This is a genomic window from Streptodolium elevatio (genome assembly GCF_053592165.1).
On the sequence record NZ_JBSFVE010000019.1, the window covers coordinates 114852 to 172522 of the forward strand.

General features: G+C 70.6%; 45 protein-coding genes, 2 tRNA genes and 3 pseudogenes (2 of these 50 cut by a window edge). 35 read left to right on the forward strand and 15 right to left on the reverse strand.

The window, feature by feature from the left end; translation table 11 throughout:
- The 7 genes from ACWD12_RS29960 to ACWD12_RS29990 form a co-directional block, all read left to right on the forward strand.
- Window positions 1-119: the final stretch of a GTPase gene (locus ACWD12_RS29960; protein ID WP_450102176.1), read on the forward strand. It extends 1525 nt beyond the left edge of the window; the window shows 119 of its 1644 coding nt (coding positions 1526-1644); the start codon falls outside the window, past its left edge; its stop codon occupies window positions 117-119.
- Between the two features lie 260 nt (window positions 120-379).
- A complete protein-coding gene (locus ACWD12_RS29965; protein ID WP_450102177.1) occupies window positions 380-811 on the forward strand; it encodes a single-stranded DNA-binding protein in 432 nt (143 codons plus the stop codon).
- A 277-nt stretch (window positions 812-1088) separates the two neighbouring features.
- Window positions 1089-2753, forward strand: a complete 1665-nt coding sequence (gene ettA, locus ACWD12_RS29970; protein ID WP_358349395.1) for an energy-dependent translational throttle protein EttA — start codon at window positions 1089-1091, stop codon at window positions 2751-2753.
- Window positions 2754-2937: 184 nt separating this feature from the next.
- Complete coding sequence (locus tag ACWD12_RS29975; RefSeq protein WP_358349398.1) at window positions 2938-3345, forward strand: acyl-CoA thioesterase; 408 nt, start codon at window positions 2938-2940, stop codon at window positions 3343-3345.
- An 8-nt stretch (window positions 3346-3353) separates the two neighbouring features.
- On the forward strand, window positions 3354-4058 hold the full coding sequence (locus ACWD12_RS29980) for a hypothetical protein (protein WP_450102178.1): 705 nt from the start codon (window positions 3354-3356) through the stop codon (window positions 4056-4058).
- A gap of 197 nt (window positions 4059-4255) precedes the next feature.
- On the forward strand, window positions 4256-5455 hold the full coding sequence (locus ACWD12_RS29985) for a glycosyltransferase family 39 protein (RefSeq protein ID WP_450102179.1): 1200 nt from the start codon (window positions 4256-4258) through the stop codon (window positions 5453-5455).
- A gap of 455 nt (window positions 5456-5910) precedes the next feature.
- On the forward strand, window positions 5911-7995 hold the full coding sequence (locus ACWD12_RS29990; protein WP_450102180.1) for an MMPL family transporter: 2085 nt from the start codon (window positions 5911-5913) through the stop codon (window positions 7993-7995).
- 548 nt (window positions 7996-8543) lie between these two features.
- Here ACWD12_RS29990 and ACWD12_RS29995 read toward each other — a convergent pair.
- From ACWD12_RS29995 to ACWD12_RS30010, 4 genes are all read right to left on the reverse strand, one after another.
- Complete coding sequence (locus tag ACWD12_RS29995; RefSeq protein WP_450102181.1) at window positions 8544-10208, reverse strand: glycoside hydrolase family 13 protein; 1665 nt, start codon at window positions 10206-10208, stop codon at window positions 8544-8546.
- Between the two features lie 64 nt (window positions 10209-10272).
- Window positions 10273-10671 carry a globin gene (locus ACWD12_RS30000; protein WP_450102182.1) on the reverse strand — a complete coding sequence of 133 codons (399 nt, stop codon included), beginning with the start codon at window positions 10669-10671 and terminating at the stop codon, window positions 10273-10275.
- A 231-nt stretch (window positions 10672-10902) separates the two neighbouring features.
- Window positions 10903-11904, reverse strand: a complete 1002-nt coding sequence (locus tag ACWD12_RS30005) for a mechanosensitive ion channel family protein (protein ID WP_450102216.1) — start codon at window positions 11902-11904, stop codon at window positions 10903-10905.
- A gap of 138 nt (window positions 11905-12042) precedes the next feature.
- Window positions 12043-14196, reverse strand: a complete 2154-nt coding sequence (locus ACWD12_RS30010; RefSeq protein ID WP_450102183.1) for a prolyl oligopeptidase family serine peptidase — start codon at window positions 14194-14196, stop codon at window positions 12043-12045.
- A gap of 156 nt (window positions 14197-14352) precedes the next feature.
- On the opposite strand from ACWD12_RS30010, the pseudogene ACWD12_RS30015 reads away from it, so the two are divergent.
- A pseudogene (locus ACWD12_RS30015) lies at window positions 14353-14856 on the forward strand (HNH endonuclease); the annotation flags it as partial.
- 257 nt (window positions 14857-15113) lie between these two features.
- Window positions 15114-17444 (forward strand): 4-alpha-glucanotransferase, encoded by a 2331-nt coding sequence (gene malQ / locus ACWD12_RS30020; protein WP_450102184.1) that lies wholly within the window; start codon window positions 15114-15116, stop codon window positions 17442-17444.
- A 31-nt stretch (window positions 17445-17475) separates the two neighbouring features.
- Here the strand turns inward: malQ and ACWD12_RS30025 are convergent, their stop codons facing one another.
- The 3 genes from ACWD12_RS30025 to pepN (ACWD12_RS30035) all read right to left on the reverse strand — a co-directional run bounded on the left by ACWD12_RS30025 (window position 17476) and on the right by pepN (ACWD12_RS30035) (window position 23120).
- Window positions 17476-17661 (reverse strand): hypothetical protein, encoded by a 186-nt coding sequence (locus ACWD12_RS30025; RefSeq protein WP_358349459.1) that lies wholly within the window; start codon window positions 17659-17661, stop codon window positions 17476-17478.
- 304 nt (window positions 17662-17965) lie between these two features.
- Window positions 17966-20524, reverse strand: coding sequence for an aminopeptidase N (gene pepN / locus ACWD12_RS30030; RefSeq protein WP_450102185.1), 2559 nt, complete (start codon window positions 20522-20524; stop codon window positions 17966-17968).
- Between the two features lie 40 nt (window positions 20525-20564).
- Window positions 20565-23120 carry an aminopeptidase N gene (gene pepN, locus ACWD12_RS30035; protein ID WP_450102186.1) on the reverse strand — a complete coding sequence of 852 codons (2556 nt, stop codon included), beginning with the start codon at window positions 23118-23120 and terminating at the stop codon, window positions 20565-20567.
- Window positions 23121-23271: 151 nt separating this feature from the next.
- On the opposite strand from pepN (ACWD12_RS30035), the gene ACWD12_RS30040 reads away from it, so the two are divergent.
- On the forward strand, window positions 23272-23889 hold the full coding sequence (locus ACWD12_RS30040) for a mycothiol-dependent nitroreductase Rv2466c family protein (protein WP_358349428.1): 618 nt from the start codon (window positions 23272-23274) through the stop codon (window positions 23887-23889).
- 159 nt (window positions 23890-24048) lie between these two features.
- Window positions 24049-24744, forward strand: a complete 696-nt coding sequence (locus ACWD12_RS30045) for a hypothetical protein (RefSeq protein WP_450102187.1) — start codon at window positions 24049-24051, stop codon at window positions 24742-24744.
- Between the two features lie 318 nt (window positions 24745-25062).
- On the opposite strand, the gene ACWD12_RS30050 is transcribed toward ACWD12_RS30045, so the two are convergent.
- Window positions 25063-25692 carry a superoxide dismutase gene (locus ACWD12_RS30050; protein WP_358349461.1) on the reverse strand — a complete coding sequence of 210 codons (630 nt, stop codon included), beginning with the start codon at window positions 25690-25692 and terminating at the stop codon, window positions 25063-25065.
- Between the two features lie 206 nt (window positions 25693-25898).
- On the opposite strand from ACWD12_RS30050, the gene ACWD12_RS30055 reads away from it, so the two are divergent.
- The 5 genes and pseudogenes from ACWD12_RS30055 (at window position 25899) to ACWD12_RS30075 (ending at window position 31257) form a co-directional block, all read left to right on the forward strand.
- Window positions 25899-27347 (forward strand): aldehyde dehydrogenase family protein, encoded by a 1449-nt coding sequence (locus ACWD12_RS30055; protein WP_450102188.1) that lies wholly within the window; start codon window positions 25899-25901, stop codon window positions 27345-27347.
- A 235-nt stretch (window positions 27348-27582) separates the two neighbouring features.
- Window positions 27583-28179 carry a biotin transporter BioY gene (locus ACWD12_RS30060; RefSeq protein WP_358349436.1) on the forward strand — a complete coding sequence of 199 codons (597 nt, stop codon included), beginning with the start codon at window positions 27583-27585 and terminating at the stop codon, window positions 28177-28179.
- A 116-nt stretch (window positions 28180-28295) separates the two neighbouring features.
- The gene (locus tag ACWD12_RS30065) at window positions 28296-28763 is read left to right on the forward strand and encodes a ribose-5-phosphate isomerase (RefSeq protein ID WP_358349438.1); all 468 of its coding nucleotides are present in this window, start codon (window positions 28296-28298) and stop codon (window positions 28761-28763) included.
- 302 nt (window positions 28764-29065) lie between these two features.
- Window positions 29066-29887: pseudogene (locus ACWD12_RS30070) on the forward strand (Fpg/Nei family DNA glycosylase); the annotation flags it as partial.
- Window positions 29888-30195: 308 nt separating this feature from the next.
- Window positions 30196-31257: a PP2C family protein-serine/threonine phosphatase gene (locus tag ACWD12_RS30075; protein ID WP_450102189.1), complete on the forward strand. Its 1062-nt coding sequence runs from the start codon at window positions 30196-30198 to the stop codon at window positions 31255-31257.
- A 99-nt stretch (window positions 31258-31356) separates the two neighbouring features.
- Here the strand turns inward: ACWD12_RS30075 and ACWD12_RS30080 are convergent, their stop codons facing one another.
- Together ACWD12_RS30080 and ACWD12_RS30085 are read right to left on the reverse strand one after the other, a co-directional pair.
- Complete coding sequence (locus ACWD12_RS30080; protein WP_450102190.1) at window positions 31357-31845, reverse strand: glutathione peroxidase; 489 nt, start codon at window positions 31843-31845, stop codon at window positions 31357-31359.
- Window positions 31846-32006: 161 nt separating this feature from the next.
- Complete coding sequence (locus ACWD12_RS30085) at window positions 32007-32918, reverse strand: NAD-dependent epimerase/dehydratase family protein (protein ID WP_450102191.1); 912 nt, start codon at window positions 32916-32918, stop codon at window positions 32007-32009.
- 142 nt (window positions 32919-33060) lie between these two features.
- Between ACWD12_RS30085 and ACWD12_RS30090 the strand changes: the two genes are divergently transcribed.
- On the forward strand, window positions 33061-33234 hold the full coding sequence (locus tag ACWD12_RS30090) for a hypothetical protein (RefSeq protein ID WP_450102192.1): 174 nt from the start codon (window positions 33061-33063) through the stop codon (window positions 33232-33234).
- 111 nt (window positions 33235-33345) lie between these two features.
- Window positions 33346-34596, forward strand: a complete 1251-nt coding sequence (locus tag ACWD12_RS30095; protein WP_450102193.1) for an MFS transporter — start codon at window positions 33346-33348, stop codon at window positions 34594-34596.
- On the opposite strand, the gene ACWD12_RS30100 is transcribed toward ACWD12_RS30095, so the two are convergent.
- Window positions 34588-34658 (reverse strand) — tRNA-Gly (locus ACWD12_RS30100). The two genes, ACWD12_RS30095 and ACWD12_RS30100, sit on opposite strands and share 9 nt — an antisense overlap.
- A 146-nt stretch (window positions 34659-34804) precedes the next feature.
- On the opposite strand from ACWD12_RS30100, the gene ACWD12_RS30105 reads away from it, so the two are divergent.
- The 5 genes from ACWD12_RS30105 (at window position 34805) to clpX (ending at window position 39586) form a co-directional block, all read left to right on the forward strand.
- Window positions 34805-34880 (forward strand) — tRNA-Pro (locus ACWD12_RS30105).
- A 91-nt stretch (window positions 34881-34971) separates the two neighbouring features.
- Window positions 34972-36333, forward strand: coding sequence for a trigger factor (tig, locus tag ACWD12_RS30110; RefSeq protein WP_358356676.1), 1362 nt, complete (start codon window positions 34972-34974; stop codon window positions 36331-36333).
- A 434-nt stretch (window positions 36334-36767) separates the two neighbouring features.
- Entirely contained in the window at window positions 36768-37361 is a 594-nt protein-coding gene (locus ACWD12_RS30115) for an ATP-dependent Clp protease proteolytic subunit (RefSeq protein ID WP_358356737.1), read from the forward strand.
- A gap of 60 nt (window positions 37362-37421) precedes the next feature.
- The gene (locus ACWD12_RS30120; RefSeq protein WP_358356678.1) at window positions 37422-38096 is read left to right on the forward strand and encodes an ATP-dependent Clp protease proteolytic subunit; all 675 of its coding nucleotides are present in this window, start codon (window positions 37422-37424) and stop codon (window positions 38094-38096) included.
- A 206-nt stretch (window positions 38097-38302) separates the two neighbouring features.
- Complete coding sequence (gene clpX, locus ACWD12_RS30125) at window positions 38303-39586, forward strand: ATP-dependent Clp protease ATP-binding subunit ClpX (protein WP_358356680.1); 1284 nt, start codon at window positions 38303-38305, stop codon at window positions 39584-39586.
- Between the two features lie 143 nt (window positions 39587-39729).
- On the opposite strand, the gene ACWD12_RS30130 is transcribed toward clpX, so the two are convergent.
- Window positions 39730-40056: a rhodanese-like domain-containing protein gene (locus ACWD12_RS30130; protein WP_450102194.1), complete on the reverse strand. Its 327-nt coding sequence runs from the start codon at window positions 40054-40056 to the stop codon at window positions 39730-39732.
- Window positions 40057-40133: 77 nt separating this feature from the next.
- Here ACWD12_RS30130 and ACWD12_RS30135 point away from each other — a divergent pair, with 77 nt between their 5' ends.
- Window positions 40134-40790 (forward strand): TetR/AcrR family transcriptional regulator, encoded by a 657-nt coding sequence (locus ACWD12_RS30135; RefSeq protein WP_450102195.1) that lies wholly within the window; start codon window positions 40134-40136, stop codon window positions 40788-40790.
- A 103-nt stretch (window positions 40791-40893) separates the two neighbouring features.
- On the opposite strand, the gene ACWD12_RS30140 is transcribed toward ACWD12_RS30135, so the two are convergent.
- The 3 genes from ACWD12_RS30140 to ACWD12_RS30150 form a co-directional block, all read right to left on the reverse strand.
- A complete protein-coding gene (locus ACWD12_RS30140; RefSeq protein ID WP_450102196.1) occupies window positions 40894-41607 on the reverse strand; it encodes a hypothetical protein in 714 nt (237 codons plus the stop codon).
- Between the two features lie 537 nt (window positions 41608-42144).
- Window positions 42145-42762, reverse strand: a complete 618-nt coding sequence (locus ACWD12_RS30145; RefSeq protein WP_450102197.1) for a hypothetical protein — start codon at window positions 42760-42762, stop codon at window positions 42145-42147.
- A 169-nt stretch (window positions 42763-42931) separates the two neighbouring features.
- Window positions 42932-43645, reverse strand: a complete 714-nt coding sequence (locus ACWD12_RS30150; protein ID WP_450102198.1) for a hypothetical protein — start codon at window positions 43643-43645, stop codon at window positions 42932-42934.
- Between the two features lie 316 nt (window positions 43646-43961).
- Here ACWD12_RS30150 and ACWD12_RS30155 point away from each other — a divergent pair, with 316 nt between their 5' ends.
- From ACWD12_RS30155 to ACWD12_RS30205, 11 genes and pseudogenes are all read left to right on the forward strand, one after another.
- Window positions 43962-46586, forward strand: coding sequence for a valine--tRNA ligase (locus ACWD12_RS30155; RefSeq protein WP_450102199.1), 2625 nt, complete (start codon window positions 43962-43964; stop codon window positions 46584-46586).
- Between the two features lie 209 nt (window positions 46587-46795).
- A complete protein-coding gene (folC, locus tag ACWD12_RS30160) occupies window positions 46796-48172 on the forward strand; it encodes a bifunctional tetrahydrofolate synthase/dihydrofolate synthase (RefSeq protein WP_358356691.1) in 1377 nt (458 codons plus the stop codon).
- 3 nt (window positions 48173-48175) lie between these two features.
- Window positions 48176-48499, forward strand: coding sequence for a DUF4233 domain-containing protein (locus ACWD12_RS30165; protein WP_358356693.1), 324 nt, complete (start codon window positions 48176-48178; stop codon window positions 48497-48499).
- A gap of 79 nt (window positions 48500-48578) precedes the next feature.
- Complete coding sequence (gene ndk / locus ACWD12_RS30170) at window positions 48579-48989, forward strand: nucleoside-diphosphate kinase (RefSeq protein WP_358356694.1); 411 nt, start codon at window positions 48579-48581, stop codon at window positions 48987-48989.
- Between the two features lie 330 nt (window positions 48990-49319).
- The gene (locus ACWD12_RS30175) at window positions 49320-50339 is read left to right on the forward strand and encodes a rod shape-determining protein (protein WP_358356738.1); all 1020 of its coding nucleotides are present in this window, start codon (window positions 49320-49322) and stop codon (window positions 50337-50339) included.
- A 120-nt stretch (window positions 50340-50459) separates the two neighbouring features.
- Window positions 50460-51461 (forward strand): rod shape-determining protein MreC, encoded by a 1002-nt coding sequence (mreC, locus tag ACWD12_RS30180; RefSeq protein ID WP_450102200.1) that lies wholly within the window; start codon window positions 50460-50462, stop codon window positions 51459-51461.
- Window positions 51462-51464: 3 nt separating this feature from the next.
- Window positions 51465-51968 (forward strand): annotated as a pseudogene (gene mreD, locus ACWD12_RS30185) (rod shape-determining protein MreD); the annotation flags it as partial.
- 84 nt (window positions 51969-52052) lie between these two features.
- Window positions 52053-54299 (forward strand): penicillin-binding protein 2, encoded by a 2247-nt coding sequence (mrdA, locus tag ACWD12_RS30190; RefSeq protein WP_358356697.1) that lies wholly within the window; start codon window positions 52053-52055, stop codon window positions 54297-54299.
- Window positions 54296-55561: a rod shape-determining protein RodA gene (rodA, locus tag ACWD12_RS30195; protein ID WP_450102201.1), complete on the forward strand. Its 1266-nt coding sequence runs from the start codon at window positions 54296-54298 to the stop codon at window positions 55559-55561. Before mrdA ends, rodA begins: the two co-directional genes overlap by 4 nt.
- A gap of 812 nt (window positions 55562-56373) precedes the next feature.
- Window positions 56374-57582 carry a glycosyltransferase family 4 protein gene (locus ACWD12_RS30200; RefSeq protein WP_358356701.1) on the forward strand — a complete coding sequence of 403 codons (1209 nt, stop codon included), beginning with the start codon at window positions 56374-56376 and terminating at the stop codon, window positions 57580-57582.
- 32 nt (window positions 57583-57614) lie between these two features.
- Window positions 57615-57671: the 5' portion of a UDP-N-acetylglucosamine acyltransferase gene (locus tag ACWD12_RS30205; RefSeq protein ID WP_358356702.1), read on the forward strand. The gene runs 639 nt beyond the window's last position; the window shows 57 of its 696 coding nt (coding positions 1-57); its start codon is at window positions 57615-57617; its stop codon lies off the right edge, out of view.

The following is a 57671-nucleotide window of genomic DNA, read 5'->3' on the forward strand; positions in this document are numbered from 1 at the left end:
ACCGGGTCGCCGACGTGGTGGACGAGTACCTCGTGGAACCCGCCAACGGGGAACTCGAGCGCTATCGCGAGGCGCACGCGCTGTTCGTCGCCGCTCGCGAGCCGTTGCACGTCCGCTGACGCCGCGCAAGCCACTTCCGCGATCTGTGGACGAAGGGCCACCGTCCCGGGGGATGGCGCCGCACGATTCGAACGCCCGCTGCCGCCCCGCCGGGCGGATTCCTCGCCGATGCGTTCGACCGCGAGCCCCGCGACCGAAAGTTGTCCACAGATTCACGCCGGACGGCGATCCGGCACCCGGTGGTCGTGGATCGTTGAGGCACGGCAACGCGACGCCGACCCGACCCAGCCGACGAACCGCACCCAACGGAGGCCCCGTCGTGAACGACACCTTTGTCACGCTCATCGGCAACGTCGTCAGTGAGGTACGCACGTCGGTCACCGGCAACGGCGTCCCCATGGCCAGGTTCCGGCTCGGCGTTTCGCCGCGCAGGTTCGACCGCGAGGCGAACCGGTGGGTCAACCGCGAGTCCAGCTACTACACGGTGGTCGCGTGGCGGCGGCTGGCCGAGCACACCATGAGTTCGGTGGAGAAAGGGGATCCGCTCGTGGTCGCCGGCAGACTCTGCGTCCGCGAATGGCAGCGGGACGAGCGATGGCACACGAGCGTGGACGTCGAGGCGTATTCACTCGGCCACGATCTGGCACGGGGAACCTCGCAGTTCACGCGCGCCCCACGCCGGGAAAGCGACGCGGGTCACATCTCCGTGGCACGCACCGAATCCGATTCGCCTCGGGCGCGTGCGGCGTAGGACACTCATGGGCGAGGCACGAATCGGCGCGGCCCAGGCGGGGGGCCTGAGCAGGCGTTCCGGGGGCGGGAATCGTCCGCCACCCGGGCAGCACGATGAATCAGCGGCCGAATCAGCGGCCGTCGAGCCGTACGGCATCGCGGAACCCCTGTCCGGCAGGTACGGACTCCGGTGGTGTTCCGCCGCGGCCGTCGGTGTCCGGTCGGGTTCGCCCCCGCCCCGCGCCGCATAGGACACTCGTCCGGAGCGGATATCGACAGACCCTAGGATCGGGAGCATGGCGGAGTTCATTTACACGATGAGGAAGACCCGCAAGGCGCACGGGGACAAGGTGATCCTCGACGACGTGACCTTGTCCTTCCTGCCCGGCGCGAAGATCGGCGTCGTGGGTCCCAACGGTGCGGGCAAGTCGACCGTGCTCAAGATCATGGCGGGTCTCGAGCAGCCCTCCAACGGCGACGCGTTCCTGTCGCCGGGCTACAGCGTCGGCATGCTCCTCCAGGAACCTCCGCTCAACGAGGAGAAGACGGTCCTGGAGAACGTCCAGGAGGGCGCCGCGGAGACGCTCGGCAAGCTCAACCGCTTCAACGAGATCGCCGAGCTCATGGCGACCGACTACTCCGACGCGCTGATGGACGAGATGGGCAAGCTCCAGGAGGAGCTGGACCACGCCAACGCGTGGGACATCGACGCCCAGCTCGAACAGGCGATGGACGCGCTCGGCTGCCCGCCGGGCGACTGGGCGGTCACGAACCTGTCCGGTGGTGAGCGCCGCCGGGTGGCGCTGTGCAAGCTGCTGCTGGAGGCGCCCGACCTGCTGCTGCTCGACGAGCCCACCAACCACCTCGACGCCGAGTCGGTGCAGTGGCTGGAGCAGCACCTGGAGAAGTACGCCGGCACCGTCGTCGCGGTCACCCACGACCGGTACTTCCTCGACAACGTCGCGCAGTGGATCCTGGAGCTCGACCGAGGCCGCGCGTTCCCGTACGAGGGCAACTACTCCACGTACCTCGAGACCAAGCAGACCCGTCTCAAGGTCGAGGGCCAGAAGGACGCCAAGCGCGCCAAGCGGCTCAAGGAAGAGCTCGAGTGGGTCCGCTCCAACGCGAAGGGCCGGCAGGCCAAGAGCAAGGCGCGCCTGGCCCGTTACGAGGAGATGGCGGCCGAGGCCGACAAGATGCGGAAGCTGGACTTCGAGGAGATCCAGATCCCGCCGGGCCCGCGCCTGGGCAACGTGGTCATCGAGGTCGATCAGCTCAACAAGGCGTTCGGCGAGAAGGTGCTGATCGACGACCTGTCGTTCACGCTGCCGCGCAACGGCATCGTCGGCATCATCGGTCCGAACGGCGCCGGCAAGACCACGCTGTTCAAGATGCTGATCGGCGACGAGACGCCGGACGACGGCAACATCAAGGTCGGCGACACCGTCAAGATCTCGTACGTCGACCAGGGCCGCGCCAACATCGACCCGAAGAAGACGCTGTGGGAGGTCGTCTCCGACGGCCTCGACTACATCAACGTCGGACAGGTCGAAATGCCGTCGCGCGCCTACGTGTCGGCGTTCGGCTTCAAGGGCCCGGACCAGCAGAAGCCGGCCGGCGTGCTGTCCGGCGGTGAGCGCAACCGCCTCAACCTCGCGCTCACCCTCAAGCAGGGCGGCAACCTGCTGCTCCTCGACGAGCCGACCAACGACCTCGACGTCGAGACCCTGTCGTCGCTGGAGAACGCGCTCCTGGAGTTCCCGGGCTGCGCCGTGGTCGTCTCCCACGACCGGTGGTTCCTCGACCGTGTGGCGACCCACATCCTCGCCTACGAGGGCGAGTCCAAGTGGTTCTGGTTCGAGGGCAACTTCGACTCGTACGAGAAGAACAAGGTCGAGCGTCTCGGCGCGGACGCGGCCCGTCCGCACCGCGCGACGTACAAGAAGCTCACCCGCGGCTGACCCGGACGCCGACGCGGACAGTCCACGGTCTCCCCGCGTGTGCGGGGGAGTTCCACCCACCCGTGGCTGACGCGGGCAGTCGGCCCCCGTCCCCGGTGCTCGCGTGAGCAACGCGAGGATTCGGGACGGGGGCCGCTCCGTGCGGCACCGTTCTCCACAAGCTCCGCCACAGAAAGGGCCGATCGTGGCCAGGCACGTGTACCAGGCGACTCTGCGGTGGTCCGATATGGACGCCTATCGGCACGTCAACAACGTCCAGTACCTCCGCTACCTGGAGGAGGCGCGCGTGGACATGATGTTCACGCTCGGACAGCGCGAGGGTGCCAAGACCCTCGCGGAGGGCGTCGTGATCGCCCGGCACGAGATCGACTACCGCCATCCGCTGGTGTGGCGGCCCGAGCCGATCCGCGTCGAGACCTGGGTGATGTCGATAAGGGCGGCGCAGTTCCAGCTGGCGTACGAAATCCTGGACGACGACCACGTCTACGCACGTGCCACGTCCGTCCTGGTGCCCTACGCGCTCGACGACCAGCGCCCGCGCCGGCTCAACCAGGACGAGCGGCGTTACCTCGAAGGCTTCCTGGAGGCCTGACCACCACCATGACCGCCCTGCACCTCGTCGACGGGTCCGCCGTCGCCGACCTCGCCGGATACCTCGTACGCCTGCTGCGCTACGACCGGGCCGCCGTCGTCCACCTGCGGGCCGACGGTGCGGTGCTCGGCACCTTCGGCCGTGTCCCGTTCGGCGGCGGCACGTCCGGCGTGGTCGCGCTCCGCACCACCGAACTGGCCGATCCCGTACGCGTGGACGCGGCGGTGTCCGCAGGCCGCCTGCTGGACGCGCTCGCGGCCGTGGAGGACGAGCACGGCAAAGCGTCCAAGGAGACCGCGGTCGTGACGGCCCCGCCCGAGGTGACGGGTCCGCCGTGGACGGCCATGTTGCCGCCGCGTACCGGCTGGGTGCAGTTGGCGTCGCTGCCGATCGCCGGGCTGGTCCGCGAAGTCGCGGAAGCCGTCGGGCGGTTCCGCGGCAGTACCGAGGCATTGCCCGCCGAGGAGCGTACTCGCGCGGCCCTGGACCAGATGGCCGAGGACGTGTGGAGCCGGGCACTGAGCGGAGTCCCCGGCACCCATCTCCCGCTGCGTGCCGCACACGCAGCCGCGTCGCTGGGGTTCCTCGGCTCGGTCGACGCCGGCGCCGAGGCCACCGTGCTGTCGGTGGGGGGATGGCTGCGGCTCGACGCGCCGTACGGCTCGGTGTCGGTGCGCAGATCCGGCGGCCCGAGTCTGTTCGTGCCCCGCTGACCCGCACCGGCCGGGGACCCGTCGGAGTACCGGCGGCGGAACGTCTATCGTCTCGTCTGTCGTGTGGCGTCCCGTGATCGCATCCGTGGCGCGACCGCCGGACGACGGTCCGACCGAAGTGACTGCCCACGTGATCGCCGACGTGATCACCACAGTGACCGCCACAGTGACCGCCAAGTGACCGCCGAAGGTTGGGGATGACCGCGCACACCACCGTAGAGACGGCCGAGCCGACCGGAGGGCAGCCCCGCCCCCTGAGCGACCGTCTGCCCCGACCGTGGGCGTTCCCACTGCTGGCGTACGCCTCCACGTGGATCCTCACTCTCGGCGTGTGGGCGTGGCTCGGCGACCGCAATGTGCGGTACGTGCCTTCGGTCGAGCGCCGCAAGTACCACGGTTGGGAACTGCACTTCATCTTCAAGGACGCGTCGAACTACCTCGACATCGCCCGCTTCGGCTACCCGGACCAACTGCCGCTGGACGCCGACGGTTCGGTGAAGGCCAACAACACGGCCTTCTTCCCGCTGCTGCCGATGATCGTCAAGGCGGTCGCGGTGCCGCTGGGCGGACGCTACGTCCTCGCCGCGCTGATCGTCTCCGTGGTGCTGGGCGCGGCCAGTGCCTACGCCGTGTGGAAGCTCGCCGACCACCTGCGCGGCCGCCGCGTCGCGGACCGCGCGGTGCTGCTGTACTGCCTCTTCCCCGGCGCGTTCGTCTTCGGCTTCCTGTACGCCGAGTCGCTGGCCGCGCTGCTCGCGGCGTTCTGCCTGCTCGCGCTGCTGCGCAAGCAGTGGGTGCTCGCGGGGGCGCTGGCGGGTATCGGCACCGCGGTGCGGCCGAACATGGTCATGTTGTGCGCCGCCTGTGCGGTCGCGGCCGGGATCGCGATCCACCGCGACCGGGAATGGAAGGCGCTGTGGGCGCCGTTGCTGTCGCCGATCGGCGGGGCGGCGTACCTGCTGTGGGGCACGCTCAGGTACGACGACGCGCGGTTCTGGTTCAAGACCCAGGACCAGGGGTGGGACCAGCACACCGACTGGGGCGTCAACACGGTCAAGCGCGTGTTGTGGCTCGACCCCGCGGTGCGCGCCGAGCCGGCCCAGAACCTGATGCACACCGTGTTCTTCGTGCTCGCGGTCGTCGGCGTGGTCTGGCTGCTGCGCGAGAAGTTCCCGCCCGCGGTCACCGTGTTCACGCTCGGCATCCTGCTGCTGTCCTTCACGGCCTCCGCGCAGGGCAGCAAACCGCGCTTCGTGTGGACCGCGTTCCCGATGTTCATCGCCGCGGCGACCCGGCTGCGCGGACGCACCTTGGTGGTCGTCCTGGCGTTGTTCGCCGCCGGGTTCGTGTGGCTCGCCGGCTGGTCGCCCCTGCACTACGGCCGCGGCGCCCCGTAGGCCCACGCGGAACCGGAGGCCGCGGACCCGGGTTGCGGAGGGGGTGGCCGCGGGTGGCGAGCGCGGGAAAACGGGGTGACTGCGGACGAGTTCGCCGGGTAGACAAGATGGGCCGAGCACGTCGCAGCCCGACGGGCGGCCCTTCCCGCGCGTTGCGGTGATCACACCTCCGGGATCGCAGGGCGCGTAAAACGGATGGCGCGCACATGCCCGCGACCTGTTGGATTGTCGATTGTGCCCGGCCCGGATCCCGTCATGGTCTGGACCAATAGCGGGCTATTCGACATGCAAAGCGATCACTTCGCCAACCGGCTGATTGTTTCCTTGACACCTTGCGCAGACGCGATACATCGTGTCCGGTGAGAAGGCTCGCGACATATCGCGTTTGTGGGGGCTAGATGAAGAGTTGGAAGGCGCTATCCGCACTGCCATGCGGACGCCGAAGCAAATGGGTCGTGTTCGTCGGTTGGATCGTGATCATCTTCGCGCTCTTCCCGTTGGCGGGGAAGCTCTCCGGAGCGCAGGACAACGAGATGTCCGCGTGGCTGCCCGGCAGCGCCGAGTCCACCAAGGTGGTCGAGGAGCAGAAGGACTTCCGCGAGGACACGATCGCGAACGCCAATGAGATCTACTACCGTCCTGGCGGTCTGTCCGACGACGACCGCAAGGCGATCGCGGACGACCAGGCGCAGTACGTCAACGTCGAGGGCGTGGCGAGCGAGACGCTGGACGTCCAGTACAGCGGCGACAACACCACGGCACAGATCGAGATCCCGATCGCGATCAAGGACGGCGGTTGGGAGGACCTCAACGAAGCCGTCAAGGAGATCCGCAAGGTCGCGGACGAGGGCGCACCCGCGGGCCTCGAGGCGTACACCGCGGGTCCGGCCGGCATCGGCGCCGACCAGGCCGCCGCGTTCGAGGGCATCGACGGCGCACTGCTCATGATCACCATGGGCGTCGTCATCGTCATCCTGCTGCTGACGTACCGCTCGCCGGTGCTGTGGTTCGTGCCGCTCATCTCCGCGGTGTTCGCGATGTTCGCCGCGTGGGCGGTCGTCTATCTCGCGACCAAGGCCGGCATCACCGTCAACGGCCAGAGCTACGCGGTGCTCAACATCATGATCTTCGGAGCCGGGACGGACTACGCCCTGCTCCTGATCGCGCGTTACCGCGAGGAACTGCGCAACTACGAGGACCGCCACGAGGCGATGGCACACGCGCTGCACCGCGCGGGCCCCGCCATCATCGCGAGCGCCGCCACGGTGGCGCTGAGCATGCTGGTCCTGCTGGCCGCCGAGATGAACTCCACGCAGGGCCTCGGCCCGGTGTGCGCCATCGGTATCGCGGTCGGCCTGCTGGTCATGACCACGCTGCTGCCGGCCCTGCTGGTCATCTTCGGACGCTGGGCGTTCTGGCCCAAGATTCCGCACGTCGGCACCGAGCAGTCGCACAAGAACAGCGTCTGGACCCGGGTGGGCGCACTCATCGAGCGGCGTTCGCGCTCGGTGTGGGTGGTCACCGCGGTCGTGCTCGCGGCGTTCTCGATGGGCCTCATGGGCCTCAAGGCCTCCGGCGTCGAGTTCAAGGACCAGTTCACCAGCAAGCCCGAGTCGATCAAGGGCATGGAGATCGCGGCGAAGTCCTTCGCGCTCGGCTCCGGCGACCCGATCGTCGTCATCGGCAACGAGGCCCAGCAGAAGCCGCTGATCGACGCCATCCAGGCCACCCAGGGCATCGCGCCCGAAGGGGTCGCCCCGGCCGGGCCGCCGAAGAACGGCAAGGTCGAGCTGTACGCGACCACGTCGGACGGCCCGGACACCGAGGCCGCCCGCAAGACGGTGGAGCGCGTACGCGATGCGGTGCACGGCCTGCCGGGTGCCGACGCCAAGGTCGGCGGCGGACCCGCGATGGCGCTGGACATGGAGAAGGCGTCCGAACACGACGACAAGGTCATCATTCCGCTGATCCTGCTCGCCGTGCTGATCGTGCTGTGCATTCTGCTCCGCTCGATCCTGGCGCCGGTGATCCTCATCGCCACCGTGGTGCTGTCGTTCGCGGCGGCGCTGGGCATCAGCTCGCTGGTGTTCAACCACGTGTTCGGGTTCGCGGGCATGGACGTCGGCATGCCGCTGTTCATCTTCGTGTTCCTGGTCGCCCTGGGCATCGACTACAACATCTTCCTCATGCACCGGGTGCGCGAGGAAGCGTTGAAGCGCGGTACCCGCAAGGGCGCGATCGTGGGCCTGGAGGCGACCGGCGGCGTCATCACCTCGGCCGGCCTGGTGCTGGCCGCGACGTTCGCGGTGTTCACCACGATGCCGCTCGTCACCTTCGTGGAGATGGGCTTCGCGGTGGCGCTCGGCGTCCTGCTCGACACGTTCATCGTCCGCTCGGTCCTGGTGACCGCGCTGACGCACGACATCGGGCAGAAGATCTGGTGGCCGAGCAAGCTCGCCAAGAACCCCGAGGCGACCGAGCACAGCGGCGCGGACGGGACCGACGGCCCCGGCCGCGAGCGCGACGAGGCACTGGTCTGACACCGGTCTGAACACCGGTCCGATGGCCGAAACGCCGCGGGTCGGAACGTACCGACTGAACAAACAGCACTGAACGCACTAATCGCACGGCCGCTGACGCTGAGTCAGCGGCCGTGCGGCACAGGGCGCGTGATCGTCCAAGATGTGAATCTTGGTCTATCGCGCGCCCCTTTGCGTGACATACACTCCCCATCCCCGTCAGGCCGCTTCGTGTCACCGGACATGTACGAACGTGCGCGGCACGCAACTCCTGTGTCCTGGACCGGTAACCGCTGTCCCCGTCCCGTAGCGACGCCGCCGGAGCCGTCGCCACTCTGGTTCCAGCCCGCCGGACGACCCCGTGGAAGTCCGGCGGACCGCGGGACCCCGCGTGCCGACCCGAGGGGGGGACGGCATGTGGGGAGCATCCCGGCAAGGGCGGTCTCACCCCCAGGAGACCGCCCTTGGCATGTGCGCTCAGGTCGGGGGTCCGGGGTCCGAGGGCCGGGGGCAAGGCCGAGACAAGGGCCACGGGCCGGGGCTGCGGTCCGAAGCTCCGAAGAGCGGCCTCAGCCGCCGACGCTCCACCAGGACGTCGTGTGGGCGGGCAGGACATGGCTTCCGTCCGGAGCACCGTCGACCGGCCCGCTGGATTCCAGCAGGGCGCCGATCGGCGGCACCACGACCGGGGCGTCCGTCAGGTTGGCGAAGCACACGAACCCGGGGCTGCGCTCGAACGCCAACGTGCCTTCCGGCGACCGAAGCCACGTCAGCACCCCGTCGCCGCCCAGGGCCGGGTGTTCACGGCGCAGACGCAGGGCACGCCGGTACATGCTCAGCGTCGACGCGGGATCTTTCGCCTGCGCCTCCGCGGTCAGCGCACGCCATCCGGCAGGCTGCGGCAGCCACGACCGCCCACTCGGCGAGAACCCGAGCGACGCCCCGTCGTCCGACCACGGCAGCGGTACGCGGCACCCGTCGCGCCCCCGCAACGTTCCGCCGGACCGCAGGAACACCGGGTCCTGCCGCAGCTCGTCCGGCAGGTCCACGACCTCTTCGAGCCCCAACTCCTCGCCCTGGTACAGGTACACCGAGCCGGGCAGCGCGAGTTCGAGGAGCAGGGCCGCGAGCGCGCGGTCCAGCCCACCGAGGCGCGTCGGCGCCCGCGGTACGTCGTGGTTGGCCAGCACCCACGTCGGCGGCGCACCCACCTTGTGGGCGGAGTCGAGCGACGCGTCGACCACGCGCCGGATCCGTTCGGCGTCCCAACCCGCCATCAGATAAGGGAAGTTGAACGCCTGGTGCAGTTCGTCGGGACGGGTGTACGCGGCCAGCCGGTCCGGATTCGGCACCCACGCCTCGGCGACCGCGATCCGTTCGCCGGCGTACTCGTCCAGGACGCGCCGCCAACCGCGGTAGACGTCGTGCACCTCGGGCTGGTCCCAGTAGGGGAGCCGGTGGTGCATGCGGCCCTCCCAGCCTTGCGGGATGGCACCGGCGTCCGGCAGGCCGACCGCCTTCATCAGGCCGTGCGCGACGTCGATGCGGAAGCCGTCCACACCGCGGTCGAGCCAGTGCCGCAGGATCGACAGGTACTCGGAACGCACTTCCAGATTGCGCCAGTTCAGGTCCGGCTGCTCGGGCGCGTACAAGTGCAGGTACCACTGGCCGGGGCTGCCGTCGGTCTCGCGCACGCGGGTCCACGCCGGACCGCCGAACTGCGAGGTCCAGTCGTTGGGAGGCTCGCCGCCGTCCGGCCCGCGGCCGTCGCGGAACAGGTAGCGGGAGCGCTCGCACGAGCCGGGCGGGGACGCGAGTGCGGCCCGGAACCAGGCGTGTTCGTGGGACGTGTGGTTCGGGACGATGTCGATGACGACGCGCAGCCCCAGCCCGTGGGCGCGCTCCACCAACCGGTCGAAGTCCGCGAGAGTGCCGAACACCGGGTCCACGCCCCGCGGATCGGCGACGTCGTAGCCGGCGTCGGCCATCGGCGACGGGTAGAACGGGCTGAGCCACACGGCGTCGACACCGAGATCGCGCAGATGCGGCAGCCGTTCGACGATGCCGGGCAGGTCGCCCACTCCGTCGCCGTCGGAGTCCGCGAAGCTGCGCGGGTACACCTGGTAGAAGACCGCGTCGCGCCACCACGCCGGCTCACGCGCCGGAGCGCGCGGCGTACGGGCGCCGTCCCTGCGGTGGTCGTGGCGATCGTCCTGCTGCCCGGTCACATCCACGTGCGGTCACCACCTCCGCAGACTCCCCGAACGCGGGGTCACTCCGGCCGGTTTACTTCGGTCACTACTCCGCCTGGTTCACCATCGACTCCGCGGCGTACACCAAGTAGTCCCACAGTTGCGCGCGGTGGGCCTCGGCCAGCGCGAGTTCGTCGACGGCGGTCCGCATGTGCCGCAACCACGCGTCGCGGGCGGCCGGCGTCACCGCGAACGGCGCGTGCCGCATGCGGAGTCGGGGGTGGCCGCGCGAATCGCTGTACGTGCGCGGGCCGCCCCAGTACTGCATCAGGAACAGCCGCAGGCGCTCCTCGGCGCCCGCGAGGTCCTCTTCGGGATACATGGGCCGCAGCAGCGGGTCGGCGCGTACGCCCTCGTAGAAGCGGTGCACCAGCTTGACGAAGGTCTCCTCGCCGCCCACCGCGTCGTAGAAGGAGGGGGACTGATCCGCCGTCGATTCGCTCACCGCACCATCCTCGCAGATGGGCACCGGCCGGCGGAGGGGTCGCACACAACCCGCGCGCGGGAGAACAGCCCCGGGAAAACCGGATCGGGCGCCCGCCCCGGGCCTCCGCACTGCGCCGCGCGCAACCCGCAGCTTCCCGTTCGCACCCGGGTTTGCACCCGGCCAGGCCACGTCGAAGCCGCTATATGCGGGCGTACGGCGGGGGACGGGGTCGTGCGTCCGGGGTGGGCGTCAGGGGGTCGGCGGGGGTGCCGCCGGGGGTGCCGCCGCCGGGGGTGCCGCGGGCTCGGCGGCGGGGGCCGCGGCCGCGGCTGTCGCGTCGACCGGGGGGATGGCGGTGACGACCGGTTCGGACAGGCGTACGCCGGCCTCGTCGAACGCGCGCTTGAGCCGGGCCCGCAACTCGCGTGCCACCGGCAGCTCCTGGCCGGGCATCGTCTTGACCTGCACCTGCAGGACGACCGACTCCGGCGTGACCGACTCCATGCCGATCACCTCGCCCGGGCCCCACACCGTCTCGCTCCACGTCTCGTCGTCGGCGAGCTGCTCGGTCGCGGTGACGATCAGGTCGCGGACCTTGTCGACGTCCTCGCGGTAGCCGACCTGGACGTCGATCTTGGCGGTGCCCCAGCCCTGGCTGTGGTTGCCGACGCGCTTGATCTCGCCGTTGCGCACGTACCAGACCGTGCCGTCGACGTCGCGCAGCTTGGTGATGCGCAGCCCGACCTCGATCACCGTGCCGGACGCCGGGCCCGCGTCCACCAGGTCGCCGACGCCGTACTGGTCCTCGAGGATCATGAACATGCCGGACAGGAAGTCCGTCACGAGGTTGCGCGCACCGAAGCCGATCGCCACGCCCGCGATGCCGGCGCTCGCCAGCAGCGGGGCGAGGTTGACGTTGAGCTCGCTCAGCACCAGCAGTGTGGCGATGCCGAGGATCACGAACGAGGCCATGCTCCGCATGACCGAGCCCACGGTCTCGGCGCGCTGCCTGCGGCGCTCCGCGTTGAGCAGGAACCCGGTCACCGGGCGGCCGCTGCCGTTGGCGCCGTCGTTGGCCATCCGCGCGATCAACTGGGTGATCATCTTGCGGGTGATCGCCCGCACGATGAGCGCGACGATGATGATGACCAGGATGCGGATGGGCGTCACCACGAGGGTCTCGCCGTGCCGGTCGAACCAGCTCGACACCTTGCCGTCCTGCTGTTCGTCGTCGGCGGCGGCGAGCAACATGGCCGGGAGTCCCGGTGCGAACACGTGCGGACCTCTCTGGTGCTGGTGCCGGTCAGGGCTTGCGGACGATCAAGCGCCCGATCGACTGTAGGTCGGCTGTCCGATCGAGTGCCCGATCAGGTGCCCGATCGAGTTCGGTCAGGCACCGGGCGGGTCCCCACCACCGTAACGGCACGCCGCGGAGGTGCCCGTCAGGCCGGTCCACCGGGCGAGAAAGGCCAGAGTGTCGGCCGACAGTTCGACGGCGCGGGTGACGGACCGCTCCGCGTGGCCCACATCGGACTCCGCGCGCAGCAGCACCGGCCGGCTCCCGGCGCCGAACGTCTGCAGCGCCGCGCACATCTTGCGGGCGTGCAGGGGGTCGACGCGGGTGTCCCCCTCGAACACCGTGAACAGCACCGCCGGGTACTCCACGTCCTCGGTGACGTGGTGGTACGGCGAGTACCCCAGCAGCCAGTCCAGTTCCTCGGGCACCTCGACCGTGCCGTACTCGTCGGTCCACAGCCGGCCTAGCCCGGACAGCTCGTAGCGCACCATGTCCAGCAGCGGCGCCGAGCAGACCACCGCCGCGTACAGCTCGGGCCGCTGGGTCAGCGCGGCGCCGACCAGCAGGCCGCCGTTGGAGCCGCCGGAGATGCCGAGGCCGCCGGGCGCCGACCAGCCGCGGGCGAGGAGGTGTTCGGCGGCGGCGTGGAAGTCGTCGAAGACGCGCTGCTTGTGCTCGCGCATGCCCGCGCGGTGCCAGTCCTCGCCCTCCTCGCTGCCGCCGCGCAGGCAGGCGATGGCGTACACGCCGCCGGACTCGACCCAGCTCAGGACGCCGGCGGAGTAGCCGGGGGTCATAGGGATCGCGAAGCCGCCGTAGCCGTACAGGACGGTCGGGCGCGGGACGTCGGGGGCGGACGTCGGGGAGACGACGAACATGCGTACGACGGTGCCGTCCTTGGAGGTGTACTCCTCGACGCTCACGTGTACCTCGGGCACGTCCACGGCGCCCGGGGCGGTCGCCCACACCGAGACCTCGCCGGTACGCGCGTCGTAGCGGCGCACCGCCGACGGCGTGCGGTAGTCCGACCAGCCGAACCACGCCTCGCAGCCGCCCTCCGGCCGCTCGACGAGTGCCCCTATCGAGCCCAGTGCGGTCGCGGACCCGTCCGTGCCGAGCGGGACCGTCCCGGTGCGGGCGCCGGTACGCAGGTCGTGGCGGGACAGCTCGCCCACCGCGTGCCGGGTCCACGCGGCCAGCAGGACCGGGGCGTCGCCCAGTTCGGGGCCGTCGAGGATCGCGTAGTCCTCCAGGACCGCTTCCGGGTCCTCGGGGACCAGCGTCGTCCACGATCCGGGGCCGAGGTCGGCCGCGGCCGGGTCCGTGACGCAGATCCGGCCGCGCGGGGCGTCGAGGTCGGTGAACAGGTACAGGCGCCCGTCGCGCCCGGGGTGCGCGCCGGTCCGCGCGTCGACGCCGATCTGCACGGGCCGCAGTACGGGGGCCTCCGGCGGCCCCGCCGTCAGGTCCGCGATCCACAGGTCGTTGCGCGGCGCCGTGCCCTCGGAGGCGCTGACGACCAGGTGGCGGCCGTCGTGCGAGACCGACACGCGGAAGAACGCGGTCTTGTCCTGGTCGGCCCCGAAGACCTCGACGTCGGCGTCCGGGTCGGTGCCCAGGCGGTGCAGGTAGACGCGGCGGTGGTACTGCCGCTCGTCCTCGGGCACTTGTTCGGGCGGGAGGTTGCGCTGGAGGTAGATGGCCTGCCCGCCGGGCAGCCAGGCGAGCGGCGATTCACGCGTTCGGGTGACCGGGCCGTCGACGGTCTCGCCGGTGGCGAGGTCCATGACGTACAGCTCGGATTCCTCGGTGCCGCCGCGCGACACGCGGTATGCGAGGAGGTCCCCTTCGAGCGAGGGCCGCCAGTCGTCGAGCGTCGTCGTCCCGTCCGGATCCAGCGCGACCGGGTCGACGAGCACCCGTTCGGCCCCGTCCGGACCGACCGTCACGAGGACCGCGTGTTCCTGCTCGGGGAGGCGCCTGCGGAAGAAGCAGCGGTCCCCGCGCCACAAAGGCGCTCCGACGGTGCCGGTGGCCAGAAGGGCGGCCACCCGGTCGCGCAACCGGTCCCTTTCCGGCAGCTCCGACGCCGCTGTGGCGAAAATCTCGGCCTGCGCCCGGGACCATGCCCGGGTGCCCTCTGAAGAGGGGTCCTCAAGCGGCCGAAAAGGGTCCGGAACGGGGCGTCCCGCAAGCACATCGACGGTGTCGGACCGGGGGGCGGGGGGATAGTCCGGGCGCGTCATGCCGGGATCCTAAACCCGCTCCGAGGGACCTACCCACAGGTGAACGGCGTGTGGCCTTGGGGATTCCTTGTAGCGCGAGGGGTAGGCGGGCAGCGACACTGGGAGCCGATCGTCCCGGCGCGAGCCACGTGCCGCAGGCGTAAAAGGAGGCATTACGTGCCGCATTCATTGGTCCTCAACGCGTCGTACGAGCCCTTGTGCGTGGTCTCGGTGCGACGGGCACTCATTCTCGTGCTCAACAACAAGGCCACCTGCCTGGAGGAATCCGGCAGCATTCTGCACAGCGCCACCACAGAGATTCCGGTACCGAGCGTTATTCGATTGACCCGATTTGTCCGAATCCCCTTTCGGGGTCAGGTGCCGCTCACCCGTCGCGCGCTCTTCGCCCGGGACGGTGGTCGTTGCGTGTACTGCGGGGGCGCCGCGACCAGCGTCGACCACGTCATTCCGCGCAGCCGGGGCGGGCAGCACACCTGGGAGAACGTGGTTTCGGCGTGCCGCCGCTGCAACCACGTCAAGAGCGACCGCTACATCGCCGAGCTGGGCTGGCGGATGCACCGCAAGCCGGCGCAGCCGAGCGGGCTGGCCTGGCGCATCATCGGAACCGGCTTCCGTGATCCGCGCTGGGAGCCGTACCTCGCGCCGTACGGGGCGGAGGAGTACGGGTTCGGCCGTTCCGACCACCAGCACCAGCATCAGCATTTCGACCATAGTGCTCGCAAGGGGCACTACGGCCAGTACGAAACCTACGATCAAGCCGCAAGCGCATAACGGCGGCGGGCCCTGCCGGACGAGGCAGAAGGTCCGCCGCCGTTGCCGTCTCCGAAGGGGTGCTCCGCACAGGTCGGCGCGCCCCTTCGGGCGACGCGCGCACGGAACAGCCCCGCCGGAGGCGTCTCAGGTGCGATGCTCGCTGAATGGAGCGCACGAGCACGGAGGACAAGGCCGCGGCCGGGCCGGTCACCGGTGACCTGGCCAGACTCGCGGGGGCGTACGGCGTCGCGACCGAGCACCACGGCTGGCGCGGCGACGTCGTCTACGCCGACGAGGCCACGGTCCGTGCGGTCCTCGCCGCCCTCGGCGTCGACGCCGAGACCCCCGAAGCAGTGCAGGCCGCGCTCGCGGCACACGAGCTGACGCGACGTCAGCGTCTGCTTCCCCCGGTCATCGTGACCCGCGCCGGCCGGTCCGAGACCTTCTCGGTGCACACCGAGCCCGGTGCCCGCCTCGAACTGTGGGTCGAGCAGGAGGACGGCGGGGTCCGCCGCGACCTCGCCGAACGCTCCCGCCACCTGCCGCCCGCGGTGGACGGCCAGGTTGTCCAGGAGCGGGCGTACGCCCTGCCGGTCGACCTCCCGCTCGGCTGGCACACCCTGCACGCCCGCGTGCTGTCCGCCGACGACGTGCCGCTCGGCTCCGGCGGCGTACCCGGCGCCCGCACCGACGAACGCCTCGCCAGCGCCCCGCTCGCGGTGACCCCCGCACACCTGGCGCCGCCCTCGGGACGCTCCTGGGGATTCATGGTGCAGCTGTACTCGCTGCTGTCGCGACGCTCGTGGGGCATCGGAGACCTCGTCGACCTCGCGGACCTGGCCGGCTGGTCGGCGCGCCGGCACGGCGCCGGGTTCGTGCTGGTCAACCCGCTGCATGCGGCGTCGCCGGTGGCGCCGGTCGAACCCTCGCCCTACCTCCCGGTCAGCCGCCGCTTCACCGACCCGATGTACGTGCGTGTCGAAGCAGTGCCGGAGTACGCGTACCTCAGCCCTGTCGAACACGCCGTCGCCGAGGAACTGCGGCTGCGCACCGGCGACTTGGAACACGCCGCTACCGACACCGCCACCGGCACGACGACCGCCACCGTCGTGGGGGCGAGGACGCCCGGCGCGGACGGCTCGCCGCCGGGAGCCGCGGACATCGCCGACATCGCCGACACCGGAGCCCGCGGCTCCGGCGAGCGCCTGGACCGCGACCGCGTGCGCGCCGCCAAGCGCGAGGCGCTGGCGATGGTGCACCGGGTGCCGCGCAGTCCGGGGCGCGAGGCGGCGTACCGCGCCTTCCTCGCCACCGAGGGACGCTGGCTCGACGACCACGCCACGTGGTGCGCGCTCGTCGAGGAGTACGGCCCGAACTGGCACGACTGGCCCGAGGAACTGCACGACCCCGACGGCCCCGGCGTCCGCGAGGCACGCCGCCGCCTGTCCGCCGCCGTCGACTTCCACCGCTGGTGCCAGTGGATCGCCGACGGGCAACTCGCCGACGCGCAGCGCACCGCGCGCGACTCGGGCATGCCGCTCGGCGTCGTGCACGACCTCGCGGTCGGCGTGCACCCCGACGGTTCGGACGCGTGGATCCTCGGTTCCGGCCGCGGCGGCGAGGTCCTGGCCCTCGGTGCCTCGGGCGGCGCACCCCCGGACGCCATGAACGCCTTCGGCCAGGACTGGAGCCAGCCGCCCTGGCACCCGGTGCGGCTCGCCGAGGCCGGGTACGCCCCCTACCGCGAACTCCTGCGCGCCGTCTTCCGCAACGCGGGTGCGGTCCGCGTCGACCACATCCTCGGCCTGTTCCGCTTCTGGTGGATCCCGCGCGGCAATCGCCCCGACCGGGGGGCGTACGTCCGCTACGACCACGAGGCGATGGTCGGCATCCTCGCCCTGGAGGCACACCGCGCGGGCGCCGTCGTGGTCGGCGAGGACCTGGGCACCGTCGAGCCGTGGGTGCGCGACTACCTGCGGGAGCGCGGCGTCCTGGGGACGTCGGTCCTGTGGTTCGAGCAGAACGACGCGGGCCCGATGCCGCCCGAGGACTGGCGTGCGCTGTCCCTCGCCACCGTCACCACCCACGACCTGCCGCCCACCGCGGCCCGGCTCGCCGGCGAACACGTCGACCTGTGGGCGGAGTTGGAACTGCTGGCCACCGACCTCGACAGTGCCCGGGCGGAAGCGGACCGGGACCGCGACGCGTGGCTCGACCTGCTGCGCTCCCGAGGGCTGCTGCGGCCGGGGGCGGGGGAGCGGGAGACGGTGGAGGCGCTGCACCGCCTTCTCGTGCGGGCGCCCTGCCGGATGATCGGCGTCTGGCTGCCGGACGCGGTGGGGGACCGCCGTCCGCAGAACCTCCCGGGAACCTCACGGGAGTACCCCAACTGGCTCCTGCCGGTGGCCGATTCGGCGGGCCGGAAGGTGCTGCTCGAAGACCTCACCGCGAGTGCGCGGGCGGCCTCGCTCGCCAGGGTGCTGCGCGGCCTGTGACCCGACGGCCGTGCGGCACCCCGGACAAGGCCTACGGGTTCTTGTTGCCGCCCTTGCGCATGATGTCGGGAAGCGACACCAGGAACGCGATCACCGCGAAGAGCAGGATCGGCAGCCCGACGAAGTAGCCGAGCGTCTCGCCGATGCTCAGACCGGGGCCCGGGTCGTCGCCGTCGTCCCGCGTCAGGGCGAACGCCGGGGACGAGATGAGCAGCATGAGCGTTACGCCGGCCGCGACCGTGCCGGCACGCAGTGCATTCCTGTTGACCACGGTCCTACCGTACTCGCCGCCGTACCGCACCGCCCCACCGGGGGAGCCGCGAGAGTGACGCGTCGCCCCCGCGCGGCCGGCGGTTCCCGTCGGGTCCGCGGATCCGCCCGAAGCGGCTTCGCTTCGAGGCTGATCCGCGGTCCCCGACGGTCCCCGCCGAGCTCCGCCGACTCGTCCGGTCTCGGACCGGCGCGTCCTGTCGACGCGTCAGGTCCCGCCGAAGCGTCGGGGCCGGCCCGGCCGATCCGGGCTACGCCGAGGCGCGGTCCTTCTCCTGGGCCCGCAGCGCCCGGGCGACGCCGTCGCGGCTCTCGACCACGAGGCGGCGCAGCGCCGGCACCCGGTCCGCCGCGTCGAGCCACGCGTCGGTGCGGTCGAGGGTCGCCTGCGAGACCTGGATGGACGGGTAGAAGCCCATCACGATCATCTGGGCGATCTCGTTGGTGCGCTGCTCCCAGATCCCGGCGATCGCCTCGAAGTAGCGCTCCGTGTACGCCGCGAGCAGTTCGCGCTGGTCCGGCTGCAGGAACCCGCCGATGACCGCGCCCTGCGTGGCGTTCGGCAGGGTGTCCGACTCGACGACCGAGGCCCACGCTTCGTCTTTTGCCGCACGCGTCGGCCGCGCCGCCAGGCAGGCCGCCGCGTGCCGCGCGCCCGCGGCCGTGTCGTCGCGCCGGCGCTCGGCCTCGATGGCGTCGGCGTCCGCCGCGCCGACCGCGACCAGGCGCTGCAGCAGCGCCCAGCGCAGGTCGGTGTCGACCGCGAGGCCGTCCACCGTTCCGGTGCCGTCGAGCAGCCCATTGAGCAGCGCGATCTGGTCGTCGGTGACCGCCACCGTGGCCAGGCAGCGCGCCCAGGCGAGCTGGTGGTCGCTGCCGGGTGCCGAGGAACGCAGGTGGCCGAGTGCCGCCTCCGCCAGGCGGGCGAGCCCGGTGGGCCGCCACTCCGGGGCGGCGTACAGTTCGAGCGCGCTGATCAGCTGGCGGTGCAGCGAGCCGACGATGTTGATGTCCTTCTCCTGCCCGATACCGGACAGCACCAGGGTCAGGTAGTCGCGCGTCGCCATCTCCGCGTCGCGCGTCATGTCCCAGGCCGCCGCCCAGCACAGCGCGCGCGGCAGCGGGTCGGCGAACTCGCCGATCGCCGACGTCACCACCGCGAGTGAGTGCTCGTCGAGGCGGATCTTGCAGTACGTCAGGTCGTCGTCGTTCAGCAGCACGACGTCGGGCCGGGTCCGGCCGACGAGTTCGGCGACCTCGGTACGCGGCCCGGAGACGTCCAGCTCGACCCGGTGGGAGCGTACGAGCCCCTCCGACGTGCGGTTGTAGAAGCCGATCGCCATGCGGTGCGTGCGGATGGTCGGCCACGTCTCCGGCGCTTCCTGGAGCACCGCGAAGGACGTGATGGTGCCCGAGTCGTCGACGGTGATCTCGGGGCGGACCGTGTTGATGCCGGCCGTCTGCAGCCACTCGGCCGACCACGCGGACAGGTCGCGGCCGGAGGTCTCCTCCAGGGCGGTCAGCAGGTCGGCGAGCGTCGTGTTGCCCCACGCGTGCCGCTTGAAGTAGGTGCGGACACCGGCCATGAACTGGTCGCTGCCGACGTACGCGACGAGCTGCTTGAGCACCGAGGCGCCCTTGGCGTACGTGATGCCGTCGAAGTTGACCTCGACGTCCTCCAGGTCCCGGATGTCCGCGAAGATCGGGTGCGTGGACGGGAGTTGGTCCTGCCGGTAGGCCCACGTCTTCATGCGGTTGCCGAACGTCGCCCACGCGTGCTTCCAGCGCGTGACCTCCGCCTGGCAGCGGATCGACGCGTACGTGGCGAACGACTCGTTGAGCCACAGGTCGTCCCACCACTGCATGGTGACGAGGTCGCCGAACCACATGTGCGCGAGCTCGTGCAGGATGGTCTCCGCGCGCACCTCGTACGACGCGTCGGTCACCTTCGACCGGAAGACGTAGTCCTCCAGGATCGTCACGCAGCCCGCGTTCTCCATCGCGCCCGCGTTGTACTCCGGCACGAAGAGCTGGTCGTACTTCGCGAACGGGTAGGGAAAGTCGAACTGTTCGAGGAAGTAGTCGAAGCCCTGCTTCGTCACGTCGAAGATGTTGTCGGCGTCCAGGAACTCGGCGAGCGACGCGCGGCAGAAGACCCCCAGCGGCACGACCGTGCCGTCCGCGGCCGTGTAGGAGTCGCGGACCGCGTGGTAGTGCCCGGCGACCAGGGCCGTGATGTACGTCGAGATCCGCGGCGTCGGCGCGAACCGCCACACCGCCGTCCCGTTGCCCTCCAGCGCCGGGATGGGGGCGGGCGTCGGCGAGTTGCCGATGACCTGCCAGTCTTGCGGCGCGGAGATGCTGAAGGCGAACGACGCCTTCAGATCCGGCTGCTCGAAGTTGGCGAACACGCGGCGCGCGTCGGCGACCTCGAACTGCGTGTAGAGGTAGGTCTTCGAGTCGACCGGGTCGACGAACCGGTGCAGGCCCTCGCCGGTGTTCATGTACGCGCACGAGGCGACGACGCGCAGTTCGTTCTCCGCGGCCAGACCGTCCAGCCGGATGCGGCTGTCCGCGAAGACCTTCGCCGGGTCGAGTTCGGTGCCGTTGAGGGTCACCGAGTCGACCGACGGCGCGACCAGGTCGATGAACGTCGAGGCGCCGGGCTCGGCGCAGGAGAACCGCACGGTCGTCTCGGACGCGAACGTCGGACCGGTGCCGGTCAGGTCGAGTGCGACGTCGTAGGTGTCGACGGTGAGGATCCGGGCCCGCTCGCGGGCTTCTTCACGGGTGAGGTTGGTACCGGGCACGCCGGTCGTCTCCTTTGCGGTCGGTGGATCGGTGCGGAGGTCAGGCGGAGCGCCCGGCGGACGCGTCCTTGGCCCGGGCCCGCAGCGCCCGGGCGGCGTCGTCGCGGCGCTCCACGACCAGACGGCGCAGGGCCGGGGCCCGTCGGTCGTCGGCGAGCCAGTCGTCGGTACGCCGCAGCAGCTCCGGCGAAACGTCCCACATCGGATAGAGCCCCACCACGATGCGCCGGGCGATCTCGATCGAGCGCTCGGCCCACACGCGGTCGAGCGCCGCGAAGTAGGGCTCGGTGTACGGCGCGAGGTTCGCGGGCGCGGACGTGCGGTTGAAGCCCCGGATGACGGCGTCGACCATGGCGTTCGGCAGTTCGTCCGACTCCACGACCGAGCGCCACGCCTCCGCGTTGGCCTCGGGCGAGTCGACGGCCGCGCGGCAGGCCGCGGCGTGCTGGCGCCCCGCGGCGGTGTCGTCGCCGGCCAGCACCGAGTCGATGTCGGTCGCGTCGGCGAACCCCTCGACCGCGAGTGTCTCGGTGATGAGCCAGGTCAGCTCCTTGTCGACGACCAGGCCCTCGACCTCGTCGTCGCCCGCCACGAGAGACCGCAGGAACTCCAGTCCCTCCTGCCCGGCCGCGGTACGCCCGAAGCAGCGCGCCCACGCGAGCTGGTGGTCGCTGCCCGGTTCGGCGGCCCGCAGTTCGCGCAGCGCCCCGGCGGCGAGCCGGGCGCGGCCCTCGGCACGCCACCCCGGGTCGGCGTAGTGCTCGAGCGCCGACTCGGCCTGCTCCAGCACCATCTGCACGACCGCGATGCGCGACTCGCCCGACGCGTGGCGCAGCACCAGGTCCACGAACTCCCTGGCGGGCAGCTCGGCGTCGCGGGCGAGGTTCCACATCGCCGACCAGATGAGCGCGCGGGCGAGGGAGTCGTCCACGTCCGACAGACGGGCGAGCGCGGTCGCGGCCGACACGTCGTCGAAAGCGATCTTGCAGTAGGTCAGGTCGTCGTCGTTGAGCAGGATCAGCGCGGACCGGGTGTGGCCGACCAACTCGGGGACCTCGGTGCGCGGCCCGGTCACGTCGACCTCGACGCGCCGCACCCGGGCCAGGCGCCCCGAGCCGGCGTCGTCGAAGCAGCCGATCGCGATGCGGTGCGGGCGCGGCGGCTCGCCCTCCTGGCGTACCGCGAAGGACGTGATCACGCCGTCCGGGTCCACCTCGACCTCCGGCACGAGGCGGTTCATGCCGGTGGTCTCCAGCCACGCCTTGGACCACGTCGACAGGTCGCGTCCGCTGGACGCCTCCAGGGCGGAAAGCAGGTCCTCCAGGCCGGTGTTGCCGTACGCGTGCCGCGCGAAGTACTGCCGCGAGCCCGCGTAGAACGCGTCCTTGCCGACGTACGCGACCAGTTGCTTGAGGACCGAGGCGCCCTTGGCGTACGTGATGCCGTCGAAGTTGAGCATCGCGTCCTCGAGGTCGCGGATGTCGGCGACGACCGGGTGCGTGGTGGGGAGTTGGTCCTGCCGGTAGGCCCACGCCTTGCGGCGGATGGCGAAGGACACCCACGAGTCCTCGTACTCGGTGGCCTCGGCGACGGCCGCGGTGCCCATGTAGTCGGCGAACGACTCCTTGAGCCACAGGTCGTCCCACCAGGTCATGGTGACCAGGTCGCCGAACCACATGTGGGCCATCTCGTGCAGCACGGTGTTGGCGCGGCCTTCGTACGCCGCCTCGGTCACCTTGGAGCGGAAGACGTACTCGTCGCGGAAGGTGACGCAGCCGGGGTTCTCCATCGCGCCGATGTTGTACTCCGGTACGAACACCTGGTCGTACTTGCCGAACGGGTACGGCAGCGCGAAGCGGTCCGCCCGGTGGAAGAACGCGAACCCGGCCTTGGTCTGCCCGATCAGCCGTTCCACGTCGAGGTGTTCGGCGAGCGAGGCGCGGCACAGCAGACCCAGCGGGACGGTCACGCCGTCGCCCTCGTAGACGTCGCGTACGACGTGGTAGGTGCCGGCCGCGATCGCGGTGATGTACGTGGAGATGCGCTCGGTCGGCACGAACCGCCACCGCGCGACCCCGGCACGGACCGGCTCGCGGGACGCCTCGGGGGCGTTCGACACGACGGTCCACTCCTCGGGGGCGTCCACCGTGAACGTGAACGATGCCTTCAGGTCCGGCTGTTCGAAGTTGACGTATAGCCGCCGGGCGTCGGCGGGCTCGAAGTGCGTGTACGTGTAGACGCCGCCGTCCACCGGATCCTCGAAGCGGTGCAGCCCCTGGCCGGTCCGGCTGTAGGCGCACGTCGCGACGACCCGCAGCTCGTTCTCCGCCGCCAGCCCGTCGAGCGCCACGCGCACGCCGTCGAAGACCTGCGCGGGATCGAGGGCGCGCCCGTTCAGGGTCACCTCGTGCACCTCGGGCGCCAGCAGGTCGGCGAAGGTCGCGGCGCCCGGCTCCGCGCAGGTGAACCGGATCACCGTCTCGGACCGGAACGTGGTCGGCCCGGTCGTCAGGTCGAGGGCGATGTCGTACGCCTCGACGCCGATCAGCCGGGCCCGCTCGCGGGCCTCGTCGCGCGTCAGGTTCCTACCGGGCACGGGTCACGCTCCCTTTGTCTCCGCTTGTCCCCGCGATCCTTTCACGGCGGTGCGGATCGGCGGGGTCGTTGCGGAATGGCGCGCGCGGGGGCGGGGTTGCACGGTTGAGGGGCGGATACCACCCGCCATTGTGAAGCGGAAGGATCGCATCTTGACGACCGTGGAGCGCGACCAAGCGCACTTCTGGTTCGACCCGCTGTGCCCGTGGGCCTGGATGACCTCGCGCTGGATCCTCGAGGTCGAGAAGGTGCGTCCCATCGACGTCACCTGGCACGTCATGAGCCTGTCGGTGCTCAACGAGAACCGGGACGACATCCCGGAGCAGTACAAGGAGATGCTGCAGCGCGGCTGGGGCCCGGTGCGCGTGTGCATCGCCGCCGAGCAGAAGCACGGCAACGAGGCGCTGCTGCCGCTCTACACCGCGCTGGGCAACCGGCGGCACCCGGGCGGCCGGGACTACGACCGGGCGACGATCGAGGAGGCCTTGGAGGAGGCCGGGCTGCCCAAGGACCTCGCGGACGCCGCGGACTCCACCGACTACGACGAGGCGCTGCGCGAGTCGCACAAGCAGGGCATCACCCTTGTGGGTGAAGACGTCGGTACGCCGGTCGTGTCCGTCAACGGCGTGGCGTTCTTCGGCCCGGTGGTGACCCCGGCTCCCAAGGGCGAGGCCGCGGGCCGACTGTGGGACGGCTGCGTGCTGGTCGCGGGCACGCCGGGCTTCTACGAGCTCAAGCGCACGCGCACCGAAGGCCCCATCTTCGACTGAGGACGGGCAGCGGGGCGCAGCGCCGAGGGGCCGCGAGGCGGAAAGACATTACGCCTCGCGGCCCCTGCGTACGCCGGCGGATGCATGCCATGCTCGGACGCGGCGACACCATGAAGCACCCGTACAACAGATCGTGACATAAGCCAATAAACTGGACAGATGACCGCGCCTGAACGCTCCAGACCCCTGGTACGCACGGCCCGCCGCGGCCGACCGGACCCGCGTACGCCCAACGGCAACGCGCCGTTCGGGTCGCGACGTCCGGGTGTCCGCGACCGGGCGTTCTCGGTGGCCCTGCGTCCCACCACGGTGGTCTGGCGCGTCGTCGGTCTGCGGCACAGTGCCGCCACACTGCGGCACTACTACGGGCGTACCGGCGCCGACCTCACGGTCGACCCCGAAGGCCCGCTCGGCACCGCGCCCTTTCGGCGCGTCGCGGACCGGCACCTGGCGGAGTGGCGGGACTTGGCCCTTGCCCGTTGGCGCGAGAGCGGGGGCACGGAGCGCGAGTTCGACGTGACGACGAACTGGCACGGTGTGCGGATCGGCCGGGGGGACCACCTGGACTGGTGGCTGGCGCTGCGCGGTCTGCAGTACCGCATCACCGGACGGCTCGACATCGCGGCGGACGACGGCGAGGACGCCGCGCGGGGCGACGTGGCGGCCGCCGCCGGTCCCGCGGTCCGGGTGGTCTACGAGGTCGAGATCTACAAGGACTGGGGATTCGACAAGGGCGAGGACGAGTACGGCCTGTCGTTCACCCCGTTGGCCCGCCTGCACGAGGCAGGGCTGGCCCGCGAGTACTCCGTGGTCGGCCGCAGCAGGCCGCTCGTCTGGACGTCGCCGTCGGACTGAGCGGACGGACGCGGGTTCAGGCGCGGGCTGGGTGTTGCCCCGGCGAGGGACTGTGCGACGGGTGGCGTTCAAGCGCTCAAGCGCTCAAGCGTTCAAAGGTGTGCGGTTCCCGTCGACTCCCGTGCCCGCTCTAAGGTTGGGCGCAGCGAAACGACCCCGCGCGATTGGCGCGCGCGGGGTCGTTTCCGGCCTGACTGAAGCTGACGTGGGAAGACGATCAGTTCGAAAGGCCCCGGAGGTCACGTCCCTCCGGAATCTGCGGTGCGTACCGCGCAGTTGCGCGGCTGTGCCGTTACGAGGGCGTCGGTCGCCGGCTGCTCAGACGAGCGCGCCGGCCGCCTTCGCCTTGCCGAAGCGGGCGGCGACGTCCTGCCAGTTGACGATCTTCCACATGGCGTCGACGAAGTCCGGCTTGACGTTCTTGTACTGCAGGTAGAACGCGTGCTCCCAGGCGTCGAACACCAGCAGCGGGACCGCGCCCTGGCCGATGTTGCCCTGATGGTCGTACACCTGCTCGACGATCAGGCGCTGACCCAGCGGCTCCCACGCCAGCACGCCCCAGCCCGAACCCTGGGTCGTGGCGGTGGCCTTGGTGAGCTGGTTCTTGAACTTGTCGAAGCCGCCGAGGTGCTCCTCGATGGCCTCGCGGAGCTCGCCCTCGGCGCCGTCCTTGCCGGGCTCGCCGCCGCCGTCACCGGACATGTTCGTCCAGTAGATCGAGTGCAGCACGTGTCCGGCCAGGTGGAACGCGAGCGTGCGCTCGAGTCCGACGATGCCGCCGAGCTGGTCCTTGTCCCGCGCCTCGGCGAGCTGTTCGAGCGTGTCGTTCGCGCCCTTGACGTACGCCGCGTGGTGCTTGTCGTGGTGCAGCTCGATGATCTGGCCGCTGATGACGGGCTCCAGCGCCGCGTAGTCGTACGGGAGCTCGGGCAAGGTGTAGGTCATCAGTTCCTCCGAGGCGTTTTCAATTGCAAGTTACTTGCAATTGAAGATCCTACGCAAGAAACCTATTCCCGCCCCGGAGGGGTGACCTCGCGGCGCGCCGGACGTAGCGTTCCCGGAGACGTGGGCAACGACGCAGCAAACGCAGCAACGACGTAGCAGTGACGTAGCAGTGACGTAGCAGTGGGGCCAGTGGAGAAGGGGTGCCCGGCATGACACAGCAGGCGGAGACCACGGGGGCCGCGACGTCCGGACACGGGACGGCGGTCACGGTGCACGACGCCATCCACATCGGCGGCGCGTGGGTGCCCTCGACGGGCAGCGGCGTCATCGAGGTGGTCGACCCGGTCACCGAGACCGTGCACGCGACCGTCCCCGAAGGCACGCCGGAGGATGTGGACCGTGCGGTCGCCGCGGCCCGCCGCGCCTTCCCCGGGTGGGCCGCGACGCCGCCCGCGGAGCGCGCCGCGGCCCTGGCCAAGGTCCGTGACCTGCTCGCCGAGCGCACCGGCGAGATGGCCGAGGCGGTGACCCGGGACATCGGCGCGCCCGGTCCGCTGGCTCAGCGCGTGCACGTCGGCCTGCCCATCGGCGTGCTGGGCACGTACGTGCGCCTCGCGGAGGAGTTCGTGTGGGAGGAGCGCATCGGCAACTCGCTTGTGGTGCGCGAACCCGTCGGTGTGGTCGGCGCGATCACGCCCTGGAACTTCCCGCTGCACCAGATCACCAACAAGCTCGGGCCTGCGCTCGCGGCGGGCTGCACGGTGGTGCTCAAGCCCAGCGAGGTGGCGCCGTCGGCGGCGTACGTCTTCATGGAGATCCTGGACGCGGCCGGCATCCCGGCGGGCGTCGTCAACCTGGTGTCCGGGACCGGGCCCGTCGTCGGCGAGGCGATCGCGTCGCATCCGGGCGTCGACATGGTCTCGTTCACCGGGTCGACACGTGCCGGTACGCGGGTCGCCGCGCTCGCCGCGCCGACCGTCAAGCGCGTGGCGCTGGAGCTGGGCGGCAAGTCGGCGAACGTGATCCTGCCCGGGGCCGACCTGGAGGCCGCGGTCCGGGCCGGGGTCAACGGCGCGTACCTCAACTCGGGGCAGGCCTGCAACGCGCTGACCCGCATGCTCGTGCACCGCGACGACCACGACCGCGCCGTGGAGTTGGCGGCCGAGGCCGCGGGCGCGCTGGACGGCAAGCTCGGCCCGCTCGTGTCGTCCGTGCAGTTCGAGCGCGTGCAGGGCTACATCGAACGCGGCGTCGAAGAGGGCGCCGTCCTCGCGACCGGCGGCCCCGGGCGTCCGGACGGCGTGGACGCGGGCTACTTCGTGCGTCCGACGGTCTTCGCCAACGTGTCCAACGACATGGCCGTCGCCCGCGAGGAGATCTTCGGACCGGTCCTGTCGATCCTGCCCTACGACGACGAGGCCGACGCCGAGCGCATCGCCAACGACACGTCGTACGGCCTCGGCGGCGCGGTGTGGGCAGCCACGCAGGAAGAGGGCCTCGCCTTCGCCCGCCGGATCCGAACCGGCCAGGTGGACGTGAACGGCGGCGCCTTCAACCCCCTTGCCCCGTTCGGCGGTTACAAGCAGTCGGGCAACGGCCGCGAGCTGGGCCGGTACGGCCTGGAGGAGTACCTGGAGATCAAGTCGATCCAGCTCTGAGCTCCGCCGGGTTCCCCTGAGTTCGGACGAGTTCATCTGAATTCGGCCGCAATCCGCTGAGTTCCGCTGACTTCCGCCGAGTTCTGCCGAACTGTGCCGACGGGCGCACGAGGCAGGTTGTGCGATGCCCGACAACGAACCGTGCGCTTCGTTGTCGGGCACCGGCATGAACGGTCGTTAACGCGTTCGGTACGTTCGCCTGGTCCCGCAACTGAACCTTGAGTGTGGAGTCCTCGTGAGCACTGCCCTGCCCGGCACGTCCCTGCCGGTACTCGCCGACCTCGTCCCCGCCCGCGCGTTCCGCGGCGCGACCGTGCGCGACGCCGCCCTCGTCGTCGGCGCCGCCGGATTCGTCGGCCTCGCCGCCCAGCTCTCGGTGCCCGTTCCCGGCTCGCCCGTCCCGGTCACCGGCCAGACCTTCGCCGTGCTCCTCGTCGGCACCGCGCTCGGTGCGTGGCGCGGCCTCGCCGCGATGGCGCTGTACCTCGCGGCCGGCGCCGCGGGGATGCCGTGGTTCGCGGAGGGCACCTCCGGCACCGGCATGCCGACCCTCGGCTACGTCATCGGCTTCGTGTTCGCCGCAGGCCTCGCGGGGACGCTGGCCCGCCGCGGCGCCGACCGCGGACCGCTGGGCACCGCGGCGGTCATGCTGCTCGGCAACGCGGTCATCTACGCCGTGGGTCTGTCGTACCTCGCGCACGACCTGGGCATCAGCCTGTCGCAGGCGTACGAAATCGGCATGGAGAAGTACCTGTTCGGGGACGCCCTCAAGATCGCCCTGGCGATGGGGCTGCTGCCCGCCGCATGGCGACTGGCCGGCCGCCGAGGCTGAACCACCGGGTCGGCCGCCGCTGTTGAGCCGAGGGGCGGCGGCCGCCCCAGCACCTGGCGGCGGCCGAGCGGACCCCGCGATGTGAGATCCGGCCGAGAGCCTGAGAGACTGCCCCCATGCGTGTTTACCTCGGCTCCGACCACGCCGGCTACGACCTCAAGAAGCACCTCATCGAGTGGCTGAACGCCAACGGCCACGAGGCCGTCGACGTCGGCCCGGCCGTCCAGGCGGAGGCGTACGACTACCCCGTCTTCTGCCTGCGCGCCGGCGAGGCCGTCGCCAAGGACCCCGGCTCGCTCGGCGTGGTGATCGGCGGATCCGGCAACGGCGAGCAGATCGCCGCCAACAAGGTCAAGGGCATCCGTGCCGCCCTCGTGTGGCGCGAGGACATCGCCGCGCTCGCCCGCGAGCACAACAACGCCAACGTCATCAGCCTGGGTGCGCGCATGCACACCGAGGACGAGGCCGCCAAGTTCCTGCAGGTGTTCCTCGACACGCCGTTCTCCGACGCGCCGCGGCACATCAAGCGCATCGACCAGATGAGCGCGTACGAGACCACCGGCGAGCTTCCGCCGCTGCCGTAGCCGGTCCGCCGCGGGCCGACCCTCGCCCGACGGCGCCGCCCGACACGTCCCTCCCACGACCCTCACGCGCGGCCCGGCCGCAGGTGTTCCGCACCTGTGACCGGGCCGTCGGCGTTGCCGTGCCCGGGAACTGCCCGGGACTGTGCCGGACTGCCCGGGACTGTCCGGGACTACCCAGGGACGAAAGGCCCGTCCGGATTGTCGGTGCGGTCGGCTAACTTTGCCGGTGCGGGTCCGCCCGACCGCCCCGCGCGGACGCCGCGCCGCCGATCTGCCGCCGCCCGTTTCCGAAAGGGGAGTACGTGCCCGAGGGCCACACGATCCACCGCCTCGCCGCTGAGCACACCGAGCGCTTCGCCGGCCGCGAGGTCGCGCTGTCCAGCCCGCAGGGCCGGTTCGCCGATGCCGCCGCCCTGCTCGACGGCTCCGAGCTGGTCGGTGCCGAGGCGCACGGCAAGCACCTGTTCCTGGAGTTCCCCGGCGAGCGCTGGATCCACGTGCACCTCGGCATAGCTGGGGTGTTCCGCTTCGGCGAGTTCCCCGCGGGCGGCGAGCCCGGTCCGGTGGTCGGCGTCGTGCGCCTGCGCATGGTCGGCGAGGACGGCTGGGCCGACCTGCGGGGCCCCAACACTTGCGAGATCGTGACCCTCGCGCAGAAGAACGCGCTGCACGCCCGCCTCGGCCCCGACCCGCTGCGTCCCGACGCCGACCCGGACGAGGCCTGGCACCGCATCTCGCGCAGCGGCAAGCCGATCGCCGAACTGCTCATGGACCAGAAGGTGTTGGCCGGAGTCGGCAACGTCTACCGGGCCGAGGCGCTGTTCCGCGCCCGCCTCGATCCGCACCGCGAGGGCCGCCTCGTCAAGCGCCGCGTGTGGGACGCGATCTGGGCGGACCTCGTCGAGCTGATGGCCGAGGGTGTACGCGTCAACCGCATCGACACCGTCCGTCCCGAGCACACACCCGAGGCCATGGGCCGCGAGCCGCGCAAGGACGACCACGGCGGCGAGGTGTACGTCTACCGCCGCACCGGCATGCCGTGCCTGGTGTGCACCACCAAGGTGCGCATCGAGGAGCTGGCCGGACGCAACCTCTTCTGGTGTCCCAAGTGCCAGCCCAAGGCCCGGCGTCGGGCCGCGAAGACCGTGCTGCCGGGCACGGCAGCCGCCACCCTGGGTACGTCGGCTGCCACCCCGGGCACGGCCGCCGTGGCAGCCCGGCAACGCCGACTCTCCCTCCCATCGGCCGAACGGAGTCGCTGACTATCCGGAGACAAGTCGACATACGTTTTGATTTTCTCCGGGTACGTCCGGATGTGCCGGGGCGGCCCGTCCGGAGGTCCGTCGACGTGGCGCGATGTGCTGGGTAAGGTCGCGCAATGGCGGAGACGAGGGAGTCGCGGCCCCGGCGATTCGCCCGTCGGGGAAGGAAGTTGGCATTCTGGGCCCGGCACACGCTGCTGCCCTCCGACCGCTTCTTCCTGGTCGCGCTGCTTGCCCTCGTCACCGTGTGCGGCCTGCTGCCGTCGGTCGACGAGGCATGGTTTCCGGTCACGACCCTCGTCGTCCCGCTCTTCGTCGGCGGCCTCGTCCTGCGCATGGCGAGCCTGCTTCTGCTCTACGCGGCGACGGCCGGGGTCCTGGTCGCCTTGGAGCGCGTGCACGGCACCGGGGTCGTACGCCCGGGCGCCGTCGTGGTCGTCGCATTGGTGGCGTTCATGGTCGTGTTCGTCGCACGCAAACGGACCCGGCTCGGCCTCCAAGGCACGCGCGGCGAGACGATGCTCTTCGACCTGCGCGACCGCCTGCGCGCCCACGGCCTGGTGCCCGAACTGCCGCCGCAATGGCACACCGACGTGGTGCTGCGTCCGGCCGGAGGCCAGGCGTTCTCGGGCGACTTCGTGGTGGCCACGCGCGGTCGGCGCGGCGGCCGCACGCTGGAGATAGCCCTCGTCGACGTGTCCGGCAAGGGGCTCGACGCCGGAACCCGGGCACTCCTGCTGTCCGGCGCGTTCGGCGGACTCATCGGATCACTGGCACCGCACGGGTTCCTGCCGGCCGCCAACGACTACCTGCTGCGGCAGGGCTGGGACGAGGGCTTCGCGACCGCCGTGCACGTGGCGATCGACCTGGAGACCGGCGAGTACGAACTGATCTCCGCGGGCCACCCGCCCGGCGCGCACTGGGTCGCTGCGTCCGGCATCTGGGAGGTGCGGGAGGCCGAGGGGCCGCTGCTGGGTGTCATCCCCGGCTCCACGTACGAGGGCGTCAGGGGCGTGCTGGGGCCCGGCGACGCCCTGCTGCTGTTCACCGACGGCATGGTCGAAGTCCCCGGCCAGGACATCAGCGTCGGCATCGACCGGCTCCTGGGCGAGGCGGACAAACTCGTCGCCGACGACTTCGCGGACGGCGCGCGCCGGATCGCCGACTCCGCGAGCGGCAACGTCGCCGACGACCGTGCCGTGGTGCTGATCCGCCGCCACGGCAACCGCTGAGCCGCACGTACCCGCACCGAGGCCGGTTGCCGGACGACCTGCGAGGTCGTCCGGCAACCGGCCTCGGTTGCGTGCGGGGGTACCACCGGGATCACCGGATCAGGCGAGGCGGCTCTCGATCGCGGCGACCAGCGCCGGGTCGTGGGGGTCGGTGGTCGGGCGGAACCGGCCGACGACCGAGCCGTCCGCGGCGACCAGGAACTTCTCGAAGTTCCACTGCACGTCGCCGGCCGCGCCCTCGGCGTCGGCGGTCTCGGTCAGCGCGGCGTACAGCGGGTGGCGGCCGTCGCCGTTGACCTCGATCTTCTCGGTCAGCGGGAACGAGACGCCGTAGGTGGTCGAGCAGAACTCCTGGATCTCCTCCGCGGAGCCGGGCTCCTGCCCCATGAACTGGTTGCAGGGCACGCCCACGACGGTGAAGCCCCGCCCGGCGTACTCCTTCTGGAGCTCCTCCAGGCCCGTGTACTGCGGCGTCAGGCCGCACTTGGACGCGACGTTGACCACCAGCGCGGTCTTGCCGCCGGTCAGGTCGCCGAGGGTGCCGGAGGTGCCGTCGAGGCGGGCGATGGACGTGTCGAGCAGGCTCACAGCCGCTCTCCCTTCCTTGTTTCCCCGGGCGTCAGGTCCGCGAGAACCCGGTCCGGAGGCGGACGAACGGGGGGCGCTCCATTGTCACCCCGAGATCAACGGTGTCACCGGGAGCCCCCGGAGCCGACCGTGCCGACCGTGCCGACCGGGCGCCGACGGGGTCAGCCGGCCGCGCCCCACGCCTCGACCGTACGCCGGAACCCCTCGCGCCACGGAACCGTGCACGGCCCGGTGATCGAGGTGCGCTTGGCGGTGTCCTGGATCTGTCCGCGCAGCGTGCCCGGCTGCTCGACGACCTGGACCTCGGCCGGCTTCCCGGTCAACTCGCCGAAGTACGCCGACCACTCCTGCACGCTGACCGGCTCGTCGCCGCCCCAGTTGACGACGGTCGCGGGCGTGGACGCCGCGGCGAGCAGCGCCTCGGTCTGGCCGTTGATGTCGTCCTGGTGGATCGGGCTGTACATGCAGGGGTCCCAGCGGGTGACCACCGGACGGCCTTCCAGGACCGCGGCCAGGTGGTGGGTCGGCAGGCCGCCGTTGGGGCCGTACGACGCGTTCATGCGGGCGATGGTGACCGGCAGTTCGAAGGCACGGGCGCAGAAGCGGGCCACCGCCTCCTCACCGGTCTTCGAGACGGAGTACGTCGGGGAGTGCACGACGTTGGCGTCGCCCAGTGGGGCGGTCTCCGCGTACACGTGCATCGGGTCCTCGTGGGGGCGCAGCACCGAGGCCGTCGACATCACCAGCGCGGCCTTGGCCTTGCGGCAGTGCTGCAACAGCAGGCCGGTGCCCTCGGCGTTCACCCGGAGCGCCTCGTCGTAGTCCAGACCAGGGGCCTGGAACGTCGCCAGGTGCAGCACGTAGGTGAAGTCCTGCGGAAGCTCGCTGTAGTCCGCCGCGCCGAGGTCCACCGCGCGCGTCGTGACGCCGAGGGCGTCCACCTTCGCGCGGTCGTCCGGGTTGGAGAAGCGGGCGATGCCCCACACCTCGTTGTCCTTGGCCAGGTACTCGGTGAGCGGGAACGCGATCTGCCCCGCCGGGCCGGTGATCAGGATCTTTTCGCCGGACAACATCGAGTGGCCTCCTTCGGGATGTGACGCTTCGTCATATCCGAGATCGGCCACCGAAACCAGGAGGACCCCGGCGTGACGCTCGACGCACCCGCGGTGCGGAGCGCCCTCGGGCCGGCAGGCGAACCTCTACCGCCCGCGGTTCGTGCGGTTCACGCCGGACAGCGACAACTGGACCTCGGCCTGGCTGACGCCGGGGCACACCTACCCGCTCCAATTGGGCGCGTTCGCGTGGTCGGGTGCCGAGAGCGCGTGGGCGCCGGTGGTCTCGGCGACGGCGGTGGCACGTCCGGCAGAGCCCGTCGAACCCAAAGACTAAAGAGCTAAAACGTTGCTCTTTACACGAGTAAGCTGAGGGACTGCTCCCTTTCCGTGGCATCCCACGCAAAGGGAGCGGTCCTGACCACTCGCGTACCTACGTGGAGCCCCCGTGCTGTCCCCCTACAGGCGAATATTCGAAGCGCCCGGAAGCCTCGCGTTCTCCGCGGCCGGGTTCGTCTCACGCATGCCGCTGTCGATGACCGGCATCGGGATCGTCACCATGCTCTCCCAGATGCGCGACTCCTACGGCCTCGCCGGCGCCGTCACCGCGGTGATGATGATCTCCGGTGCGGTCTGCGGCCCCCAGATCTCGCGCCTCGTCGACCGCTTCGGGCAGCGCCGCGTCGCCCTCCCCGCCACCGCCGTGACGCTCTCCGGCGGTGCCGCGCTGCTGATCTGCGCCCGGCTCGAAGCCCCCGACTGGACCCTGTTCGTCGCCGCGATCCCGGTCGGCTGCATGCCCACCTTCGGTTCGATGGTCCGCGCGCGGTGGTCGCACATCTACCGCGGCGACCCGGAACGCCTGCACACCGCCTACTCGTTCGAGTCCGTCGTCGACGAGATGTGCTTCATCCTCGGCCCGATCCTCGCGGTCGGACTGTCCACCGCGGTCTTCCCCGAGGCCGGCGTGTTGGTCTCCGGCACCTTCCTGGCCGTCGGCGCGGTGCTCTTCTGCGCGCAGACCAGGACCGAGCCGCCGGTACGCGCCCCCGACGGCACGAAGCACGGCTCCGCGATCCGCTCGGCCGGACTGCGCGTGCTGGTCCTCACCTACATAGCCACCGGCGCCATCTTCGGCTCCATCGACGTCGTCACAGTCGCCTTCGCCGAGGACGAGGGGCACAAGGCCCTCGCCAGCGTCGCCCTCTCGGTCTACGCCCTCGGCTCCTGCGTCGCGGGCATCGCCTTCGGCATCATGAAGCCCCGCGGCACCGGCGCGGCGCGCTTCCTCACCGGCGTCCTCGTGATGTCCGCCAGCATGGTCCCGCTGCTCTTCGTCACCAACCTGTGGTTCGTCGGCGCCGCCCTCTTCCTCGCGGGCCTGTCCGTAGCGCCGACCATGGTCACCACGATGTCCCTCGTCGGCGACTTCGTCCCGGCCCGCCAGCTCACCGAGGGCATGTCCTGGACCATCACCGGCCTCGCCGTCGGCGTCGCGGCCGGCTCGTCCATCGGCGGCGTGGTGGTGGACGCCCACGGCTCAGCCGCCGGTTACTCCGTCCCGGTCGTCGCCGCGGCCGCCGGCGCCCTCATCGCGCTGGCCGGAAGCCCCTGGCTCCGCCGCCCGACCCCCGGGGACGCAATCGGCCCCGACACCGCGTCTCCGCAGGTCAGGGCCGATATGTCACAGAGCGGATGACGAGAATCGAACTCGCGTAATCAGTTTGGAAGACTGAGGCTCTACCATTGAGCTACATCCGCATGTGCCGCGACGCTCGGCTTTGGGCCGGGCGTCCGGGTATTAGAGTACCGGATCGGCGGGGGCGCGTGCGGGCAGGCACGCGACGAGGCGTTCACCGGGCAGTGCAGACTGTACCGTGGCGTCCTCTAGACTCTTCCGAGCGCCACGGGGCGTAGCGTAGTGGCTAGCGCGCCTGCTTTGGGAGCAGGAGATCGGGAGTTCGAGTCTCCCCGCCCCGACCATGCGTCCTGGTGGCGGAGCCCCCAAGCGCACCGCTACAGACCATTTCCATCTGGCCGGAAGTACCGCCGCCCGCAACAAGGAGACCCAACCGTGAAGAGCGCCGTGGAGACTCTGAACCCCACTCGGGTTCGGCTCACCGTCGAGGTTCCCTCCGAGGAGCTCAAGCCCAGCCTCGATGCGGCGTACAAGAAGATCAGCCAGTCGATCACGGTGCCGGGCTTCCGCAAGGGCAAGATCCCTTCGCGCATCATCGACCAGCGCTTCGGCCGCGAGGCGGTCTTCGTCGAGGCGTTCGACGACATTCTGTCGTCGTCGTACGGCAAGGCCGTCGAGGAGAACGAGCTTCGCGTGCTCGGCCAGCCCGAGGTGACCGAGGTCACCGAGGTCGGCGAGCTGTCCAACGGCGCGGACCTGAAGTTCATCGCCGAGGTGGACACGCGTCCGACCATCGAGGTGCCGGAGTACGAGGGCATCGAGGTGTCCGTCGACGACCTCGCGGTCACCGACGAGGACATCGACGAGCAGATCGACCAGCTCCGCGACCGCTTCGGCTCGCTGAAGGCCGTCGAGCGCGCCGCCGAGAAGGACGACACGGTCGTCATCGACCTCGAGGCGAAGGTCGACGGCGAGGTCCTGGAGGACGGCGTCGCGTCCGGCATGTCGTACGTGGTCGGCAGCGACACCATGATCGACGGCCTGGACGAGGCCGTGACCGGCCTGTCCGCCGGCGAGGAGAAGGCGTTCTCGACCGAGCTCAAGGGCGGCAGCGGCGAGGGCCAGACCGCGGACGTCACGGTCAAGGTCACCGCCGTCAAGACCAAGGAACTTCCCGAGCTGGACGACGACTTCGCGCAGCTCGCGAGCGAGTTCGACACGCTGGACGAGCTCAAGGCCGACATCAAGGGCCGCCTGGAGCACACCAAGGCGCACGACCAGATCAACGACGGCCGCGACAAGGTCCTCGAGAAGCTGCTCGAGCTCGTCGAGGTGCCGCTGCCGGAGAAGGTCGTCGCCGAGGAGATCGACCAGCGCAAGCAGCAGATGGACCAGCAGCTCTCGATGATGGGCGTCACGCTGGACAAGTGGCTGGAGATCCAGGGCCAGACCGCCGAAGCGTACGACGCCGAGCTGCAGGACAGCGTCGCCAAGGGCATGCGGGTGCAGTTCCTCCTCGACGAGATCGTCAAGAAGGAGCAGATCTCGGTCAACCAGGACGAGCTGACCCAGCACCTCATCGCCCGCGCGCAGCAGTCCGGCATGAGCCCGGACCAGTTCGCGCAGCAGGTCATGCAGGCCGGGTACGTCCCGGTGCTGGTCGGCGAGGTCGCCCGCGGCAAGGCGCTGGACGTCATCGCGGCGGCGGCCAAGGCCACCGACGCGTCGGGCAACGAGGTCGACCTGGCCAAGGACCTGCACGCGGGCGACGAGGGTCACGAGCACCACGACCACTGAGCGTCCGAGGACTTCGGGCGGGGGTCGGAGCGGCCGCGGACGACCGCGGCTGATCTGACGCACCGTCCGATCGCTTGAACGCCGGGGCCCGGCCGCTTCCCAGCGGCCGGGCCCCGACGCATTGGGTGCGTCCGCCGGACACGCCCCGGGTACCGCCCGCCCCGGTGCACGGTGTAGCCCATCGGCCCGCGCCCCGCCCGGAAATCGGACCGATGCGCTGTGGGCGAACAGCCCGGCGTCGGGGATGGCCACAGCGGATCAGCGCGTTAGGGTCGCTGTACGAGGGGACACCGCCAGGCGTCCGTGCCGGAACCGGGCAGGACCGGTGCCCCCGCAAAGGTCGACTTCAGGACGGCTCGGGTTGCCGTCGGAAACGAGCAGGTGGATACGTGACGAATCCGCAGATCGTGACTCCGGGACTCGCGGTGCCCGCCATGCGCGCACCTCAGGGCGGTATGGGGCTCGACGACCAGGTCTACAACCGGCTGCTGCGCGAGCGGATCATCTTCCTCGGCGCGCCGGTCGACGACCAGATCGCGAACGCGATCTCGGCGCAGCTGCTGCTGCTCAACGCCGAAGACCCGGACAAGGACATCTCGCTGTACATCAACTCGCCGGGCGGCTCCGTCACGGCGGGTATGGCGATCTACGACACCATGCAGTTCATCAGCAACGACGTGTCGACCGTCGCGATGGGACTGGCGGCCTCGATGGGCCAGTTCCTGCTGACGGCCGGTGCGCCGGGCAAGCGCATCGCGCTGGCCAACACCGAGATCCTCATGCACCAGCCCTCCGCGGGCCTCGGCGGTGCCGCGTCGGACATCCGCATCCAGGCCGCGCAGCTGCTGCGCCTGAAGAAGCGCATGGCCGAGCTGATCGCCGAGCACTCCGGGCGCACCTACGAGGAGATCGAGCGCGACTCGGACCGCGACCGCTGGTTCACCGCCGGCGAGGCCAAGGATTACGGTCTGGTCGACCACGTGGTCACCAGCGCCCGCGAGGTCCCGACCAACGGCAGCGCCAGCTGATCCGCCGGCGACAACCCGCAGCCGAGTCAACCAGCATTGCCGTCCGGAGGATCTGAACCCATGACCGACCTGTCCTTCCCCACCCCGAGGCCGGACGCCCAGTCGCTTTTCACCGGGCGTCCCGACGGCCGTTACATCGTCCCGCAGTTCGAGGAGCGCACCTCCCAGGGGATCAAGCGGTACGACCCCTACGCCAAGCTCTTCGAAGAGCGCATCATCTTCCTCGGCGTCCAGATCGACGACACGTCCGCCAACGACGTGATGGCCCAGCTGCTCACGCTGGAGTCGATGGACCCGGACCGCGACATCTCGATCTACATCAACTCGCCCGGCGGCTCGTTCACCGCGCTGACCGCCATCTACGACACGATGCAGTTCGTGCGCCCCGACATCCAGACGGTGTGCATGGGCCAGGCGGCCTCGGCCGCCGCGGTGCTGCTCGCGGCCGGCACGGCCGGCAAGCGAATGGCGCTGCCGAACTCCCGCATTCTCATCCACCAGCCGTACAGTGAAACTGGGCGTGCGCAGGTTTCCGACCTGGAGATCCAGGCCAACGAGATCATGCGCATGCGCACGCTGCTGGAGGACATGCTTTCCAAGCACAGCAATCGTCCGATCGAACAGGTCCGCGAGGACATCGAGCGGGACAAGATCCTCACCGCCGAAGAGGCGCTGGCGTACGGCCTCATCGACGAGATCACCTCCCCGCGGAAGTCCCCCCGGTCGACCGGATGACGGCGGCATCGGCCGGTCGGGAGTGTCGCGACCGGCCGATGGACCCTCTCCCGAGGGGGGCGTTCGCGGTTCGAGGGGGCACCGGCCCCTCAAAATGACCGCGGACGGGCCAAAACCAGGGGATGGGCGTTTGCGGCGGGGTACCGTCGAAAGACCAGGCACCAGGTCCGGTTCCTACCGGGGCCCAGGCGAAGGAGATGCACCTCGTGGCACGCATCGGTGACGGTGGCGATCTGCTCAAGTGCTCGTTCTGCGGTAAGAGCCAGAAGCAGGTGAAGAAGCTCATTGCCGGTCCGGGTGTGTACATCTGCGACGAGTGCATCGACCTGTGCAACGAGATCATCGAGGAGGAACTCTCCGAGTCCTCCGAGCTGAAGTTCGAGGAACTCCCCAAGCCACGGGAGATCTGCGAATTCCTGGACGGGTACGTGGTGGGCCAGGAGGTCGCCAAGAAGGCGCTCTCCGTGGCGGTCTACAACCACTACAAGCGCGTCCAGGCCGGCGAGAGCGCCAAGGGCGGCGGCCGCGACGACGGCGTGGAGCTGGCGAAGTCCAACATCCTGCTGCTCGGCCCCACCGGCTGCGGCAAGACGCTGCTGGCCCAGACGCTGGCCCGGATGTTGAACGTCCCCTTCGCCATCGCCGACGCGACGGCGCTCACCGAGGCCGGCTATGTCGGCGAGGACGTCGAGAACATCCTGCTCAAGCTGATCCAGGCCGCCGACTACGACGTCAAGAAGGCCGAGACCGGGATCATCTACATCGACGAGGTCGACAAGATCGCCCGCAAGAGCGAGAACCCGTCGATCACGCGCGACGTCTCCGGCGAGGGCGTGCAGCAGGCACTGCTCAAGATCCTGGAGGGCACCACCGCGAGCGTCCCGCCGCAGGGCGGCCGCAAGCACCCGCACCAGGAGTTCATCCAGATCGACACGACGAACGTCCTGTTCATCGTGGGCGGCGCGTTCGCCGGTCTGGAGCGCATCATCGAGGGCCGGGTCGGCAAGAAGGGCATCGGCTTCGGCGCCCAGATCCGCTCGAAGCGCGACATCGACATCGCCGACGCGTTCGGCGAGGTCATGCCGGAGGACCTGCTCAAGTACGGCATGATCCCCGAGTTCATCGGCCGCCTCCCGGTGCTGACCTCGGTGCACAACCTGGACCGCGAGGCGCTCATCTCGATCCTCACGGAGCCGAAGAACGCGCTGGTGAAGCAGTACCGGCGGTTGTTCGAACTCGACGGTGTGGAGCTGGACTTCGAGATGGAGGCGCTGGAGGCCATCGCCGACCAGGCGATCCTGCGGGGCACCGGCGCCCGCGGCCTGCGCGCCATCATGGAAGAGGTCCTGATGTCGGTGATGTACGAGGTGCCGTCCCGCAAGGACATCGCCCGCGTCGTCATCACCCACGACGTCGTCCTCAAGCACGTCAACCCGACGCTGGTGCCGCGCGAGATCGTCAAGCGCGAGCGGCGCGACAAGAGCGCCTGAGCCCACTTCGCGACAAGGCCCCGCATCCCGGCGACCGGGATGCGGGGCTTCTGTGTGTCTGCCGCGCTGTGCTCCTTGCCTTGTGCTTCTTGCGCTGCGCCCTGTGCTCCGTGCACTGTGCGCTGTGCTCCTTGAGCTGTGCGCTATGCGCTTTCGGTCGGCAAGCCGGCCGCGACCCAGTCCTCGATGCCCTCGCGGTACTTGCGGACGTCCGCGTACCCGAGCCGGACCAGCGCGTCGGCGACCTGGCCGCTATTCGGGCAGGCGGGGTTGCTGCAGTAGGTGACGACGGGCCGGGTGCGGTCGGGTAGCCGCTCGGCCGCCCGCTCGGCGACTTCGGTGGGGTGCAGCGGTATCGCGCCGGGGAGGTGCTGTTTGGCGTGGTACTCGCCGCCGAGTGCGTCGACGAGGGTCACCGCGTCGTCGGCGATCGCCGCGCGCAGCTCGTCACGGGTGATCAATGCGGTCATGGCTGGACGCCTCCAGTGAAGTGGACTATGGTCCGGTTGTGCCCGATGAACTTAACGGACCGCAGTCCGCTTCGTCAATGCGTGGGCGCGACGCCGCCGACGCCGCCGCGCCGACCACGCTGTCCGTCGCGTCCGTCACCTCCGGCCCGCCGCGCCGCGAGCGGGCGGACGCGGCCCGCAATCGCCGCCGCATCCTGGACGCCGCGGGGGAGTTGTTCGCCGCACACGGCGTCGAGAACGTGAGCATGGACGCCGTCGCGGCGGCCTCCGGCGTGGGGAAGGGCACGCTGTTCCGGCGCTTCGGCGATCGCGCCGGGCTGGCCGCGGCGCTGCTCGACGAGCGCGAGTCGGTGCTCCAGGAGGCGATCCTGCGGGGCCCGGCCCCGCTCGGGCCGGGGGAGGTAGGCGACGAGCCGGACCCCGCCGACCGGGCGGAGGCGTTCGTCCGGGCGTACCTGGACTACGCGTTCGACAACCTTGAGCTGGTACGCGCCTCCGAGACCGCGTCACCGGGCGCCCGCTACCGCATCGGCGCCTACCGGTTCTGGCGGCACCACCTCACCCTGCTGATGACCGCAGGAGGACACCCGCCGCAGACCGCCGAACTGCTCGCCGAGGCGCTGCTCGCGCCGCTCGGCGCGGACCAGTTGACGGCGCAACGGGCCGAGGGCCGCGAGCCGGCCGCCATCGCGGACGCGGTGGCCTGGCAGGCGCGCCGGATCACCCGCGCATAGCGGTCGGCGGTCAGCGGTTGGCCGCGCCCCGCCCAGCCGTGGCGGCGTGCCTCGCCTGCCGAAAAGAACGTGCCGTCAGCCGTGTGCTGCCGGTCGTGTCCGTTCACCCCTCGCCGCGCGACCCGGCGAGGTAGATGCCTTCCATCCGCGCCACGAGGCCCGCAATCGTGTCGGTGCTGCTGCCGAAGAGCATGCGTGTGTCGTCGCCCCACAGGCACACGACGGAGCGCGGCCCGGTCCAGCAGCGCACGAGGCCGGGCTGCCGCCACAGGCCTGCGGGCAGATCGCTCTCGACGGCGGCCTCCGACGCGGGCACGAAGTCCCGTACGAAGTCGGTGGGCTCGACGTCTCGGCGCACACCGGTCGAGAAGAGCGTCCCGTCCGAACTCCGGCTCTCCTGGTAGACCATCGTGCGCACCTCGTCGAAGTCACGGGCGAACGCACCGGTGATGTCCTGGACGGAGGGCGGCGCTTCGTCGTCCGGTACGCCCGGCACCCCGCCGACCGACGACGGCAGCGCGAACGGCTCCGCCACCGCGGCCGGCCGGGAGGCGCCGGGCGACACCCCGCTGCCCCCCGGGGCCGGGGCGGGAGCCGTCGCCGCGGCGGAGCGGGCGGGCGCGGATTGCTCGCGCCCCGACTTGTCGTCGTCGCCGCCGAGCACGACGAACAGGATCACCACCGCGGCGGCGACCACCACCAGGGCTCCGCCGATGCCGGCGACGAGCGCGGTCCTGGCCGCGGACGTGCGGCGCGGCGGTACCGGGAACTGGTATCCGGGCGGGCCGTACGGCTGCTGCCCGGGAATCTGGGACACACCCCCGGGCGGAAGCGCGGGACCGAACGCGGGGCCGAACGCGGCGCCGTACGACGGACCGTACGCGGATGGTGTGGCAGGGGACGGGAACCCGGGCGCGGGCTCGACAGGAACTCCCTGCGTGACAGGACTGACAGGCCCGACAGGCCCGGCGGCCCCCGCGGGTGGCTGCGCGGGCGGCTCCGCGGGCATGACCCAAGTCCGGGGCAGCGGCGGTGGCCCCGGATCCGTCGGCGGCGGCACGGCAGGAGGCTGCGCGGGGGCCCCGGACGGGCCGTCCGCTCCGGTCCCGGGGTGGAACTCGGGCGACGGCGAGCCGTCCTCACGGCGTTCGGGCCAACCCCCGTGGTCAGTGCTCATGGGCCTCGCGGCGCGCGCGGTGCCCGCGGCGCGCCGCACCTCCTCTCGCGACGGCGGGCACCGCACCGGTTCCGGTGACCGCTTGCCCGATACGTTTGTCCGAGGCGTCGGTGCCAAATATCTGCCGCCACGCCTGTCAGCTGCTTCTGTCACCTACGTCTGCCAGATACGTGCCCGCTAACGCGCGTTCGTCACCGCCGCCCGCATGTCCCGTGTGGTCCTGGCGAGTTCGTCCTGCGAATCGACGTTGTCGGCCCCCGCGAGGGCGAGGACCGAGCCCACGCTGTTGTCATCGGCCCACACGCACATTTCGAGTGTCAGGTTCTGCCTCGGATACTCGACCGGATGGCACTGCAGGAGGCCGCCGAGCGGTCCCGCGTCCTGGCGCCGTACAGCAGCGGGGGCCACGCGGGCGTCGGATGCCCGGAGTTCCTCGTAGAACCGGTCCAGCTTGTCCTGTGCGGCACCGGAGCGCCGGTCCGCCGCGACGACCACGATGACGTCCGCGCGCACCGCGCCGGCGCGTCCGTACGCGCCGGCCTCGCCCCTGCCGCCCAACGCCCTTCGCACTGCGGCGAGATCGACCGCGTCGTCCATGCGCGCCAGGCCCGCGGCGTCGGCGGGCAGCCGCGGCGGGGGCGGCTCGCCGCCTTCGGTGAGCCCGCCGATGAGGGCGACCGCTCCGATGACCGCGGCGACGGCCGCGGCCAGTCCGGCGAGCGCGAGCAGGGCGGAGCGCCGGGAAATCCCGGCGGCGCCGCGGCCCGTCGGCGGGACCGCGCCCTCGTGCGTCACGAACACCTCTGGCAGACACGCAAATGCGGACAGGCGGTCGCCTGCACGCTACCGCGCGGAGAGCGGCGGGCGCCTGCGCGTCCCCCGAACGTGCGGGGGCGCGTAGGCGCCCGATGCCGTGGTTGGCCGCGTCGACCGGTCCGCCGGCTCACCGGTCCGCCCGAACGGGTTACTTCTCCAGATCGGTGCGCATCTCCACGAGCTTCTTCGCCGCCGCGTCCGCGGATAGCTTGTCGAAGTACGCGACCGCGACGGTGTTGTTGTCCGACCACGCGCAGATGGCCGCCGGGTACGCGTCCTGCGCCGGCATGCACTCGACCGTGCCGCCCAGCGGGCCCGGGGCGTACGTCTTCATCGTGACGCCCTCCGGAACGCTGCCGCCGTCCCCGTTCACGTAGTCGATCATGCCGCGGACCATGTGCTCCACGCGCTTGCCGTCAGTCGTGGCGAGCCCGTCGACGCCCACGAAGAGCACTTCGCGCGGGCTGGTCGGCGTCTTGCCGTACGCGACCACGACGAGGTTGTTCTCGTCGGTCATCTCTCCCGGGTCGACCGGCACGTCCGAGGGCGCGCCGTCGCCGACCAGGCGCTCGTAGCCGCCGGTACGCGCGGCCGACACCAGGACGCGCGGCCCGGACTTGCCGCCCGAGTCGGGGGACGCGGCCCCGGTCGGCGTCTTCGTCCCGCCGGGCTTCTTGCCGGTCGCGTCCGTCGCGCCCGGAGACGCGGCCGGGGAACTGCCGGGATCCGAGGCGTCCGCCGAGGGCGCCGATCCGGACGGCTCGGCCGAGATCGTGGGCGTGCCCTCGGCCTTGTCCTTGTCATCGCCGGGCATTTCACATGCGGTCAGCGCGAGCGTGCCCAGCATCGCGGCGGCGAGCACACGCGTGGAGACACGAATGGACGTACGAGCAGACGTACGAGTGGCAGTACGAGCAAACGTACGAGTGGAAATGCGAGTGCGCACAGGGTCCCCCCAAGGACGAGTCCGGTGCCGGATCCGCCCGGCGTCCTCCCCATGGCCCCCCAGGGTCGGCCGCCTGTCCGGCTCGGCTCCGAACATTAGCGCTCCGACCAGGTGTTTTCCTTACCGAGGCAGGCCGGTGACAGCACGGTGACAAACCGGTGACGCCGACGCCGTGCCCGCTGTGTCCGTGCGGTGCCGAAGAGGGGGTCCGCCTTCCGTAGACTTGGGTGCTGTGACCGAGACTTCTTCCTCCGCAGCCGCTGCCGAAGCGCAGACCCTCTCGTCCCAGTACGCCCCTGCCGAGGTAGAGGCCAAGCTGTACGAGCGCTGGGTAGCCGCGGGCTACTTCGAAGCCGATGCGAAGAGCACGAAGCCGGCCTACACGATCGTCATCCCGCCGCCCAACGTCACCGGATCGCTGCACCTCGGCCACGCCTTCGAGCACACGCTGATCGACAGCCTGACGCGCCGCAAGCGCATGCAGGGCTACGAGACGCTGTGGCAGCCCGGCATGGACCACGCCGGTATCGCGACGCAGAACGTCGTCGAGCGCGAGCTCGCCAAGGAGGGCCTGTCCCGCCACGACCTCGGCCGTGAGGCGTTCGTCGAGCGCGTGTGGCAGTGGAAGGACGAGTCGGGCGGCAAGATCCTCGGGCAGATGCGTCGCCTCGGTGACGGCGTCGACTGGCGCCGCGAGCGCTTCACGATGGACGAGGGCCTGTCGCGCGCCGTCCAGACGATCTTCAAGAACCTGTTCGACGACGGCCTGATCTACCGGGCCGAGCGCATCATCAACTGGTGTCCGCGCTGCCTGACCGCGATCTCCGACATCGAGGTCGAGTACCAGGACGACGAGGGCGAGCTCGTCTCGATCCGCTACGGCAGCGGTGCCGACGCCATCGTCGTGGCGACCACGCGCGCCGAGACGATGCTCGGCGACACCGCCGTCGCGGTCCACCCGAACGACGAGCGCTACCGCCACCTGGTCGGCACCGAGATCGAACTGCCGCTCACCGGCCGCCGCATCCCGATCGTCGCGGACGAGCACGTCGACCCCGAGTTCGGCACCGGCGCGGTCAAGGTGACGCCCGCCCACGACCCGAACGACTTCGAGATCGGCCGGCGCCACGACCTGCCGTCGATCACCGTCCTCGACGAGCGGGCCGTCATCACCGCGCACGGCCCGTTCCAGGGGCTCGACCGCTTCGAGGCCCGCTCGGCGATCGTCGCCGCGCTGCGTGCCGACGGCCGCATCGTCGCCGAGAAGCGCCCGTACACGCACTCCGTCGGGCACTGCTCGCGCTGCAAGACCACCGTCGAGCCGCGCCAGTCGATGCAGTGGTGGGTCAAGGTCGGCCCGCTCGCACAGGCGGCCGGCGACGCGGTGCGCGACGGCCGCGTCGCGATCCACCCCAAGGAGATGGAGGCCCGCTACTTCGGCTGGGTCGACAACCTGCACGACTGGTGCATCTCGCGCCAGCTGTGGTGGGGCCACCGCATCCCGGTCTGGTACGGCCCGAACGGCGAGGTCGTCTGCGTCGGCCCGGACGACGAGGCGCCGTCCGGGGAGGGCTGGCACCAGGACCACGACGTCCTCGACACGTGGTTCTCGTCGGGCCTGTGGCCGTTCTCCACGCTCGGGTGGCCCGAGCAGACCGCCGACATGGAGAAGTTCTTCCCCACGTCGGTCCTGGTCACCGGTTACGACATCCTGTTCTTCTGGGTCGCCCGCATGATGATGTTCGGGCTGTACGCGATGGACGGCACTCCGCCGTTCCACACCATCGCGCTGCACGGCATGGTCCGCGACCAGTTCGGCAAGAAGATGTCGAAGTCGTTCGGCAACGCGGTCGACCCGCTCGAGTGGATGGACGCGTACGGCACCGACGCGCTGCGCTTCACCCTCGCCCGCGGCGCCAACCCGGGCACCGACGTCCCGATCGGCGAGGACTGGGTCCAGGGGTCGCGCAACTTCTGCAACAAGGTCTGGAACGCGACACGGTTCGCGCTCATGAACGGCGCCACGGTCGAGGGCCCGCTGCCGCCCGCCGAGGAGCTGTCCACCGTCGACCGGTGGATCCTCTCGCGGCTGGACGCGACCGTCGCCGAGGTCGACGCGCTGTACGAGGACTACCAGTTCGCGAAGCTGACCGACGCCCTCTTCCACTTCGCGTGGGACGAGGTCTTCGACTGGTACGTCGAGCTGTCCAAGATCACCCTCCAGGCGGGCGGCGCCCCGGCCGCGGCGACCCGGCGTGTCCTCGGCCACGTCCTCGACGTGACGCTCCGCCTGCTGCACCCGATCATCCCGTTCGTCACCGAGGCGCTGTGGACGGCGCTGACCGGCGGGGAGTCGCTGGTGGTCGCCGAGTGGCCGCAGCCGGCCGACCGCCGCGACCCGGCCGCCGAGGCCGAGGTGACGACGCTTCAGCAGGTCGTCACCGAGGTCCGCCGCTTCCGTGGGGACCAGGGCCTCAAGCCGGGCCAGAAGGTCCCGGCGCGGCTCACCCTCGGCGGCACCGCGCTCGCCGCGCACGAGGCGCCGATCCGTACGCTCGCCCGACTCGAACCGGACGGCGAAGGCTTCGCCGCCACCACGTCGTTCCCGATCGCGGGCGCGCTGGTCGAGCTGGACCTGTCCGGCGCGATCGACGTGGCCGCCGAGCGACGCCGTCTGGAGAAGGACCGCGGGGCGGCCGAGAAGGTCAAGGAGCAGTGCACGAAGAAGCTCGCCAACGAGGGCTTCCTGAGCAAGGCGTCGGCCGAGGTCGTCGCCAAGGTGCGCGGCCAACTGGAGACCGCCGAGGCCGACATCGCGCGCATCGCCGGGCAGCTCGACCGGCTGCCCAAGGTCTGACGGAAACGCCGTGCTCTGTGCGGACGGCCCTCCGGCGGGGGCGAACGGGCCGTCCGCACAAGGCGCACAGGGCGCACGCGGCACACGAGGACAACAAGGCGCGCAAGCCGTCCGAGCGGCAAGCCGCCGGAGGGCGGCGCACCACCCGATGGCAGCGCACCGCCCGACCACGACGAACCACCCGATCACGACGAACCCGGTGACCACCAGTGACTGACCCCGCCGCCGACCTGCGCTCCGTGGAGGCCGAGCTGGTCGCCCGCTGGCCGGAGACCAAGATGGAGCCGTCCACCGCGCGCATCGCCGCGCTGATGGACGTGCTCGGCGAGCCGCAGCGCTCGTACCCCGTCATCCACATCACCGGCACGAACGGCAAGACGTCGACGGCCCGCATGGTCGAGGCACTGCTGCGCGCGTTCTCGCTGCGCACCGGCCGCTACACCAGCCCGCACGTCGAGTCGATGACCGAGCGCATCAGCCTGGACGGCGAGCCGATCAGCCCGGAGCGGTTCGTCGAGACGTACCGCGACATCGTGCCGTACGTCGGCCTGGTGGACTCCACCCAGCCGCTGCCCCTGTCGTTCTTCGAGGTGCTGACCGGCATGGCGTTCGCCGCGTTCGCCGACGCCCCGGTGGACGTGGCGGTGGTCGAGGTCGGCCTCGGCGGCTCGTGGGACGCGACCAACGTCGCCGACGGCACGGTGGCCGTCGTGACGCCGATCGCCGTCGACCACAGTGAGAAGCTGGGCAACACGCCCGCCGAGATCGCCGTCGAGAAGTCCGGCATCATCAAGCAGGGCGCGCTCGCGGTCCTCGCCCAGCAGCCGCTGCAGGCGGCCGAGACCCTGCTGCGCCGCAGCGTCGAGGTCGGCGCCACCGTCGCGCGCGAGGGCATGGAGTTCGGTGTCGTACGCCGGGACCTCGCGGTCGGCGGCCAGATGGTGACCCTGCGCGGGCTGGCGGGGGAGTACGACGGCATCTTCCTCCCGCTGCACGGCGCCCACCAGGCGCACAACGCCGCCGTCGCGCTCGCCGCCGTCGAGGCGTTCTTCGGCGTCGGCACCGGTCAGCGCGTCGGCCTCGACCACACCGGCAAGCTCGACGTCGAGCTGGTGCGCGAGGCCTTCGCGGGGGTGACCTCGCCCGGGCGCCTGGAGATCGTGCGGCGCGGCCCGACGGTCGTGCTGGACGCCGCGCACAACCCGGCGGGCGCGCGTACCGCCGCCGAAGCGGTGGCCGAGTCCTTCGACTTCACCCACCTGGTCGGTGTGGTGTCCGCGATGTCGGACAAGGACGTGCGCGGCATCCTGGAGGCGTTCGAGCCGATCTTCGCGGAGATCGTGGTGACGCAGAACTCCATGCGCCGCGCGATGCCCGTCGACGAACTCGCCGCGCTGGCCGTGGAGATCTTCGGCGACGACCGGGTCGAGGTGGTTCCGCGCCTCGACGACGCGATCGACGCCGCGGTGCGCCTCGCGGAGGAGGAAGGGGACCTGGGCGGCGCCGCGGTGCTGGTCACAGGTTCGGTGGTGACGGTGGGCGAGGCGCGGGTCCTGCTCACCGGCGGTCGGCAAGGGAGGGGATGACCCGTGCGTGCCCTGTGTTCCACCCATCTGATCGGCGAGGCGATCGTGATCTGCCTGGCCGCGCTCGTGGCGATGTCGCTCACCGACATCTCCACCGGGACGCTGTGGGCGGTGGCCGGTCCATCGGCCGTCCTCTGCATTCTGCTGTGCGGCAAGTTGTCCGCGCCGTGGGCGGTGCCCGCCGGCTGGGCGCTGCAAGTCGCCCTCATCGCCGCGGGCTTCGTGGTCCCGATGATGTTCGTGGTCGGCGTGATCTTCGCGGCGATCTGGTACGCGTGCGTTCGGGTGGGCCGCACCATCGACGCCGCGAAGGCCGCGCACTCCTGACAACGCCGCCGTGACCCCCGATAGGCTCGGGGCGTTGAGTTGATCGAGCGTCAGCAATTCCCCCTTGAGGAGTCCCCCTTTGTCCGAGCGCACACTGGTCCTCGTCAAACCGGACGGTGTCCGGCGTGGCCTCGTCGGCGAGGTCATCGGCCGCATCGAGCGCAAGGGCTTCACCCTCGCCGCACTGGACCTGCGGGTGATGGACCGCGAGACCGTCGAGCGGCACTACGAGGAGCACGTGGGCAAGCCGTTCTACCCGAGCCTGGTCGAGTTCATGACGTCGGCCCCGTCGGTCGCGATGGTGGTCGAGGGCGAGCGCGCCATCGAGTCGTTCCGTACGCTCGCCGGTGCCACCGACCCGATCAAGGCCGCGCCCGGCACGATCCGGGGTGACCTCGCGACGGTCACACAGCAGAACATCGTGCACGGATCCGACTCCCCGGAGTCCGCGGCACGGGAGATCAAGAACTTTTTCCCCGGCCTCGCCTGACCGGTTGGAACCACGGCCGCGCGGGTTGACGCGCGTCACCGTACGACGGGGGTCTTCTGTCGCTTCGTGCTGCCCGGATTCCGTTTCGTCGTGGTCCGTTTGAGTGAGGGTTAGGCACGAAAAACTAAAAAAGACCCCATTGGCGTGCGTGGCACGTGTCGATCTGTCTGATGATCACGTCATCGTGGTTGGCAGGTGTTCCGCTCGGCGTGGCACGCCTACGATTGAGACCGGTCCCAGCCGTGCGCAGTAGGCCGGTTCACGTCCCCCGGCTGTAACACATGGCTGAAAAAAGCTCCGGAAGGCCCTGGTTGCTTCATGGCGAACAATTTGTCGTTCATCGGTCGTGACATGGCAGTCGACCTCGGCACGGCCAACACGCTGGTGTACGTCCGTGGGCGCGGGATCGTGCTCAACGAGCCTTCCGTCGTCGCCAAGAACACCAGTACCGGCGGCATCCTCGCGGTCGGCGCCGAGGCGAAGAAGATGATCGGCCGGACCCCCGGCAACATCGTCGCCATCCGGCCGCTCAAGGACGGCGTCATCGCCGACTTCGAGATCACCGAGCGCATGCTCCGCTACTTCATCCTCAAGGTGCACCGCCGCCGCTACCTCGCGCGTCCGCGCGTCGTGGTGTGCGTGCCGAGCGGCATCACCGGGGTAGAGCGCCGCGCCGTGGTCGAGGCCTCCAGCCAGGCGGGCGCGCGCAGCGTGCACATCATCGAGGAGCCGATGGCGGCCGCGATCGGCGCCGGGCTCCCGGTCCACGAGGCCACCGGCAACATGGTCGTGGACATCGGCGGCGGCACCACCGAGGTCGCGGTCATCTCGCTGGGCGGCATCGTGACCGCGCAGTCGATCCGCGTCGCCGGCGACGAACTCGACATGGCGATCATCAACTTCGTGAAGAAGGAGTACTCGCTGCTGCTCGGCGAACGCAGCGCCGAGGAGATCAAGATGTCGATCGGGTCGGCGTACGACCTCGGCGACGACGCGCACAGCGAGATCCGCGGCCGCGACCTGGTCAGCGGCCTGCCGAAGACGATCGTCATCTCCACCGCGGAGGTCCGCAAGGCCGTCGAGGAGCCGGTCAACACGATCATCGACGCGGTCAAGACCACCCTCGACAAGTGCCCGCCCGAGCTGTCCGGCGACGTCATGGACCGCGGCATCGTGCTGACCGGCGGCGGCGCGCTGCTGCGCGGCCTCGACGAGCGCCTGCGCGCGGAGACCGGCATGCCGATCCACATCGCCGACAACCCGCTGGACTCCGTCGCGCTCGGCGCGGGCAAGTGCGTCGAGGAGTACGAAGCCCTGCAACAGGTTCTCGACGCACAGCCGCGTCGCTAGCCGCCACGCTCCGGACCGGACCGTCCGCTCGGTTCGGATCCGACCGGCCGGCACGCCGGCACGTAGTCACCGGGTCATGCCAGGAACACCAGGAATGCCAGGAAAGGGGCGGGGCGCATCGTGAGGGACTCCCGCCGCAGCCGCATGGTCCTCGTGCTGCTGCTCGCGATCTCCTTCGCCTTGATCACCGTGGACATCCGCGGCGGCCGGAATTCGCCGGTCTCGCACGTGCGGGACTGGGCCTCGGCGGTCTTCGGCCCGGCCGAGCGCGGCACCGCCAACGCGGTGGACCCCATCGCCGACGCCATCGACGCGGTGCGCGACGCGGGCAGCCACGAGGACGAGAAGAAGAAGCTGGAGGAGGAGAACGCCAAACTCCGCCAGCAGTTGGAGAACATCGCACTGGACCGGGCGCGCGTCGCCGAGGTCGACAAGCTGCTCAAGGTCGCGTCCGCGGGCCAGTACCGCGTCAAGCCCGCGCGCGTCGTCGCGGTGGGTCCGGCGCAGGGCTTTTCCTGGACGGTCACCATCGACGCCGGCACCGGCGACGGCATCAAGGCCGACATGACGGTGATCAACGGCGACGGCCTCGTCGGCCGCGTCACGTCCGTCGGCCCGATGACCGCGACGGTCCTGCTGGCCACCGACCCCGGCTTCTCGGTCGGTTCGCGCATGGCCGGGTCGCAGGAAATAGGGATCACCACCGGGCAGGGCGACCGCCCCATGCGGCTGCAACTGCTCAACGGGCAGGCCCCGGTCAAGACCGGCGACCGCCTGGTGACCTTCGGGTCGCAGGGCGGGCGTCCCTTCGTGCCCGGGGTCCCGGTCGGCGAGGTGACCGAAGTACGCTCCACGCCCGGCACGTTGACCAAGACGCTCGAGGTCAGGCCGTTCGTGAAGTTCACCAGCCTGGACACCGTCGGCGTCGTCGTCGAGCCGCCGCGCACCGACCCGCGCGACGCGGTGCTGCCCGCCCCGCCCGCGCCGCCGCCGGCCGCGCCGCCGGTCGCACCCGCCGCCGCGCCGCAGCCGTCCACCACGCCGCCCGCGACCGGCAAGCCGTCGGCCAACGGGCGGCCCACCAAGAAGCCCGTGACACCGAACGCGGCAGGGAGGGACTGACCGGTGGGAGCCGCACGTGTGCTGTACGCCGCCGTCCTCATCTTCGTCGGCCTGGTGGTCCAGGTCAGTGTGCTGGCCCGATTCGGCCTGCCGGGGGCGGTGCCCGACCTGCTGCTCCTGATCGTGGTCGGGATGGCGATGACGTACGGCCCGACCGCGGGCTGCGTCGTCGGCTTCGCCGCCGGCCTGTGCGCGGACCTGGCACCGCCGGCCGACCACGCCGCCGGGCGATACGCGATCGTGCTGTGCATCGCCGGCTATATCGCGGGCCTGTTCGCCACGCGCAACCGCCAGTCGGTGATAACGCCCATCCTCATCGTCGTCTTCCTGGCCGCCTTGACCACCGCGCTGTACGCCGGAGTCGGCGCACTCGTCGGCGACAGCGCGGCCCGCGACGTCGGCCTCGGACACCTGATGTTCACCGCCGTCATCTACGACGCGCTGCTCGCCCCGTTCGTGGTGCCGCTGGTCATGGCCGGCGCACGCCGCACGGACCCGCAGCCAGTGCTGCCCATCTGACGCACCGCCCGGGCCGCTCCTCGGCCCGATCCGCACCGCCAGTCGAAGCCAGAACGTGGGAGTGATACGCCGATGATGCCCAGCCTGTCGAACGCGGGGCGTTCGCGCGGTGACGGTGCCCATGGCGTCCGGGCCCGGCTGATCATCCTCCAAGTGCTGGTGCTGTCCCTGGTGATCACGCTGTTCGGCCGCCTCTGGTACCTGCAGATCCGCCAGGGCGACGAGTTCACCAAGGCGGCCATCAGCAACAACGTGCGCCAGGTCGTCACCCCGGCGGTCCGCGGCTCGATCCTCGACGACAAGGGCCGCCCGCTGGTCGCCAACCGCACCACGCTGGTGGTGTCCGCGAGCCGCACCGAGCTGCTGAAGCAGCCCGACAAGGGCAACGCGGTCCTCGAGCGCCTCGCCGGGATCCTGGGCATCCCCGCCGACGAGGTCAAGATGAAGGTGCGGCTGTGCGAGCGCAACGTGCCGCAGCCGTGCTGGAACGGCTCGCCGTACCAGCCGATCCCGATCATGCAGGGGGCCACGACCGAGCAGGCCCTCGCGATAATGGAACACCGCGAGGACTTCCCCGGCATCACCGCCGAACCGACCGCGGTCCGCGCCTACCCCGGCCCCGAGGGCGTCAACGCCGCCCACACGCTCGGCTACCTGTCGCCGGTCACCGACGACGAACTGGCCAAGCAGAAGGAGGCCGGCAAGAACGACCTGCAGCGCTCCGACCAGGTGGGTCGCAGCGGGCTGGAGCGCACGTACGACATCGACCTGCGCGGCAAGGCGGGGGTGACCGGGCTCGCCGTCGACAACGTCGGGCGCGTCACCGGCACGGTCTCCGAAACCCCGTCGGTGCCCGGCAACCACCTGGTCACCAGCATCGACGCGCGCGTCCAGGCGGTCGCCGAACAGCAGTTGCAGGAAGCCCTGTTGCGCGCCCGCGCCACCTTCGACGCCGGCAACACCAAGCGCAACTTCGCGGGCGACAGCGGCGCGGTGGTCGTGATGGACGTCAAGACCGGGCGCATCGTCGCCATGGCGAGTGCGCCGTCGTACGACCCGAACGTATGGGTGGGCGGCATCTCGAAGAAGGACTACGACGCGCTGACCAGCCCCAAGGCCGGCGTACCGCTGATGCCGCGCGCCATACAGGGCCAGTTCGCGCCCGGCTCGATCTTCAAGGTGATCTCCACGTCGGCCGCCGCCGAGAACGGCTACTCGGTCAAGAGCAACTACCCGTGCCCGTCCGGGATCACGGTCGGCGGCATCACGTTCAACAACCTGGAGTCGGCGAGCTACGGCGACATCTCGCTGGCCCGTGCGCTCGAAGTGTCGTGCAACACCGTCTTCTACGGCCTGTCGTACGACATGTGGCTCAAGGCGGGCGGACTCAAGGGCAAGAACCACCCGATGGTCGACATGGCACGCGCATACGGACTCGGCGCGCCGACCGGCATCGACATCCCCGGCGAGGTCCCCGGGCGCATCGTCGACCAGAGCGTGCGGCGCGCGGAGTGGGAGCAGAACAAGGACAACTGGTGCCGCCTGTCCAACGACCCCAAGATCACCGGACAGGAGAAGCTCGTCTACCACGAGAACTGCCTGGACGGCTGGCAGTTCCGCGCCGGTGACGCGGTCAACTTCGCGATCGGGCAGGGCGAGACGCTCGTGACCCCGCTGCAGATGGCACGCGTCTACGCGGCCATCGCCAACGGCGGCACGCTGTGGGAGCCGACGATCGGCAAGGCGATCGTGAGCCCCGACGGCAAGGTGGTCCGCGAGATCCAGCCCGAGGTCAGCAACAAGCTGCCGATAAGCCCGCAGGCGATCGGCTACCTGCAGACCGCGCTCAAGGGCGTGTCGGTGAACGGCACCGCGCGCGGCGTGTTCGCCGGGTGGCCGATGGACAAGCTGCCGATAGGGGCCAAGACCGGCACCGGCTCCGTGCAGAACAAGCAGTCGACGTCGTGGTTCGCGACCTTCGGCGGACCGGCCGACGGCCCGCAGTACGCGGTCGTCATGATGGTCAGCCAGGGCGGCACCGGCTCCGGGACGTCGGGTCCCAGCGTCCGCAAGATCTACGACGCGCTGTTCGGCGTCGACGAGAAGGGCAACATCGACCCGGCCAAGGCGCTCATGCCGGCCCCGCCGACCACACTGCCGAAGATCAACCCGGACGGGACGGTCGCGCCGGTCGCCGCGTACACCCTGGAACTCCCCGGCCAGGCACCGCCCGACGGTCCGCGTGCCGCGGTCGCCCTGGAGCAGGTCGGTGCGCTGCCTCCCGAGCGGCTCCCGTACCGCGGGGGGAGGTACGTGTGAACCTCGGGCTGAAGATGCGGCAGAGCAAGCCCAAGGCCTTCGGGCTCGGCGGCCCGCCCACGCTGCAGAAGCTGTCGCCCGCATTTGCCCAGCAGCGCCGCTCCTTCGCGGCGCGGGCGATTGAACGCGACGCCCCGGTACGCCGTCTGGACTGGATGTTGTTCGCCGCGGCGCTCGCGCTGTCGGTCATCGGCTCGCTGCTGGTGTGGTCCGCCACCCGGCCGCGCACCCATCTGACCGGCGGCGACCCGCAGGCGTTCCTCAAGAAGCACGTGCTCAACCTGGCGATCGGCCTCGTGCTCTTCGTGATCATCGCGGTCGTGGGCCACCGCCGGATGCGCGTGCTGGTCCCGTTCATCGGCATCCTCGCCATACTGGGCCTCTTCGCGGCGCTCAGCCCGCTCGGCGCGACCATCAACGGCCAGAAGGCGTGGATCCTGCTGCCGGCGGGCTTCTCGCTGCAACCCGCCGAGCTCGCCAAGATCGGCGTGATCCTCGGCATGGCCATGCTGCTGTCCGAACGCGTCGACACAGGTGACGTCGAACGCCCGGGCAACCGTGCGGTGTTCTGGTCCGTCCTGCTCGCCATGACGCCGATCGGCATCATCATGCTGATGCCCGACCTGGGCTCCGCGATGGTGATCGGCGTCATCATCCTCGGCGTCCTGCTGGCGTCCGGTGCGCAGGCCCGGTGGATCGGCGGGCTGGTCTTCCTCGGCGCGGCCGGGGCGGTGGCGGTGTGGAAACTCGGGATACTGAGCCAGTACCAGATCGACCGCTTCTCGGCGTTCACCAACCCCGAACTCGACCCCGCGGGCGTCGGCTACAACGTCGCGCAGGCCCGCCTGGCGGTCGGATCGGGCGGCCTCACCGGCACCGGACTGTTCCAAGGGAACCAGACGCAGGGGCAGTTCGTCCCGGAGCAGCAGACCGACTTCATCTTCTCGGTGGCCGGCGAGGAACTCGGCCTCATCGGCTGCGCCGTCATACTGTTCCTCTTCGGTGTCGTGCTGTGGCGCGGCATCCGCATCGCGGCGAACGCCGACGACCTGTTCGGCACGATCATCGCCGCGGGCGTGGTGGCGTGGCTGGGCTTCCAGATGTTCGAGAACATCGGCATGAACATCGGCATCATGCCGGTGGCCGGCCTGCCGCTGCCGTTCGTGAGCTACGGCGGGTCGTCGATGTTCGCAATCTGGATCGCCATCGGGCTGCTGCAATCGGTGCACATGCGCGGGGCCCGCTCGCTCACCCGCGCCTGAGGCGGGAGTTCGGCGACGCCGGGAAACCGCGCGACGAGGGCGATCCGCGGCGAGGCGGCGTGACCGACGGCGTCGACGGGCCGGCCAGGGGGCGTGACCGGGGGCGCAACGAGGGGGCGTAACCGCGGACGCCGTTGCGAAGTTGTCAGGGTGTGAACTCACCACGGCCCGGGCCGCCCGCTCCCACGTGGACGCCTCGCGGGCAGACCGCGGCGGGCACCGCTCGGCCTCGGCCATCCGGCGCGCGCGTACGGCCGTTCGCTGCCCGGCGCCGGGTCTGGCTTGTTGTCGCTGCTCCGCCGGTCGCCGCGGCGGCAGGCGCGCCTGCCCGGGGGGTGGCGCGCGCCGAGTCTCGCTTTGGTCTCAGTTGTGTTGCTGTGCCTGCCACTTCCGTACGCGGACAGGGGCTGCCAGCTGCGGATCTTCAACTCGCTCCCAGCCGTTGCAACCCGTTGTCAACCAATGGGGAGCAAGCGGGTACGAAGGCCGATATTCCGTCTGCTACGTTGTCGGTAACGCCTACGTTTTCACCGGTTTGGCTGCGTCGGCCATCGCGGTGTTCGCGGCATGGCGCGTTACCCTCGGCACGCGCAACGCCCCAGTGGCGCCGGATGTATCCCGAAAGGTGAGTGTTCAGCCCGAAAGCCGTGCACATAGTCGCAGGTAGACCCTGGCATGAGCGCGGGGTAGCATCGCGCGTTAGGGGTGACGTCGAGCGGGGTAGGATCGCGCGTTAGGGCCGAGCGCCGACGCGAGCCCTCTTCACCACATGCCTGCGTATCGTTCCCACGTCGAGGATGTCCGAAGCCAACATGCGTATCGCTGTCGTCAACAATTTCTATCCGCCTCGGCTCGGGGGGAGTGCGCACTTTTCGGCCTCGCTCGCCCGGGGGTATGTGGAACAGGGCCACCAGGTAGTCGTGTTGACCGCTACGTACGGCGACGCGCCCAGCCATGAGGTGGTCGACGGCGTCGAGATCTACCGGCTGCCCGCGCGGTACCTGCCGCAACTCGGGCTCGCCATCGACTTCGACATCTCGTTCACGATGGGCCGTCGGAACCTCAAGCGGGTCTTCCGGATCCTCGACGACTTCAAGCCGGACGTCATCCACCAGCACGGGCAATTCCTCGACCTGTCCTGGCTTTCCGGGTGGTACGCGCGCAAGCGCCGCATTCCGGTGCTGCTGTCGATCCACACGATGCTGAAGAGCCCCAAGCCGCTCTTCCACGCGATCTTCCGCATGCTCGACGGGCTCGTGGTGCGCCCGACCCTGTCGATGTACAAGCCGACCCTCGCCGTGCAGGACCGCATCGAGGCCGACTACTGCATCGAGCGCTACAAGGCCGACCTCGCCGACATGGTCAAGACCGTCGTGCCGGTCAGCCCCGAGAAGTTCAGCGGGCCTCCGGCCCGCGACGTGCGCGCCGAGCTCGGGCTCGGCGACGTGCCGTTCATCGGGTCGGTCGGGCACGTCATCCCGCTGCGCGACCGGTTGCTGCTGGTCGAGGCGATGCCCGAGGTGCTCGCGAAGTTCCCGGACACCAAGGTGGTCGTGGTCGGACGCGTGTACTACGACGCGTTCCTCAAGCGCGCCGAGGAACTGGGCATCGCGGACGCGTTCATCTGCGTGGGCACCGTGCCGCAGGCGGACGTGCACTCGTATCTCGTGGCCGCGGACATCGAGGTGCACGACCTGTCCGGGCAGGGCGCCGGCACCGCGAGCCTGGAGGCGATGGCCAGCGGCACGGCGACCATCTTCGCGGGCACCGAGGACACCTACCTCGACATCCCGCTCAAGAACTGGCACAACACCCTGCTCGTCCGTCCGGACGACGCCCGCGGCCTCGCCGCCATGATCGTCGAGTTGCTCATCGACTCCGAGAAGCGCGGTCAGATCGCGAAGCGTCAGCAGGAGCTGGTGCGTGGGCGATTCAACCTCGATCGCGTCGTGGAAGACCACTTGCTGGCCTTCGAGAGGCTGGCCCGAGCCAAGCCGACCACGTCGTTGACCTCCCGGTGAAAGCCCGGCTTTGATACGTCAGGAACCACAACATGGGTAACCGCATTCATCCGACGGCCGTGATCGGGCCGGGGGTCGAAATCGGCGAG

Coding starts and splice junctions, on each gene's coding strand:
- ettA (WP_358349395.1), top strand. CDS start 1,089: ATGGCGGAGTTCATTTACACGATGAGGAAGACCCGCAAGGCGCACGGG.
- ACWD12_RS29980 (WP_450102178.1), top strand. CDS start 3,354: ATGACCGCCCTGCACCTCGTCGACGGGTCCGCCGTCGCCGACCTCGCC.
- ACWD12_RS29985 (WP_450102179.1), top strand. CDS start 4,256: ATGACCGCGCACACCACCGTAGAGACGGCCGAGCCGACCGGAGGGCAG.
- ACWD12_RS30005 (WP_450102216.1), bottom strand. CDS start 11,904: ATGTTGCTCGCCGCCGCCGACGACGAACAGCAGGACGGCAAGGTGTCG.
- ACWD12_RS30010 (WP_450102183.1), bottom strand. CDS start 14,196: ATGACGCGCCCGGACTATCCCCCCGCCCCCCGGTCCGACACCGTCGAT.
- malQ (WP_450102184.1), top strand. CDS start 15,114: ATGGAGCGCACGAGCACGGAGGACAAGGCCGCGGCCGGGCCGGTCACC.
- ACWD12_RS30025 (WP_358349459.1), bottom strand. CDS start 17,661: ATGCTGCTCATCTCGTCCCCGGCGTTCGCCCTGACGCGGGACGACGGC.
- ACWD12_RS30045 (WP_450102187.1), top strand. CDS start 24,049: ATGACCGCGCCTGAACGCTCCAGACCCCTGGTACGCACGGCCCGCCGC.
- ACWD12_RS30055 (WP_450102188.1), top strand. CDS start 25,899: ATGACACAGCAGGCGGAGACCACGGGGGCCGCGACGTCCGGACACGGG.
- ACWD12_RS30065 (WP_358349438.1), top strand. CDS start 28,296: ATGCGTGTTTACCTCGGCTCCGACCACGCCGGCTACGACCTCAAGAAG.
- ACWD12_RS30085 (WP_450102191.1), bottom strand. CDS start 32,918: ATGTTGTCCGGCGAAAAGATCCTGATCACCGGCCCGGCGGGGCAGATC.
- ACWD12_RS30115 (WP_358356737.1), top strand. CDS start 36,768: ATGCGCGCACCTCAGGGCGGTATGGGGCTCGACGACCAGGTCTACAAC.
- ACWD12_RS30120 (WP_358356678.1), top strand. CDS start 37,422: ATGACCGACCTGTCCTTCCCCACCCCGAGGCCGGACGCCCAGTCGCTT.
- ACWD12_RS30130 (WP_450102194.1), bottom strand. CDS start 40,056: ATGACCGCATTGATCACCCGTGACGAGCTGCGCGCGGCGATCGCCGAC.
- ACWD12_RS30135 (WP_450102195.1), top strand. CDS start 40,134: ATGCGTGGGCGCGACGCCGCCGACGCCGCCGCGCCGACCACGCTGTCC.
- mrdA (WP_358356697.1), top strand. CDS start 52,053: ATGATGCCCAGCCTGTCGAACGCGGGGCGTTCGCGCGGTGACGGTGCC.
- ACWD12_RS30200 (WP_358356701.1), top strand. CDS start 56,374: ATGCGTATCGCTGTCGTCAACAATTTCTATCCGCCTCGGCTCGGGGGG.